General features: G+C 64.7%; 50 protein-coding genes, 3 tRNA genes and 1 other RNA gene (2 of these 54 running past the window's edge). 17 read left to right on the forward strand and 37 right to left on the reverse strand.

The genetic code is table 11. From position 1 onward, the window contains the following. Both DBR47_RS17425 and DBR47_RS17430 read right to left on the reverse strand, forming a co-directional pair. A protein-coding gene (locus DBR47_RS17425) for a hypothetical protein (protein ID WP_124452367.1) crosses the window boundary here: on the reverse strand, positions 1-176 show its 5' portion. The gene continues 103 nt to the left of window position 1, outside the view; 176 of the gene's 279 nt are visible here — the first part of the coding sequence; its start codon is at positions 174-176; the stop codon falls past the left edge of the window. Between the two features lie 120 nt (positions 177-296). Continuing rightward, on the reverse strand, positions 297-2,327 hold the full coding sequence (locus tag DBR47_RS17430; protein ID WP_197047134.1) for a methyl-accepting chemotaxis protein: 2,031 nt from the start codon (positions 2,325-2,327) through the stop codon (positions 297-299). 294 nt (positions 2,328-2,621) lie between these two features. Here DBR47_RS17430 and DBR47_RS17435 point away from each other — a divergent pair, with 294 nt between their 5' ends. Together DBR47_RS17435 and DBR47_RS17440 are read left to right on the forward strand one after the other, a co-directional pair. Further along, positions 2,622-3,104 (forward strand): hemerythrin domain-containing protein, encoded by a 483-nt coding sequence (locus DBR47_RS17435; RefSeq protein WP_197047135.1) that lies wholly within the window; start codon positions 2,622-2,624, stop codon positions 3,102-3,104. Between the two features lie 143 nt (positions 3,105-3,247). Further along, positions 3,248-4,639: an acyl-CoA thioester hydrolase/BAAT C-terminal domain-containing protein gene (locus DBR47_RS17440; protein WP_124452373.1), complete on the forward strand. Its 1,392-nt coding sequence runs from the start codon at positions 3,248-3,250 to the stop codon at positions 4,637-4,639. A 36-nt stretch (positions 4,640-4,675) separates the two neighbouring features. On the opposite strand, the gene DBR47_RS17445 is transcribed toward DBR47_RS17440, so the two are convergent. Then, on the reverse strand, positions 4,676-5,014 hold the full coding sequence (locus DBR47_RS17445) for a hypothetical protein (protein ID WP_124452375.1): 339 nt from the start codon (positions 5,012-5,014) through the stop codon (positions 4,676-4,678). Between the two features lie 405 nt (positions 5,015-5,419). Between DBR47_RS17445 and dinB the strand changes: the two genes are divergently transcribed. From dinB to DBR47_RS17460, 3 genes are all read left to right on the forward strand, one after another. Further along, entirely contained in the window at positions 5,420-6,682 is a 1,263-nt protein-coding gene (dinB, locus tag DBR47_RS17450; RefSeq protein ID WP_124452377.1) for a DNA polymerase IV, read from the forward strand. 113 nt (positions 6,683-6,795) lie between these two features. After that, positions 6,796-9,165 carry an ATP-binding protein gene (locus tag DBR47_RS17455; protein WP_124452378.1) on the forward strand — a complete coding sequence of 790 codons (2,370 nt, stop codon included), beginning with the start codon at positions 6,796-6,798 and terminating at the stop codon, positions 9,163-9,165. A gap of 28 nt (positions 9,166-9,193) precedes the next feature. Further along, the gene (locus DBR47_RS17460; RefSeq protein ID WP_124452380.1) at positions 9,194-10,345 is read left to right on the forward strand and encodes an alpha-hydroxy acid oxidase; all 1,152 of its coding nucleotides are present in this window, start codon (positions 9,194-9,196) and stop codon (positions 10,343-10,345) included. A gap of 21 nt (positions 10,346-10,366) precedes the next feature. Here DBR47_RS17460 and DBR47_RS17465 read toward each other — a convergent pair whose 3' ends face one another. The 3 genes from DBR47_RS17465 to DBR47_RS17475 form a co-directional block, all read right to left on the reverse strand. After that, positions 10,367-10,546: a hypothetical protein gene (locus DBR47_RS17465; protein ID WP_124452382.1), complete on the reverse strand. Its 180-nt coding sequence runs from the start codon at positions 10,544-10,546 to the stop codon at positions 10,367-10,369. A gap of 142 nt (positions 10,547-10,688) precedes the next feature. Continuing rightward, positions 10,689-12,863, reverse strand: coding sequence for a S46 family peptidase (locus DBR47_RS17470; protein ID WP_231512366.1), 2,175 nt, complete (start codon positions 12,861-12,863; stop codon positions 10,689-10,691). Positions 12,864-13,026: 163 nt separating this feature from the next. Further along, positions 13,027-14,361: a glutamate carboxypeptidase gene (locus DBR47_RS17475; RefSeq protein ID WP_124452384.1), complete on the reverse strand. Its 1,335-nt coding sequence runs from the start codon at positions 14,359-14,361 to the stop codon at positions 13,027-13,029. A 208-nt stretch (positions 14,362-14,569) separates the two neighbouring features. Here DBR47_RS17475 and DBR47_RS17480 point away from each other — a divergent pair, with 208 nt between their 5' ends. Together DBR47_RS17480 and DBR47_RS17485 are read left to right on the forward strand one after the other, a co-directional pair. After that, entirely contained in the window at positions 14,570-16,126 is a 1,557-nt protein-coding gene (locus tag DBR47_RS17480; protein ID WP_124452386.1) for a methyl-accepting chemotaxis protein, read from the forward strand. Between the two features lie 301 nt (positions 16,127-16,427). Further along, positions 16,428-16,691 carry a hypothetical protein gene (locus DBR47_RS17485; protein WP_124452388.1) on the forward strand — a complete coding sequence of 88 codons (264 nt, stop codon included), beginning with the start codon at positions 16,428-16,430 and terminating at the stop codon, positions 16,689-16,691. Here the strand turns inward: DBR47_RS17485 and DBR47_RS17490 are convergent. The 4 genes from DBR47_RS17490 to DBR47_RS17505 are packed head-to-tail and all read right to left on the reverse strand — an operon-like array spanning position 16,677 to position 20,833. Continuing rightward, on the reverse strand, positions 16,677-17,444 hold the full coding sequence (locus DBR47_RS17490) for a metal ABC transporter permease (RefSeq protein ID WP_124452390.1): 768 nt from the start codon (positions 17,442-17,444) through the stop codon (positions 16,677-16,679). The genes DBR47_RS17485 and DBR47_RS17490 overlap by 15 nt on opposite strands. Continuing rightward, positions 17,441-18,376: a metal ABC transporter solute-binding protein, Zn/Mn family gene (locus DBR47_RS17495; RefSeq protein WP_124452392.1), complete on the reverse strand. Its 936-nt coding sequence runs from the start codon at positions 18,374-18,376 to the stop codon at positions 17,441-17,443. Before DBR47_RS17495 ends, DBR47_RS17490 begins: the two co-directional genes overlap by 4 nt. Continuing rightward, positions 18,357-19,523 (reverse strand): hypothetical protein, encoded by a 1,167-nt coding sequence (locus tag DBR47_RS17500; protein ID WP_231512367.1) that lies wholly within the window; start codon positions 19,521-19,523, stop codon positions 18,357-18,359. Before DBR47_RS17500 ends, DBR47_RS17495 begins: the two co-directional genes overlap by 20 nt. Further along, positions 19,520-20,833, reverse strand: coding sequence for a YncE family protein (locus tag DBR47_RS17505; protein WP_124452394.1), 1,314 nt, complete (start codon positions 20,831-20,833; stop codon positions 19,520-19,522). The genes DBR47_RS17500 and DBR47_RS17505 overlap by 4 nt, the downstream gene beginning before the upstream one ends. Positions 20,834-20,999: 166 nt before the next feature. Here DBR47_RS17505 and DBR47_RS17510 point away from each other — a divergent pair, with 166 nt between their 5' ends. Continuing rightward, positions 21,000-21,479, forward strand: a complete 480-nt coding sequence (locus tag DBR47_RS17510) for a Fur family transcriptional regulator (protein ID WP_124452396.1) — start codon at positions 21,000-21,002, stop codon at positions 21,477-21,479. Between the two features lie 75 nt (positions 21,480-21,554). Here DBR47_RS17510 and DBR47_RS17515 read toward each other — a convergent pair whose 3' ends face one another. From DBR47_RS17515 to DBR47_RS17550, 8 genes are all read right to left on the reverse strand, one after another. Beyond that, positions 21,555-21,935: a hypothetical protein gene (locus tag DBR47_RS17515; protein WP_124452398.1), complete on the reverse strand. Its 381-nt coding sequence runs from the start codon at positions 21,933-21,935 to the stop codon at positions 21,555-21,557. A 121-nt stretch (positions 21,936-22,056) separates the two neighbouring features. Continuing rightward, positions 22,057-22,626, reverse strand: a complete 570-nt coding sequence (dcd, locus tag DBR47_RS17520; protein WP_124452400.1) for a dCTP deaminase — start codon at positions 22,624-22,626, stop codon at positions 22,057-22,059. A gap of 60 nt (positions 22,627-22,686) precedes the next feature. After that, positions 22,687-23,496: a CPBP family intramembrane glutamic endopeptidase gene (locus tag DBR47_RS17525; RefSeq protein ID WP_197047136.1), complete on the reverse strand. Its 810-nt coding sequence runs from the start codon at positions 23,494-23,496 to the stop codon at positions 22,687-22,689. A 162-nt stretch (positions 23,497-23,658) separates the two neighbouring features. After that, on the reverse strand, positions 23,659-25,269 hold the full coding sequence (locus DBR47_RS17530; RefSeq protein WP_197047137.1) for an ABC transporter substrate-binding protein: 1,611 nt from the start codon (positions 25,267-25,269) through the stop codon (positions 23,659-23,661). A gap of 72 nt (positions 25,270-25,341) precedes the next feature. Continuing rightward, positions 25,342-28,410: an efflux RND transporter permease subunit gene (locus DBR47_RS17535; protein ID WP_124452406.1), complete on the reverse strand. Its 3,069-nt coding sequence runs from the start codon at positions 28,408-28,410 to the stop codon at positions 25,342-25,344. 13 nt (positions 28,411-28,423) lie between these two features. Beyond that, on the reverse strand, positions 28,424-29,620 hold the full coding sequence (locus tag DBR47_RS17540; RefSeq protein WP_124452408.1) for an efflux RND transporter periplasmic adaptor subunit: 1,197 nt from the start codon (positions 29,618-29,620) through the stop codon (positions 28,424-28,426). A gap of 118 nt (positions 29,621-29,738) precedes the next feature. Beyond that, on the reverse strand, positions 29,739-30,227 hold the full coding sequence (gene rnhA / locus DBR47_RS17545; protein WP_124452410.1) for a ribonuclease HI: 489 nt from the start codon (positions 30,225-30,227) through the stop codon (positions 29,739-29,741). After that, a complete protein-coding gene (locus DBR47_RS17550; protein ID WP_124452412.1) occupies positions 30,224-31,027 on the reverse strand; it encodes a class I SAM-dependent methyltransferase in 804 nt (267 codons plus the stop codon). The genes rnhA and DBR47_RS17550 overlap by 4 nt, the downstream gene beginning before the upstream one ends. Before the next feature lie 39 nt (positions 31,028-31,066). Between DBR47_RS17550 and gloB the strand changes: the two genes are divergently transcribed. Together gloB and DBR47_RS17560 are read left to right on the forward strand one after the other, a co-directional pair. Continuing rightward, the gene (gloB, locus tag DBR47_RS17555) at positions 31,067-31,867 is read left to right on the forward strand and encodes a hydroxyacylglutathione hydrolase (protein ID WP_124452415.1); all 801 of its coding nucleotides are present in this window, start codon (positions 31,067-31,069) and stop codon (positions 31,865-31,867) included. Further along, positions 31,864-33,570: a transglycosylase SLT domain-containing protein gene (locus DBR47_RS17560; protein WP_124452417.1), complete on the forward strand. Its 1,707-nt coding sequence runs from the start codon at positions 31,864-31,866 to the stop codon at positions 33,568-33,570. Before gloB ends, DBR47_RS17560 begins: the two co-directional genes overlap by 4 nt. Before the next feature lie 16 nt (positions 33,571-33,586). Here DBR47_RS17560 and DBR47_RS17565 read toward each other — a convergent pair whose 3' ends face one another. The 4 genes from DBR47_RS17565 to dnaX form a co-directional block, all read right to left on the reverse strand. Next, positions 33,587-33,982, reverse strand: a complete 396-nt coding sequence (locus DBR47_RS17565; RefSeq protein ID WP_124452419.1) for an MAPEG family protein — start codon at positions 33,980-33,982, stop codon at positions 33,587-33,589. Between the two features lie 27 nt (positions 33,983-34,009). Next, complete coding sequence (gene recR, locus DBR47_RS17570; RefSeq protein WP_124452420.1) at positions 34,010-34,591, reverse strand: recombination mediator RecR; 582 nt, start codon at positions 34,589-34,591, stop codon at positions 34,010-34,012. A gap of 19 nt (positions 34,592-34,610) precedes the next feature. Continuing rightward, positions 34,611-34,937 (reverse strand): YbaB/EbfC family nucleoid-associated protein, encoded by a 327-nt coding sequence (locus DBR47_RS17575; protein ID WP_124452422.1) that lies wholly within the window; start codon positions 34,935-34,937, stop codon positions 34,611-34,613. Between the two features lie 191 nt (positions 34,938-35,128). Next, complete coding sequence (gene dnaX, locus DBR47_RS17580) at positions 35,129-37,420, reverse strand: DNA polymerase III subunit gamma/tau (RefSeq protein WP_124452424.1); 2,292 nt, start codon at positions 37,418-37,420, stop codon at positions 35,129-35,131. 104 nt (positions 37,421-37,524) lie between these two features. Between dnaX and DBR47_RS17585 the strand changes: the two genes are divergently transcribed. The 4 genes from DBR47_RS17585 (at position 37,525) to DBR47_RS17600 (ending at position 43,457) form a co-directional block, all read left to right on the forward strand. Beyond that, positions 37,525-38,649, forward strand: coding sequence for an AIR synthase-related protein (locus DBR47_RS17585; RefSeq protein WP_124452427.1), 1,125 nt, complete (start codon positions 37,525-37,527; stop codon positions 38,647-38,649). A 97-nt stretch (positions 38,650-38,746) separates the two neighbouring features. Next, positions 38,747-38,843: signal recognition particle sRNA small type (gene ffs / locus DBR47_RS17590), an RNA gene on the forward strand. A gap of 407 nt (positions 38,844-39,250) precedes the next feature. Beyond that, entirely contained in the window at positions 39,251-42,913 is a 3,663-nt protein-coding gene (locus DBR47_RS17595) for a response regulator (RefSeq protein WP_124452429.1), read from the forward strand. Between the two features lie 136 nt (positions 42,914-43,049). After that, positions 43,050-43,457, forward strand: coding sequence for a two-component system response regulator (locus DBR47_RS17600; RefSeq protein WP_124452431.1), 408 nt, complete (start codon positions 43,050-43,052; stop codon positions 43,455-43,457). A gap of 82 nt (positions 43,458-43,539) precedes the next feature. On the opposite strand, the gene DBR47_RS17605 is transcribed toward DBR47_RS17600, so the two are convergent. The 7 genes from DBR47_RS17605 to tolB form a co-directional block, all read right to left on the reverse strand. Further along, positions 43,540-43,615: transfer RNA gene (locus DBR47_RS17605), tRNA-Lys, on the reverse strand. A 53-nt stretch (positions 43,616-43,668) separates the two neighbouring features. Beyond that, positions 43,669-43,744, reverse strand: a tRNA-Lys gene (locus tag DBR47_RS17610). A gap of 78 nt (positions 43,745-43,822) precedes the next feature. After that, positions 43,823-43,898 (reverse strand) — tRNA-Lys (locus tag DBR47_RS17615). A 53-nt stretch (positions 43,899-43,951) separates the two neighbouring features. Next, positions 43,952-44,776, reverse strand: coding sequence for a ThiF family adenylyltransferase (locus DBR47_RS17620; protein WP_124452433.1), 825 nt, complete (start codon positions 44,774-44,776; stop codon positions 43,952-43,954). A 120-nt stretch (positions 44,777-44,896) separates the two neighbouring features. Beyond that, complete coding sequence (gene ybgF, locus DBR47_RS17625) at positions 44,897-45,682, reverse strand: tol-pal system protein YbgF (protein ID WP_124452435.1); 786 nt, start codon at positions 45,680-45,682, stop codon at positions 44,897-44,899. 1 nt (position 45,683) lies between these two features. Further along, a complete protein-coding gene (gene pal, locus DBR47_RS17630; RefSeq protein WP_124452436.1) occupies positions 45,684-46,214 on the reverse strand; it encodes a peptidoglycan-associated lipoprotein Pal in 531 nt (176 codons plus the stop codon). Positions 46,215-46,303: 89 nt separating this feature from the next. Further along, positions 46,304-47,545 (reverse strand): Tol-Pal system beta propeller repeat protein TolB, encoded by a 1,242-nt coding sequence (gene tolB, locus DBR47_RS17635; protein ID WP_231512381.1) that lies wholly within the window; start codon positions 47,543-47,545, stop codon positions 46,304-46,306. Positions 47,546-48,106: 561 nt separating this feature from the next. Between tolB and DBR47_RS17640 the strand changes: the two genes are divergently transcribed. From DBR47_RS17640 to DBR47_RS17650, 3 genes are read left to right on the forward strand one after another with little or no spacing between them, the layout of a single operon-like run. Then, on the forward strand, positions 48,107-48,478 hold the full coding sequence (locus DBR47_RS17640; protein ID WP_124452440.1) for a response regulator transcription factor: 372 nt from the start codon (positions 48,107-48,109) through the stop codon (positions 48,476-48,478). Further along, a complete protein-coding gene (locus tag DBR47_RS17645; protein ID WP_124452442.1) occupies positions 48,475-49,122 on the forward strand; it encodes a chemotaxis protein CheC in 648 nt (215 codons plus the stop codon). The genes DBR47_RS17640 and DBR47_RS17645 overlap by 4 nt, the downstream gene beginning before the upstream one ends. A 39-nt stretch (positions 49,123-49,161) precedes the next feature. Beyond that, complete coding sequence (locus DBR47_RS17650) at positions 49,162-50,487, forward strand: GGDEF domain-containing protein (protein WP_124452444.1); 1,326 nt, start codon at positions 49,162-49,164, stop codon at positions 50,485-50,487. 37 nt (positions 50,488-50,524) lie between these two features. Here DBR47_RS17650 and rng read toward each other — a convergent pair whose 3' ends face one another. From rng to purD, 8 genes are all read right to left on the reverse strand, one after another. Then, a complete protein-coding gene (gene rng, locus DBR47_RS17655) occupies positions 50,525-52,012 on the reverse strand; it encodes a ribonuclease G (RefSeq protein ID WP_124452446.1) in 1,488 nt (495 codons plus the stop codon). 125 nt (positions 52,013-52,137) lie between these two features. Then, a complete protein-coding gene (locus DBR47_RS17660) occupies positions 52,138-52,746 on the reverse strand; it encodes a nucleoside triphosphate pyrophosphatase (protein ID WP_124452448.1) in 609 nt (202 codons plus the stop codon). 80 nt (positions 52,747-52,826) lie between these two features. After that, positions 52,827-53,294: a 23S rRNA (pseudouridine(1915)-N(3))-methyltransferase RlmH gene (gene rlmH, locus DBR47_RS17665; protein ID WP_124452450.1), complete on the reverse strand. Its 468-nt coding sequence runs from the start codon at positions 53,292-53,294 to the stop codon at positions 52,827-52,829. A gap of 31 nt (positions 53,295-53,325) precedes the next feature. Continuing rightward, positions 53,326-54,096 (reverse strand): ribosome silencing factor, encoded by a 771-nt coding sequence (gene rsfS / locus DBR47_RS17670; protein ID WP_124452452.1) that lies wholly within the window; start codon positions 54,094-54,096, stop codon positions 53,326-53,328. A 112-nt stretch (positions 54,097-54,208) separates the two neighbouring features. Next, a complete protein-coding gene (gene nadD / locus DBR47_RS17675; protein ID WP_370454933.1) occupies positions 54,209-54,847 on the reverse strand; it encodes a nicotinate-nucleotide adenylyltransferase in 639 nt (212 codons plus the stop codon). Next, complete coding sequence (hemF, locus tag DBR47_RS17680; RefSeq protein ID WP_124452456.1) at positions 54,844-55,797, reverse strand: oxygen-dependent coproporphyrinogen oxidase; 954 nt, start codon at positions 55,795-55,797, stop codon at positions 54,844-54,846. Before hemF ends, nadD begins: the two co-directional genes overlap by 4 nt. Further along, a complete protein-coding gene (locus DBR47_RS17685) occupies positions 55,794-56,438 on the reverse strand; it encodes a 1-acyl-sn-glycerol-3-phosphate acyltransferase (RefSeq protein ID WP_124452458.1) in 645 nt (214 codons plus the stop codon). Before DBR47_RS17685 ends, hemF begins: the two co-directional genes overlap by 4 nt. Continuing rightward, positions 56,435-56,448 carry the 3' portion of a phosphoribosylamine--glycine ligase gene (gene purD / locus DBR47_RS17690; RefSeq protein WP_124452460.1) on the reverse strand. The gene runs 1,267 nt beyond the window's last position, so the window shows 14 of its 1,281 coding nt (coding positions 1,268-1,281); the start codon falls outside the window, past its right edge; its stop codon occupies positions 56,435-56,437. The genes DBR47_RS17685 and purD overlap by 4 nt, the downstream gene beginning before the upstream one ends.

The raw sequence follows: 56,448 nt of genomic DNA on the forward strand, positions 1-56,448 counted from the left end.
TGGCCCGTCGAGCGGCGGCTCACCCAGAACAGCGGGGCGGGCTTGTCAAAGCCCGGGCGTTTGATCTCGCTGTCTTGCTGAAGATTGAATTCCGCCGGGTTGAAGCCCGTCAGGCGCAAGGTGGACTGCAGGGACTGCCAGACTTCGTTTGGGGCAGGAACAAGACGTTTTTGCACGGCGCTAGGAGGGTTGCCAATCAGCGAGGAAGGGTCTGCAAGAACCCGTCCTAACAGTATTCACCAGCGGCATGTCAGCCTGGTGACACGCCTGCCCACCCAATCCGGCCTGTTCGCGAGTCAGGCCGAAGCGGCCGGCAGCTTGAAGCGCGCCACGCCTTCCACCAAGGCGCCGGCCTGGGCCTGCAGGGCCTGGGTAGCCGCCACGCTTTGTTCCACCAGGCTGACGTTTTGCTGGGTTAAGCGGTCGAGCTGCTGGACCGAACGGTCCACCTGCAGCACGCCATCGCGCTGCTGGCGCGCGCCTTGGGAGATTTCGGCCAGCAGCGTGTTCATGCTGCGAGCCTGGCGCTCCAGATCCTCCATGGTCGTGCCGGCCACATTCACGCCGCTGCTGCCCTCGCCCACCCGGGCCAGATTCAGTTGGATCAGGGCGCGGATCTCCTGCGCGGCCTCGGCCGAGCGCTGGGCCAGGGCCCGCACCTCGCCCGCCACCACGGCAAAGCCACGCCCTTGCTCACCGGCTCTGGCCGCTTCCACCGCCGCGTTGAGGGCCAGGATATTGCTGCGAAAGGCCAGGCTGTCGATCAGATTGGTGGCTTCCTGCATACGGCCCGAGGCCTGGGAGATGCCGTCCATACTGCCCATCATGCCCTGCAACTGGGCGCTGCCGCGCTGGGCCACATCGGCGTTGGCACGCGCCATCTGGGCCGCCTCGACGGCATGGTCGGCCGTTTGTTTGACGGTGGCCGACATCTGCAACATGGTGGCCGCCTGCTCTTGCAAGCTGGCCGCGCTCTGCTCGGCCCGCGCCGATAACTCGGCCGCACCCTGGGCCATCTGATCGCTGGTGCTGAGAATGGTTTGCGAACCGTCGCGCACACTGGCCACGATCTGGCACAGCGCCGTCTGCATCTCGCGCAGGGTCAGCATCAGGCGCGCCGCCTCGTCCCGGCCCCAGGGCTCGGGCCGGGTGGTCAGGTCGCCCGCGCTCATGGCCAGCAGATGACGCCGCACCTCTTTCAAGCCACCATCCATGACCAGAAAGAAGGAATGGAAGAGATAGACCGCCAGCAGCAAAAAGGCGACGCTGACGCCAGTCAGCCAAGCCCGCATGCGCAGCAGCTGGGATTCGCGCTGCTGCAATAGCCCATCCAAAGCCTCCAGGCCCACGCGGGAGATGGACATGCAGTCGCGCAAAGCCTGTTGGCCCAGGGCGTAAACCTCGGCGCTGTCCATGGCCGCGGCGATCAGCTGCGAGGGGTCGGCCACCTTGGCCCGGTAGGCCTGCACGGCCTGCAACTGAGGCAGGGCCAGGCGTTCGGCCAGCTCGGGGCTCATCTTCACCGTGCGGCGGATATGCGCTTGCAACTCCTTCAGGCCATGGGAGACGCCGCTGTCCCAGACGGCGTAGCGGCGGAACTCCTCCAACGTCAAACCGCCCCTGCCCACGCCGTAGCTGGACCAGCCCCAGAGCTGGCCCAGGTCTTCCGCCGTTTTGGGCAGGGTCAGCACCACGGCGTTGACGAGGTAGAAGCTGTCCAGCTCGGGGTCCAGCACCAGGCGGGCGTTATCGCCCACGCCTTGCAGCAGGTCGACCACGGCTTGCGAGACCGGGCCGAACACGGTGCGGCCCTGGCCATCGACCCCACGCGGCGCCAGGCTGGTGGCGGCCCAGGCTTTTTGCAGGCGCTCGATGGGCTCCAGCAAGTCCAGCTCACGGCCCTCGCCCGCGGCCAGGGCCTGCAGCTTGGGCAAGGCCTCATCCACCTGGGCCCGCGCGCGGCGCAGATCGGCCGCGGCGTCGTAATCAGCCAGCATGGCGCGGGTGGCATTGCGCGCCTCCAGCAGGCCGAGCAGCAGGGGCTGCATCTCAGCCATCATGCGCACGCCCACCCGCTCTTTGCGCACCGCATCGAGCTGGGCTTGCTGGTTGTGCAGAAAGCTCAAGCTCAGGAGCAGGATGGGCACGCCAAAAGCCAGGCTGATGCAAACGGCCTTGGCCCGGAAACTCATATGCCGGAAGAGGCGCACGCCCACGGCCCACAGGCCGTGGTGACGGAAGAAGCCTCCGCCGCCGGAGCGAGCAATAGATACGGATGCGAACGCCGCTGCCGCCGCGGCGCGGCCCTGCTTGTTTGACTGTTCCATGATTCCCTCGATCGATGCTGATGCGGTCGTGACTTGGACGGCTGCTGAGCTGGCAGGGCCGCGCTGCTGCGTCGGCGCCTTGCATTCCCCGAGCAGCATCTTGGGCGCGGCTCGCACAGCGCAAAAGCAAGAGAAGCCCAGCAGGCCACGGCCATCTTCACAAAACCGTCACAAAGCCAGGCCTGAGTCCCAGAGCCGTTTTGATCCAGCGCAAGTCAGGGCCAATGCGGGCTGAGGTCGGATCGGACTCGGGCGAAAATGCGGCCTGTTTCTAGCCTTCACCCCCTCACGCCCATGTCAAGCCTTCCCTGGACCGAAGCCCTGGCCCTGCAGCACGCGCAGCTGGATCAGACCCATCAGGAGTTCGTCGCCCTGCTCAATACCTGGGGCGAGGCCCTGCTGGCGGGCAGCGACACGGTGATCCCGCTCTACCTCGATCTGCTCGGCCACACCGAGGCGCATTTCGGCATGGAAGAAGGCTGGATGGCCGCCACCGGCTTTGCGCCCGAGAACTGCCATAGCAAGCAACACGCCATGGTTTTGGACGTGATGCGCCAGGTGCTGGTGCATGCCCAGGCCCACCACGACCTGGAGCCCATGCGCAATCTGCTGCCCGAGCTGGTTAACTGGTTCCCGGCGCACGCCGAGATGATGGACGCGGCCCTGGTCTATCACATGGGCCAAGTCGGCTTTGACCCCGCCACCGGCCAATGCGCCCAGCCCCTGGCGACCGAGACCAGTGGCATCAGCTCCTGCGGCAGCAATAGCTGCGGCTAAGCCGCAAGACCTTGGGCAAGCGCTCGGCTTGCCTCGCCCCTCATCGCCCCAGCTGTCGATTCGTCGCGCAGCCCAGGCGAGCAAGCGGGCGTTTTTCTAAGCTGAGACCTCATCACCTGAACGCTGAGGAAAGAGGTCTCACCATGCTGCTGCCCCGCCCACCCCTGCTCGCCCAAGCTTGCGCTCTTGCCTGCGCTCTGGCCTGGGCCAGCCTGCCCACCCAGGCACAAGAAATCCACATCAGCCCTGCCGCCGAGGTGCTGGAGGGCACGCCTTTGCAGCTGCGCCTGAGCGAGCTGCCCGCCAACAGCGCCATCCGCATCGTCAGCAGCCGCCTGGCGCGCGGCATGGCCGGCGGTGGACCGCAACAGGCCGAGGCGATTTTTCGCAGCGATGCGCAAGGCCGTGTTGATCTCGCCACCCAAGCCCCGGAATCCGGCAGCTATCAAGGTGCCGATGTGCGCGGCCTGTTCTGGTCCATGCAAAGCGTCAAAGCTTCGGCCGCCTTACCGCCGCTGGACCCCGAACAAGCGGGCGAGGTCTGGTTGCAAGCCTATGCCGGTGAGCAGCTGCTGACCGAGAAAAAGCTACGCCTGCGGCCGGTGGCGCCCGAGGTGCAGGTCCGGCTGGTGGAGGAATTCGCCGGTGCCCGCTATGCCGTGGGCCCAGGCACGCACAAGCGCGGCGCCATCATCGTGCTGGGCGGCTCGGAAGGCGGCTCCATCGCTGCACGCAGCAGCGCGCCTCTGCTGGCCTCGCAAGGCTATGCGGTGCTGGGTCTGCCCTATTACTCACCGCCCAGCTGGGGCCCCGAGGGCATGAAGCCGGGCGAGCTGCCCAGCCTGCCGCCGGCCTTCTCAAACATCGAGCTGAGCCGCTTGCAGCAAGCGCGCGATTGGCTGGCCAAACAGCCCGAGGTCGATGCCTCGCGCATCGCCGTCTACGGCGTCTCCAAGGGCGCCGAATTCGCCCTGGCCGCCGCCTCGCGCATGGACTGGATCAAGGCCCTTGTTGCCGTCGTGCCCAGCGATGTGATCTGGGAAGGCTGGGGCCTGGGCCAGACCGGACCGGACCAGTTCTCCTCCTTCGCCTGGGAGGGCAAGCCCCTGCCCTGGCAGCCCTACCAAGGCATGGCCGAAGAGTCGGCCGGCTTTGCCACCGGCAAGCCCGTGCATCTGCGCCGGCCCATGGCGCAAGGCCGCGCCGCTCACCCGGAGCGCCTGGCGGCGGCCCGCATTCCGGTCGAGAACTTCCGCGGTGCTTTGCTGATGGTGTCGGGCAGCGACGACCAGATGTGGGACTCGGCCGCCATGGCCCGCAATATCGAGGCCAGCCGCAAGGCCAAGGGCCTGAGCACCGTCAACCTGGTCTACGAAGGCGCGGGCCACGGCCTGTCGGGCCATGGCTGGTCGCCCACCACGGGCTATAACGCCGGGCCCATGAAGCTGGGCGGCAGCCCGGCCGTGGATGCCGCGGCCCAAGCCGATGCCTGGCCGCGCACCTTGCAGTTCTTGCAGCAGCAGATAGGCCGCTGATCTTGAGGCGAGGTCTGGGGTCAGGGCCGCTTCGCCTCAGGTCAGCTGAAAGGCCTGCAGATTGGCGGCCCGGTCCTCACGGCGCACCGGGAAGCGCTCCAGCGTCACCTTCAGGTCCTCTCGCAAGGACATCAGGTGGTAGAACATATGCTCCACAAATCGGGTGTCCAACTCGGCCACCAGCTGCTCCAGCTCGGCCGGGCTGAGCCGCCGGTTCTCATGCTGGGCCACGGTTTTGAGCAGCCAGGCACTGGCCGCCAGCACGTCTTGCAAATCGCCGGAAATCCGCCCAAAGCTGTCTTCATCGGCCACAAAAGGCCGCAGCTGTTCCACAAAACTCAGGCGAGGCGTGCGCACTTCTTGATCGCTAAGCATTTATAGGCCTCACTCTATCCACGGGTCACTCGGTTCAAAAACCAGACATCAGCTCCCCGAAGGCGCAACGCGACACGGCACGAAATTCCGGCCAGGCTCGCTGAGCCCGCCGAACTCCGTCTTCCCCACTCCTCACAATCCCGGCGCTCGCCGCAGGGAATCAAGTCCCCACGGTACGGCAGCCCCTCGAATGCGCATCGCATGGGTGCGTGGCGCACAGCCCTCGTTGGCTCAGCTCAGATTAACGAGAGCCCGACAGAGACGTCACCTGTAAGGCCTGACAGTAGACGCCCCCAAGTAACTTGAAACTTGCGTAAACAGACCTCAACCGAGCATCAACCGGGCCCGCAGCCTGCTGACAAAACAGCGCCATCAAGCGCTTGCGCGCGGGCCACAATGTGGCGCATGTCCACCGCCTCTCTTCCCTCTCAAAGCCGCCTGCCGGAGCGCCTGATCGCGCATCTGGACATGGATGCTTTTTATGCCTCGGTGGAGTTGCTGCGCTACCCCGAGCTGAAGGGCCAGGCGGTGGTGATCGGTGGGCGACGTGCGCACGCGCCGGTGGATTTACCCGACGGCAGTCGGCGCTACGCCCGCTTGCGCGACTACACCGGCCGTGGCGTGGTGACCACGTCAACCTATGCGGCACGCGATCTGGGCGTGTTTTCGGGCATGGGCTTGATGAAAGCGGCCTTGCGCGCGCCCGATGCCATCCTGCTGCCCACCGACTTTGACGCTTACCGCCACTACTCACGCCTGTTCAAGGCCGCCGTGGCCGAGGTGGCGCCGGTGATCGAGGACCGCGGCATCGACGAGATTTACATCGATCTGAGCGAGGTGGCCGGCATCCGCGAGGCGGTGGGCCACGACCCGCTGGGCGGCCTGCGCTCGGTGGCGCGCGAGATCAAGAACTCGGTGCTGCGAGCCACGGGCCTGACCTGCTCCATCGGCATCACGCCCAACAAGCTGCTGTCCAAGATCGCCTCCGAGATGGACAAGCCCGATGGCATCACCCTCTTGATGGCCGACGAGATCGAGGCCCGCATCTGGCCCCTGGGCGTGCGCAAGGTCAATGGCATCGGCCCCAAAGCCGGCGCCAAGCTGCAGGCCCTGGGCCTGGAGACGGTGGGCGATGTGGCGGCGGCCGAGCCGGGTTTTTTGATCCAGCATTTCGGCAAGAGCTTTGGCGCCTGGCTGCATGAGGCCTCGCATGGCCGCGACAACCGGCCGGTGCTCACGCATAGCGAGCCGGTCAGCATCAGCCGCGAAACCACCTTCGAGCGCGATCTGCATGCGGTGCATGACAAGGCGGCGCTGAGCGAGATCTTCACCCGCCTGTGTGTGCAGCTGGCCAGCGATCTGACGCGCAAGAATTACTGCGGCCGCACCATAGGCATCAAGCTGCGCTTTGAGGGCTTTCACACCGTCACCCGCGATCTCACCCTGGACCTGCCGACCCAGGACGCCCAGACCATACGCCGCGCCGCCGGCGCCTGCCTCAAGCGCGTGCCCCTGGACAAACGCATACGCCTGCTGGGCGTGCGGGTCGGCGGGCTGAGCCGGCCGGGCCAGCTCAGCGGGCCTAAGCCGGGCCGAAGCCGCAGCAAAGCCGGTGCCGACGGGGCAAACCCGGCGCTGGCCATCGTGGAAAACCTGTCCCTGTTTTAACTGACAAGCTCTCACCGGGTGCGGAGGTTTACGGGACAAGAATGTGAGCCAGACCGAGCAAGAGTTCGGGCCAGCCTTGCAGGCTTTGGTGACGATTGAAGGAGTCCAGGGATTTGAAAACTCCTCAGCCACCCGCAGACATCTGCGGCGAGCCCTTGCGGCCGCCGCGCACAAAAGTGCCCCCGCTGGCGCGGCTGGCTGGCGTGGCCAAACGCCACCCGAGCTGCGCCCTGCGCCGCTATGAAACCCTGGCCCGCCAGGCCCAGGAAACCGGCCAAGAGGCCTTGGCGCTGGACGTTTTGTGCGCCCAGTTCCAGCTGATGGAACGCATGGGCCGCGCCCTCGATCTGCGCGAGGCGCTGGGCCTGGGTCGCCAGCGTGCCGCCGCCACCCACTTGCCCTTGCAGGCGGCTCGCATCTTTGAAGCCTCCGGCCGCCTGGCCTACCAGACCGGGGATTACTTTGAAGCCACGGCGCATTGGTCCCGCACGGTGGATCTGGCCCAGCTGGTGGGCGACATCCCACTGGGCGTGGCGGCCCGCATCGGCCTGGGCCAGATCCACTACGCCCTGGGTGCCTGGGAAAGCGGCCGCCGCTTTCACCGCGAGGGTCAAAACCTCTTGGCCCAGACCGAGGACAGCTATCTGAGCGCCAAGCTGGCCCTCAATATGGGGGTGGGCTTTTTTGAGTGCAAGCAGCTGGAAGAGGCCGAGCAGCAATTCCGCCTCGGTCTGGCCGAGGCGCAGCGCGGCGAGCACCGCGAATACATTGCCGAAGCGCATTGGCAGCTGGCCCGAACCGCCCTGGCGCTGGGGCGCAATGAGGAGGCCCGGCGCCAATGCGGCATCGCCCTGCTGATGGCTCAGCAACTGGGCCATGCCTGGCTTCAAAGCGTGGCCCTGCAGACCTGGACCGATCTGGCCATCGCCCGCCAGGACCTGGCCGAGGCCGTGCAAGCCTGCCAGCGCAGCCTGGAGCAGGCGCAGCGCATCCAGTCCCGCCACCAGGAGAGCCAGGCCCATGTGCAGATGGCCCGCCTGATGCAGCAACAAGGCCAGGCCAGCCAGGCCCTGCAACATCTGTGGCAACACCTGCGCCTGCAGTCCGAGATCGAGCGTCAAAGTCTGCCCGAGCGCCTGGGCCTGCTGACGCATTACGACCCGCTGAAAAAGCCGCCCGAGGAGTTGCTGCTGGATCTGTCCAACAAGCATTGGCAGATCAACCGCAGCGAAGACGTGGTGACGGCCGCCAGCGCCACGGGCCAGATGGCCCAGCAAATCATGCGCCTGGACGCCCTGCACTTCTGGTGGCTGAGCGAAGACGGCGAGGCCCTGCAGCTGCAAGCCTGGCCGACGACGGCCGGCCCAGTGCCCCAACTCCATCCCAAACAGCAGGGCCGCTATCTGCATTGGTTGAGCCAACGCCACGAACCCCAGGTCATGCAAGACCTGCGTCTGCACCCCTGGTTCGAGGACCTGCACCCCTTGATCGCTCGCCGCTGGCCGGGGGACCGGCTCGGTGAGCCCGGTTTTTTGCACGCCCACTCGCGCATCGAGATCCCACTCTTTGTGCAGGAGCGCCTGTGCGGCCTGCTGTGGCTGGACCAAAAACAGACCCGCAGCTGGACTCGCCAGGATGTGCTGCAAGCCAGCCACACGGCCAAGCTTTACGAACGCCTGCTGGTGGCCCTGGACCTGGCCCTGGCCCAGCGCGCCCAGGCCGAGATGGCGCAGGAAAAAGCCCAGCTGATGGGCCGCATCATGGCCAGCGTGGCTCATGAGGTGAACACGCCCATCGGCGTGGCCGTGACCGCGGCCTCCAGTCTGAGCGACTCGGCCACGGCCCTGCGCCAAGCCTTGCAGGGCGCTCGCGTCAGCCGCCGCGAGCTGCAGGACCTGGCCGCGACCATGGGCGGCAATGCCGATCTGGTGGCGCGCAATCTGGCGCGGGCCGCCGCCCTGATCGGCAGCTTCAAGCAGGTGGCGGTGGACCAGAGCTCGGAGCAGGTGCAGACCGTCAATCTGCAGCGCTATGTGCAAGGTGTGCTGGACATTCTGCAGCCGGTCTTGCAAAGGGCCCGGGTCAAGACCCGGGTCGATATCGCACCCGAGATCCATGCCCGCCTGGCCGCCGGACTGCTGGCCCAGATCCTCTCCAATCTGGTGATGAACAGCCTCAGCCATGCGTTTGAGGCGGAGGGTGGCCTGATCCAGATCAGCGCCCGGCTCAGCCAGCTGCCGCCGCAAGAAGACTGGCTGCTGATCGAAGTGGCCGACAACGGCCGGGGCATCGCCGAGACCATGCGCAGCCGCATCTTCGACCCCTTCTTCACCACCAAACGGGGCCAGGGTGGCTCCGGCCTGGGGCTTTACATCGTGCAGTCCCTGACGCATCGCCTGGGCGGCAGCGTCAGCCTGCCCGAGAGCGAGCAAGGTTTATGCGTACGCCTGTGCCTGCCGCTTCAGGCTAGCATGGAGGAATAGCAGCCCCCTCCATTGAACGCACACCACCATGCCCGTCATCACCTGCATCGAAGACCTGCGCGTCCTGGCCCAAAAACGCGTGCCCCGCATGTTCTACGACTATGCCGATTCGGGCAGCTGGACAGAGGGCACCTACCGCGCCAATTCGGCGGACTTCCAAAGCATCAAGCTGCGCCAGCGCGTGGCGGTGAATATGGAAAACCGCAGCACCGCCACCCGTATGATTGGCGTCGATGTGGCGATGCCGGTGGCCATCGCCCCCACCGGCCTGACCGGCATGCAACATGCCGATGGCGAGATCCTGGCGGCCCGCGCGGCCGAGAAGTTCGGCATCCCCTTCACGCTCTCGACCATGAGCATCTGCTCGATCGAGGACATCGCCGCGCACACCAAGGCGCCCTTCTGGTTCCAGCTTTATGTGATGCGGGACCGCGACTTCATCGAACGCCTGATTGACCGCGCCAAGGCGGCCCGCTGCGGCGCCCTGGTGCTGACCCTGGACCTGCAAATCCTCGGCCAGCGCCACAAGGACTTGAAGAACGGCCTCTCCGCCCCGCCCAAACCCACCCTGGCCAATCTGATCAATCTCTGCACCAAGCCGCGCTGGTGTCTGGGCATGCTGGGCACCTCAAGGCGCCAGTTCGGCAATATCGTCGGCCACGTCAAGGGCGTGGAGAACATGGGCTCGCTGTCCGAATGGACGGCCAAGCAGTTCGACCCCAAGCTCAGCTGGGCCGATGTGGAGTGGATCAAAAAACGCTGGGGCGGCAAGCTCATCATCAAGGGCATCCAGGATGTGGAAGACGCCCGCCTGGCCGTGGCCTCGGGCGCCGATGCCCTGATCGTCAGCAACCACGGCGGCCGCCAGTTGGACGGCGCCGAGTCCAGCATCCACGCCCTGCCCGCCATCGCGCAGGCGGTGGGCTCGCAGATCGAGGTGCATATGGACGGCGGCATACGCTCCGGCCAGGACGTGCTCAAGGCCTGGGCCCTGGGTGCGCGCGGCACTTACATCGGCCGCGCTTTCCTCTACGGCCTGGGCGCCATGGGCGAAGCCGGCGTCACCAAGGCGCTGGAGATCATCCACAAGGAGCTGGACCTGACGATGGCGTTTTGCGGCCATACCCAGATCGAAAGGGTCACCCGCGACATCTTGCTGCCGGGCAGCTTCAAGGGTTGAGGCGCACCCGGCTCTGAGCGCCTAGCCTTGGGTCACCGAGGCGGCTGAGCCTTCTTTGAGGCCTTGCACAAAGTCGCCGGCACCACCGGCCAACACCAGGGTCAGGGCCGCGGCGAGCAAAAGATTGCGGCAGTTCTTGCGATAGCCGTAGATCAAGAGGCCAAGGCCGATGAGGGAGAGGACAAGCTCAAAAATGAACACTGAGAAATTCCGCTAAACAAGGGCGGCCATTCTGCCCGAGGCAGTGCCGAGACCTCGGTTCACGGGGCGATTCACATCCCTGCCGCCCCAATAAAAAGCGACCCGAGGGTCGCTTTCCTATTCATACGGATTTGGCCGCGGCTTACTGCGCGCCCATTTCCTTCAGCAAACGCTCGGCCTTGTCGACCACCTTCATCTGCCACAGCATATAGCGGGCATCCAGACAGATGCTGCGCGACTTCTTGGCGTCGAAGTCCCAGCTGTCGATGACGCTGTCCAGCGTGCCGTCAAACAGCAGGCCCACCAGCTCGGCGCGGTCGTTCAAGACCGGCGAGCCGGAGTTGCCGCCGGTGGTGTCCAGCGTTGCCAGGAAGTTGACCGGCACCGAATCCAGGCTGGCAACGCCGTACTGGTCGAACTTGCGGGCCTTGATGGCCGCCAGCTGCTCGGCCGGCGCATTGAACTCGCCCTCGCCCTTGTGCTTGGCCTGGATGCCGCGCAAGGTGGTGAAGGCATGCCAGTCGGTGCCGTCGACGGCGCCCTTGCGGCCTTGCACCTGGCCGAAAGCCACGCGCAAGGTGCTGTTGGCGTCGGGGTAGACGGCCTCGCCCTTGCTGGCCTTGTAGTCGATCATGGCTTGCATGGTGCTGGCATAGGCGCGGGCGATCTGGCCACCCAGCTCCTTATCGCGGTTCTCACGCGCTTCGACGTCGGCAAAAGTGGCGACTGCTGCCTTGATGAAGCTGTCGTCGCTGGCCTTGAAGGCGGCCACATCGCGCTTGATCCAAGCCATGCGGGCGTCCTTCTTGGCCAGCTGGCTGCCGGCGTAAAGCACGTCCAGGCGCGCCTTGATGGCGGCTTCGTCCATGCCGGCTTGCAGACCCAGGGCAGCCAGGAAGGGCTTATTCAGCTGAGCCGCTGGCTGGGCCAGGTACTTGGCCAGGAAGTGGCGGGCCAGGCGCTTGTCGACCTGCTCGTCATAGCGCTTGTCCAGCACTTCCATGCCTTGCACCAGGCGGCGTGCGTCGCGGGCCTGGAAGCCGGGCTTGCGCTGCGCATCCGGCAGGGCTTGCTGGTGGGCGTTCTCCAGCAAGGTATTGGCCGTGCCCAAGAGGCTAGGCGTGGCAAAACCCAGCAGCATTTCGGCGCGGGCAATCGCTTGGCGCTGTGCCAGCAGGCTTTCCACCTGGGCGATGTCGGCGCCATAACGGGCGTTGCGAGCGGCGTCGGCCTGCACCCAGCTCTTCAAGTCATTGAAGGCCTGGGTCTTGCGGGCCAGGATGTCGCTGCCCTCATAGCTGGCCTGCTGGCCCTGCATATTCTTGTAATAGTTGGCAATACCGGCGACACGATTGGCCATGGCGATTTCGGCGTCGCGGCGGCCGGCCGTCTCGGCCTTGATCAGGGCCAGTTGCTCACCCATCAGCTGGACGCGTGTGGGCTGCTCCCAACCAAAGGCAAAGTCCACTTCGGCGGGCAGGCGGTGACGGTTGGTGCGGCCGGGGTAGCCGGTGACCATGACGAAATCGCCTTCGTTCAAGGGCTTGGAAGCCAGCTTGAGGAAGTGCTTGGGCTCGAAAGGCTTGTTGGCGGCATTGAAGTCGGCCGGCTTGCCGTCCGGGCCCACATAAGCGCGGTAGAAGCTGTAGTCGCCGGTGTGGCGCGGCCACATCCAGTTGTCGGTATCGCCACCGAAGAGGCCCACGCCCAGGGCGGGCGCATGGACCAGGCGCACATCGCGGATCTCAAGTTGCTTGATCAGCTGGTACTGCAGGCCACCGTAAAAGCTGGCGACCTGGCAGCGGTGGCCGGCGTCTTGCTCGCAGCTGGCGGTCAGGCTTTTTTGCTTGGCTTCGATGGCGTCCACACGGGCTCGTCCGCTCAAGGCCAGGGTCTTGCTGTCCAAGACCTGCTTGCTGACGTCCTTGACGTCCACCGTCACGTAGACGCGGCTGCCGGGCGCGGCGGGCAACTCCTCAGCCAAAGACGCAGCCAGGAAGCCGTTTTTCAACAGATCGCGCTGGGTGCTGGAGTTGTACTGGATGCTGCCGTAAGCGCAGTGGTGATTGGTCACCACCAGGCCCTGGGGCGAGACGAAGGAGGCGGTGCAGCCACCCAGGCTGATGACGGCACCCATGGGGAACTCGGTCAGCTGGCTCAGTTTGGCGGGGTCCAGCTGCAGGCCGGCGCTCTTCAGGTCTTTGGCGATCTGTGGCAGTTGCTGGGGCATCCACATGCCTTCACCGGCTTGCGCTGCGGCGGCGGCCAGGCCCAGGGCCATGCCACCCAGCACGGCGTATTGATTCTTCAGCTTCATGCGTCTTGTTTCTTTTCGGAGGGGTTCAACAAAACCGCGAAGCGTACAGGCTGGCAAGTCGCTTGCCGAAAGACATGGCGGAAAATTTCTCCTCGACCGGGAGACGGTGCGAAATTCGCCCTCGCCCGGCCTTTCGATGCAGGCCTCAAGGACCGGCCTGAGCCTACTTGAGCAAGGGCAGCGCCGCCACCTCACCGCGCGAAAACGCCATCACCATGCCCGCCGCCAGGTAGAGCCGGGGCACGATGGAGCTGACCAGCACGTATTCGGCGTCCGTGGTGTGGGCGCCGCCGCCGCGCAGACCAAAGCGCTCCACCACCGGGCCGCGGGCCCGCAAGGCGGCAAAGGCCGCGTCGGTGCCGCCGCCTCCGGCCACCGCATCGACCCGAAGCTTCAGGCCCAGCTGGGCGTAGATGCGCTGGGCATGTTCGGCAAAGGCCTGCGCCACCGGCGTGGCCTCCAGCGGCGGGCGGCGGCGCTCAAAGCGCAGTTCCACCCGGGCCTCGGGCAGCAGGCGGTTCTGGATGCGCTGCTGCAGCTTTTGCTCCAGGGCCTCGTAGTCCTGCACCCGCAAGACCCGCACATCGGCCTCGGCGCTGGCCAGCGGCGGGATCATATTGCGCACAATGCCGGCCTTGGCCATGGTCCAGTTGAGCTTGACCCCGGTCAGCGGGTCGGACAGATCGCGCATCTGCAAAATCTGATGCGAGAGCTCATACAAGGCGTTGACGCCGAACTGCGGCGCCCCGCCCGCATGGGTGGCGCGGCCATGCACCGTCAGGTTCACCGAGGCGATGCCCGCCGTGGCCAGGGACAGATGGTCGGCATTGGCGCCCGAGCCCTCGAAGGACATCACCGCATCATGCTCGGCGCCCAGCTGGCTGAGGATGGCGCGCGAGCCGGGCGAGGAGATTTCTTCATCGGCATTGAAGAGCACGGTGAGCTGGCCGTAGTCCTCGAAGTTCAGGGACTTGAGCATGGCCAGCAGGTGCAGGATCACCGCCAGGCCCTGCTTATCGTCCGCAATGCCCAGGCCGTAGGCGCGGTCCTCGCGGATGCCGAAGGGCTGGCGCGTCAGCATGCCGGCGGGGTAGACCGTGTCCATATGCGCGATCAGCAAAATCTTTTTGCTGCCCCGGCCTCTGAACACCGCCTTCACATGCTGGCCCAGCTGCTCCGGCGTGTCTTCCATGCGGTAGACCTCGGTCGAGGGCAGCAGGCTCACCTCCCCGCCCAGCTCGCGCAAGCGCTGCGCCAGCAAGCTTGCGAGCTGCTGCAGGCCGGCTACCTCGCGGCTGCCGGTCTCGATGCCGACAAACTGCTCCAGGCTTTTCAGCAGGGGCTGCTGCTCACGCTGAGCCGCCGCCAGCAAATCGGCCTGGGGCTGAGCAGCGGCCGCCCAGGCGCTGCCGGCCAGCAAGGGCGCACACAGCAGGAACAATGGAAGCACGGCGCCTAGGCGCAGGCTTGGCGGCTTGACGAGCAATCGAGTGCGCATGGATGGGCTTTCGCATATTGGCCACAGGTGCTGGCGATTCTAGAAGCGGAAAAATTTACCCCGGCCCCGCCCTGTCGCCAGGATTAACGCCGAATTCACGCGCAAAGCCCGGCCTTTTGACCGTACAGATTTTTCGTTACGCGGCATACTCATTGGCATAAGAGCAGGCACCGGCCGACCGGCAGCCCTCAAGTCAAGGAGACTTCGCATGACGATTCGTCGACAACTGCTCCTGGCCTTCGGCGCGCTCGCCGGGCTATGCCTCTTGATCGCCCTGCTGGCCGTCACGGCCCTGGGGCATTCCAACGAGGCTTTCGTCAGCTTTGCCGAGGGCAGCAATCAGCGCTCCCAGCTGCTGAGCCGCCTGGGCGGCGCGATGAAGGACCGCGCCATCGCCACCCAAAACCTTTTGCTGGCCAATAGCCCGGCCGAGCGCGAGCAGCAGGCCACTGCGGCCAGTGCCGCCCACAAAGAGGTGCAGGAACTGCTGGGCCGCTTCAACAGCGCAGTCGCTGCTGCGGACGATATGGACGCAGCCTCCAAGCAAGCCGCCAACGAGGCCAAGCAGTTGGAGCAGACCTACGCACCGATTGCGCTCAACATCATCAATATGGGCCTGACCGGCGACCGCGACGAGGCCTCCACCCGCATGAATGCCGAAGGCATCCCCTTGCTGGTGAAGATGAACAAGCTCTTGCGCCACGACACCGAGCTGGCCGAAGCCGACGCCAAGCAACAAGCCCAGAGCGCTCAGGCCAGCATGTGGCGCTGGCGGGTGGGCATGTTGATCGTCTCGGCCCTGGCCTTGTGCGCCTCGGTGGCGGTGGCAGGGCTGATCATCCGCAATCTGCTCAAGGCCCTGGGGGCCGAACCGGTGGCGCTCAAGCGCGCCGTGGGCCGGGTGGCCGAGGGCGATCTGGGCGAGATCGAGGGCGGCGAGCAAGCGCCAGAGGGCAGCGTGCTGGCCTCGGTCGTCACCATGCAGGCCAGCTTGGTGGCCCTGATCTCCCATGTGCGTGACGCCGCCAATCAGATCGCCACCGCCTCCTCCGAGATCGCGGTGGGCAGCCTGGACCTGTCCAACCGCACCGAGCGCCAAGCCGCCTCGCTGGAAGAAACCTCGGCCACCATGGCCACCCTGGGCGGCACGGTGAGGCTGAACGCCGAGAGCGCCAGCCAAGCCAATCAGCTGGCACGCGGCGCCTCGGAGATCGCCGTCGAAGGCGGCAAAATTTTCGGGCAGGTGGTGGACACGATGAAGGGCATCAACAGCAGCTCGCACCGCATCGAGGACATCATCTCCGTCATCGACGGCATCGCCTTCCAAACCAATATCCTGGCCTTGAACGCCGCCGTCGAGGCCGCAAGAGCGGGCGAACAAGGGCGGGGTTTTGCCGTCGTCGCCACCGAAGTGCGGGGCCTGGCCCAGCGCGCCGCCAATGCCGCCAAGGAGATCCACGTGCTGATCGCTACCAGCGTGCAGCAGGTCGAGGACGGCTCCAGCCTGGTGGACCGGGCCGGCGACACCATGGGTCGGGTCTTGGGCGCCATCCAGCAGGTGAGCAGCATCGTGCACTCCATCAGCTCGGCCAGCAGCGAGCAAAGCCAGGGCGTGAGCCAGATTGGTGAGACCGTCATGCAGCTGGACCAAGCCACCCAGCAAAACGCCGCCCTGGTGGAGCAAAGTGCGGCGGCCGCCGAAAGCCTGCAGCAGCAGGCCCGCGCCATGACCGAGGTGGTGGCCGCCTTCAAGATCCGCTCTTAGTCCAGGGGAAGGTCTGCACAAATTGGGCCGATCCGGGCTAGCGCGGGCTCGGGCGGTCTGCGGCGTTGCAGTTCTCGCCAATAGCTACAGCTATTGCCTTCAAACTGCGCCTTGCATCCCATCCCGATCCGCGCGACCCGGCCTCGCCCCGCTTTATGCAGACCTTCCCTCGGACAAATAAGTCCGCAAAAACCCTCAATTGGGGCTGGTGTCGCGCCCCCGTATGAGCGATAAAGAGTCTGACGCCAAACTGACAAATCAGCCCGGCGCCGCCCTCCAACCCTGGCCGTCCGAGGTGGGTATGACTCTGCTGCAACTGACTCAAATCAAGCGCTGGCTACTCCTGCACCAGGGTCGGCACCCGGTAGAGCTGTATGCCTGGGACCTGGTGCTCACCGCCTGGGTGCTGGGTTGGATGGCCTTGCCGGTTTTTGTGCTGCTGGACGACTGGCCCCTGCTGCCCCTATGCCTGATGGGTTTCATGCTGCCCAACGCCTACGCCAGCTGGCGCCGCGGCCTGCACCGCCGCGGCCGCCTGCGCTGCGACTGGTTAACGGCGCTCTGAGCCCGCCGCCTTCAGCAGCGCGCTCAAGCCGCCCCACAGCGCCAGCGCCAAGGCCACGCAAGCGCCGCTAGGCCCATCAAACTGCCAGGACGCCCACAAGCCCAGCGCCGCCACCAGGGCCGCCGCCAGGGCGGCGCGCCACAAAGGCCAGCCCGCCTGCATCCACAAGGCCGGCGCGATCAGGGTGACGAAGACCAGGAACAGGCCCAACACGGGCACGACCAAGCTGGTCAGCACGGCGAACAGGGGGTAGAAAAACGCGTCGCGGCCCAGCAGAGCCGGCCACAGCCCACGCACCAGCAACATCAGCGCGGCGCATGCCGCCATCAGTCCCACCTGCGGCCAGCCGGCCCACAAAACATCGGCAGCCAAAAGCTGCAACCATTGCTCGCGGCCATGGGGGTCAAGTCTTGCCCCCAGCATGGCCAGGCTGGCACCGGCCACATAGACCAGGCCGATCAAGGCCTCGCGCTGCTGCGGCCAGCGCCGCGCCAGCTGAGCCACCAAGGCCGCGCAGAGCAAGGCCCCGAGCGCCGCCGCCAAGGCCTGCCCACCGGGGCCATGGTCATGTGCCACGCCCAGACCCGAGGCCCATAGCGCCGCCGCAGCCGCCGCCTGCGCCACCGCCAGGTCGATGAAGACCACGCCGCGCCGCAAGACCTGGGCCCCCAGCGGGGCCAAGGCCAGAATGCCCGCCAGCAAGGCCAGGGTCGGGGCCAGGAACCACAGCTCGCTCCAAGCTGGCCAACTCATCGCGCCACCCTGCCCTGCTGTGCGTCGAGCAGGGCTTGCAGCAATTGCTCGAACCATTGCTCCAGCGCTTCGGCGCCGCCCGCGTCGGCCACGGTGGCGGGCAGGCTCAGCAAAGGCACTTGGCCGGCCAATTGTTTGTCCAGCCAGCGCGCGGCCCGCGGGTCCTGGTAGCTGCTCACCACCAGGGCCAAGGGCGGCTCGCTGCGCAGGCTTTGCAGCACGCCTTGCAGATGGGCAGGCGTGGGTGCCATGCCAGGCTTGGGCTCCAAATCCAGGGTCTGGCGCAGGCCCAGCCAATGCCAGAGATAGGCGAAGCTGGCGTGCTGGGCGGCCACGGCACGGCCACGCAGCGGCGCGGCGCGGCGCTCCCAGTCCTGCAGCTTGGCCTGCCAGCGGCGCTCAAACTGCGCATGGCGCTGGGCGATCTGCGCCGCCTGGGCCGGCCACAGCTGCTGCATGCGCTGCGACAAGGCCAGCGCCACCGCCTGCATACGGCGCGGATCGGCATGCAGATGCGGGTTGCCCTCGGGGTGCACATCGCCATCGAAGGGCGTGATGAAGCCAGTCTGCGGGCTTAGCAACTTCACCTGCTGGGCGGCGTAGAACATGCCCGGCCGGCCGTCTTGCACGCGCGGATTACCGGCCCGCTCCTGCAAGGTAGGCAGCCAGCCGGCCTCCAGTGAGGCCCCGGTGCAAACCGCTAACTCGGCCGCGCGCAACTGGGCGATCAAGGCGGGCCGCGCCTCGATGTGATGCGGGTCCTGAGCCGCGTGAGTGGCCGTGTAGATGCGCGCCTCGGGCAGCAGGACGCGAGTCAGGGCCGCCCATTCGGGCTCGCAGGCCAGCACGGTTTGCGCGGTCACCGGTGCGCTCAAACTCAGGGTCAGCAGCAGGCCACACGCCGCGAGCAACTTAGAACGAATGCGCACCATGGGCTCCAAAGCTCAACACATACTGCAGCAGCACGGAGCGCGGCGAAGCGCCCTCCACATCCTGCACACGGTTCTGGGTGGACAGCTGCAGGCGCAGGGTCTGCGCATGGCTGGGTTTCCAGGCCAGCATCAGCGACTGTTCGGCCACCTCAGCGGCATGGAAATGATCGCCATGCGGCATGCTGGCGCGCAGCCAGTCCCCGCGCAGGCCCAGCTCCCATTGCTGCGAAAAGCGCCAGACCGCGCTCAGGGCCAGGGCGCGGTGCTGGTCGCCCGAGCTGGCATGGCGGTTGATGCCGCTGACCTGGGCATACTCGGCCAGCAGGCGCAGCTGTTGCTGGCGGTTATTGCCGTCGGGCGCCCATTTCCAGGCCAGGTCCGTCATCCACACGTGGCGGCCGCTGAGCTTGGCCCCGTGGGCATGGCCGGCATGGTCATCGTGGCCTTCCTCATGTGCTTCGCCATGCTCGTCCCCATGCCCTTCCTCCAAGGCTTCACGGCGATTGTTCAGATACGAGACGCCCCATTGCCAGCTGTGCGCACGGCCCCAGTCATCGCCCAGTTTGAGGCGCAGGGTGGCGGCGCCCACCGCGGGCGAGCTGCCAGACTCTTGCACCAGTTGCCGACCGCGAAAGACCTCGGCCCCAAGGCCCAGGTAAAAGGACGTGGGCGCGGTCCAGTTCAGGCGCAGGCCGTCATCAAACCAATGGCCGCCCAAGAGGCTGCGATAGAGCAGCGGCCGCTCGACAAAGTCATCGGCATGCGGATGTTGCTCGTTCAAGGCGCCGATCTGCGAGGCAAAGCGCCCGGCCCGCGCCTGCCAGCCGGCCGGCAGGCTGCGGCTCTGCAGCCAGGCTTCCTCCAGCTCGACCTCGTAGCTGCTGCCATGGCTGTGGGCAGCCAACCCGGCCTGGGCGCTGAAATGCGTACCCAGCGGGCCGCGCGCGACCAGATCGCTATGACCCAGGGCCAGGCCTTGCTGGCGTTGGCCCAAGGCCAAGGGGCGCGAGTTGCTGGCCACGTCCAGCACGGCACCCAACTCCCAGCCCTTGGCGGGCGCTTGGGTGGGCTGTGCCTGGGCCAGGCCGCTGATGGCAGCCAAGCCAAAGGCCAGACCAGACCCCATGATTTGCGCTATGGCTTTCATCGCGAGATCCCCGTCCAGGTCAGCGCGGCGGGCACATAGCCCAGTGCGCGGCGCGCCTTCAGCTCGGCCTTGCTCGAATCCAGCACCAGCAACTGGCTGGCCTGGGGGTCGCTGAGGTAGATCTCGTCCTTGGCGCCGTTGGCGACCATGGCAGGCCAAGGCGCGGCCGTGGGCATGGTGGCGATGGCGGCCGGCAGGCGCGCGGCATGCACCCAGGCATTGCCCTGGCGCTGCATCACCGTCAACGTGCCCAGGTCATCGAGCAGGAACAAACGCGTGCCGCTGCGATCAAAAGCATGGGCACGTCGCACCCGACCCTCGGCCCAATCCTTGGGCAGCAGGGGCGAGACGCTGCCGGCCTCGGCGTCGATGGCAAAGAAGCGCGTGGTCACCGGGCCGGGTGCCGCGCCCTCGCTGCCGATACCGATGAACTGACCGGGCAGCTTGGCATGACCCGCCAAGGTGCTGATGCGCAAAGGAGCGCTGAGTTTGCTGTCCAGCACGGTGCTGGCATCCATGTGCTTGGCCAGCAGGACCCCGTCCTTGCATCCCGCCACGGTGTACTTGCCGGAACTGGCGCTGCCATGCATGCCGTCGCAACGCGTGGCCAACAGGCGGTCGACACGGTAAGCGCTGCCTTCGCGCTGGTAGAGCTGCAGATGGGTGGGCAGGCTGTCGCCGGCATCGGCGGCGCGGTGCACGACCAACAGCTTGTTGTCCAGGGGTTCGGCCAGGCCGTGGATGGGCGCGGCCAGGTCCAGGCTGGCCAGGAGGCTGCCCGAGGCGATGGACGCGTCGCTGAGCAGGCGCACGGCGGCGTTCTGCACCGGCTGGCTCGTCGCATTGCCATCCATGAAGACGGCCACCTGCTTGCCGGGTTGCACATCCACATGGGTGGGGCGCGCGCCTGCCAGCTTCCAAGTCAAGGCCTTGGCGGCTTGCTTGTAGTCGTGCAGGTGGTCGCCATGGTTCTCTTGCCAGACGCCGCCGTCGATAAATTGCAGCTGGTCCTTGTTGCGTTGAGCAGCCAGCACATAACGGCCACCGGGGCTGGTGTAGAGGCCGGACGGCGCATCGTCCAGCGTGAAGCTGCTGGCCTGCAGCGTGGCGCTGTCCAGATCGTGAACGCGCAGCACGGCCGAGCCCTTCTCGGCCACGGCCAAGCGGCCGGCGGTGTCGATGCTGTGGTCCGCGTGTGAATGCTTGTCCTCCTCCTTGCTATCGCCACCGCCGCCGCAGGCGGACAACAGGGCCAGCACGGCGAGGCTCAGCAGATAGGGTCCGCGGCGGGCGGGTTTGAAAGCTCTCATGAAATCTCCGGATCACAAAGGGGGTGGAACAGGCTGCAGGTGCAGGCAAGGACGAACGGACGAAAGGACGAACAACAGCGCCCGGCATCATACGATATTGATAACTCATTATCATTAAAACCAATGCGACAATCACGCCAATCGCCCCGACTGATTGCCGCCGCCCATGGAACGCTCAACTCGCCAACGCACCGCCATCTGTGACGCCATCGCCGCCGCCGGGCGCCCGCTCTCGGCCCTGGAGGTCTTGGAGGCCGCTCGCGTCGATGTCGAGGGCCTGGGCATCGCCACGGTCTATCGCAATTTGAAGCTGCTGCTGGAAGATGGCGCCATCACCCTCGTCCAGCTAGCGAACGACGGTCCGCGTTATGAAATGGCCGGCCATGCCCACCACCACCATTTCCAGTGCACCTGCTGCCAACGTGTGTTCGATGTGCATCAGTGCCCGGGTGATCTGGCCAAGCTGGCGCCTCCCGGCTTCAGCGTGGAAAGTCATGAGATCACCCTCTACGGCCATTGCGAGGACTGCCAAGCTCCGGTGAGCAAGAGCAAGAGCGCGCCCAAGTCCAGCACCGGCAAAGCCAGCAAGCCCGCCCCCTGCGGCCACAAACACAGCCTGCCCCGGCCCAGTAGCAAGACGATCTAAGTTCGATCCCACAAACGAACAAGCCCTCGGATCACGAGGGCTTGAGGAGGGGAAAAAAGAAAGCGCGCTTGGGCTTCAGTGCACCAGCCCGATCCACTCACCGGCCTGCTGGTAGCTATTGAACAGTTGCATCGCCAGTTCACGCAGTTGCGGGTTGGCGCTGGCATGACCTTGGGCCAGGCGCTCGCAAGCGTAGAGCCGGTCATACATCATGCGGGTGGGTTGCAGGCTCAGGCCTTCAGCGGCCATCAAGGCCTGCAGGCGCTGCAGATCGGCCGGCTTGGCCGGCGCCACCACCGTCAGGCCCAGATCCAATGCGGCCTGCGGACGCAGGGCCGGATCGACCTCGTAGCCGCCCACCGAAACCCGTGAGTCCACAGCCGCGCTCTCGCGCAGATCAAAAAAGATCGGTGCGCTGTCTTGGGGGTGGGCGATGAGGTGCAGGGGGATGATCATGGCGGGCCTCGGCGGTAAAGCTTGAGAATGGCTTCATGATGCCGGGCCGCCGCCAAACTTAAATCGGAAAAAGCGGGCGAAAGACCCGCTGATTCGATTCAAGTTTCAGTCACTCACGCGATCAGGTCTTGGGCAGGGTGACGCCTGTTTGGCCCTGGTACTTGCCGCCGCGATCCTTGTAGCTGGTCTCGCAGACCTCGTCGCTCTCAAAAAACAGCACTTGCGCGCAGCCTTCGCCGGCATAAATCTTGGCCGGCAACGGCGTGGTGTTGGAGAACTCCAGCGTCACATAGCCTTCCCACTCGGGCTCGAAAGGCGTCACATTGACGATGATGCCGCAGCGGGCGTAAGTGCTCTTGCCCAGGCAGATGGTCAGCACATTGCGCGGGATGCGGAAGTACTCCATGGTGCGCGCCAGGGCGAAGCTATTGGGCGGGATGATGCAGTAGTCACCCTCCATATCGACAAAGCTCTTGTCGTCGAAGTTCTTGGGGTCCACCACCGAGCCGTAGACATTGGTGAAGACCTTGAACTCGGGCGCACAGCGGATGTCGTAGCCGTAGCTGGAGGTGCCGTAGCTGACGATTTTCTCGCCGGCTGAATTGGCGCGCACCTGGCCGGGCTCAAAAGGCTCGATCATGCCGTGCTGCTCGGCCATGCGGCGTATCCATTTGTCGCTCTTGATGCTCATGCGGGTCTTTCTGGAATCAGGTTATTCAGCCGGATTTTAAGGTGCGCTCACCAAGCCCCCTTATGTCTTGAGCAGCGAGGGATAGCTGAACAGGCCGAAGTGCAGCGCGTTCACGCCAAAGTGCAGCAGCGTGGGCGCCAAGATATTGCGCGTCGAGGCATAGGCCAGGGCATAGCCCAGACCCGCCACCGAGGCCAGCACCGCCATGGCCGGGCCGTGGGCCAGACCAAAGAAGAGGGCCGAAAAGGCGATGGGTAGACCCAGGCGCCAAACACTGCCCTGCCCTAGCAAACGCGCCAACTGCTCCTGCAGCAAGCCGCGGAAAAAGGCTTCCTCGGCCAGCGCTACGAAAAAGAAATTGGCAAACAAAAAGGTCCAGGCAAAGTCCGGCCACTTGGGCTCAAGGCGGATGGCGCCTGAGCCCCAGGCCAGGCCAAACACGGCAGCGAAGGTCAGCACACAGATCAAGCCCAGCGAGACCCAGGTTCGCGCCGACGAAAACGCCGACACACCGCGCTCGGCAAACACCGCCAGCAAAAGCACGCCCACAAAGCCCTTGTCAAAGTTCAGATAGAACTTCATCGGCCTGGCGCCCTCGTGCAGCTTGCCTGCAAAGACCAGGGGGTTGGCAACACCTGGCACCAGGTGCACGCTCAAGGCCAGGGCCGCCAGGGCGATCAGGCAAATCAAGCCGCTTGAGAGGGCCGGCGCCTCAATGCCCCGTGCGTAGACAACGCCCGCTGCAAAAGAACTCAGGATCAGCAAGGCGCCCAGGCTCAGCACCCCACAGGCGAAGGCCGCCGCCTGGGCTGCGACCAGCAAAAGCTGCCAGGGCGCAAGCCGCCACTTTCCTAAGCGCAGAGACGGCAAGCACACACTGCATGCGGCAAGGGCAAGAAGGCCAAAGGGCAGGAAATTGCTGTTCATCCAGGGAGTGTGAGTGGCCGTTTAGCTGGCCGAAATTGTAGCCAGCGCCTGCGCCTTGCTAACGCCACAAACCCTGTGATTCCGACCCCTGCAAACCCGGCCCCTCTAGCGCAGGCTCACACCGTCAAAACGTATCGTGCCATCCACCCCCAAGCGAAAGCCGACCACGTTCTTGCGCATGGCCACACTCATGGCACCGTTGGCGATGGGACTCCAGGGCAGCTGCTTCATCGCGATCTGCTGCGCCTTGGCATAGAGCTTTTTGCGCTGCGCCTCGTCCAGGGTTTGCTTGGCCGCGGTGATGGTGGCGTCGTAGTCTTTGTCGCAGAAAAAGCTGGCGCTCGCCGCGCCGCAGGCCAGCTGGCCGGCCGAGCTGGCGGGCTCGACCTCGCCGTTCCAGCCCAGCAAGGCGGTGTCGTGCTCGCCTGCGTCCACCCGCTTGAGGTACTCGCCCCACTCGAACGTCATGATGCGCGCCTTCACCCCCACCTTGGCCCAATCGGCCTGGATCATCTGGGCCATCAGCTGGGCATTGGGGTTGTAAAAGCGTTGCACCGGCATGGCCCAAAGGCTCAGTTCCAAGTTCTTGACGCCGGCCGACTGCAGCAAGGCCTTGGCCTTCTCGGGGCTGTAGACCGGAGGTTTGAGTGAGGCGTCATGGGCCCAGTTGATCATGGGGATGGGTGAATCCGCCACCACGCCGCCGGGGCCGAACACGGTCTTGATGATGGCCGCCTTGTCGATGGCCATGTCCAGGGCCTGGCGCACGGCCAGCTGATCGAGCGGCGGCTTTTTCAGATTGAAGGCCAAGAACCCAATATTCATGCCCGGCGCGCTCTGCACCGTGATGTTGGGGTCGCCCTGCAGCTCGGCCAGGTCCACCGAGCCGGTGATGGGCGCGATATCGCATTCATTGCGTTTGAGCCGCTGGGTGCGCACATTGCGATCCACCGTGATGGCATAGACGAGGTTGTCCACCCCGGCTTGATTTGGCACAAAGTACGCTGGGTTGCGGGTGTAGCGGATCACGCTGTCCGGCTGAAAGCTCTTGAACACAAAAGGGCCGGTGCCCACCGGCTGGGTGGCCAATTGCTGGGGCTTGCCCTGGCGCAAAAGCTGGGCACCATATTCAGCGGACTGGATGCCGGCGAAGGCAAAGCCCAGGGTTCCGAGAAAGGTGGCATCCACCGCATTCAGCTGGATCAACACCTCGTCATCTGCCACCCGCTCCACGCTGCGGATCAGCTTCTCCCAGCCCAGGCTGGGCACATAGGGTGAGATCGTGGGGTAGGCCTTCTGCATGGGACTCTTGGGGTCCAGCAGGCGATTGAAGGTGTAGAGCACATCGTCGGCATTGAAGTCGCGCGTGGGCTTGAACCAGGGCGTGCTGTGGAACTTCACGCCATGCCTGAGCTTGAAGCGGTAGCTGCGCCCGTCGGCGCTGATGCGCCAACTCTCGGCCAGCGAGGGGATGATGCGGTCGGTGGCCAGATCGTTGTCCACCAGACCCGAGTAAATGGGCAAGGTGGCGATATGGTCCACGCCGGAATCGCTGTTGGCCGGATCAAAGGACTTGGGGCTGCCCGCCGCGCAAAACCTCAGGGTGCTGGGCGCCGCCCAACTGCTTTGGCAGGCCCCCAACAGCGCCAAACAAAGAGGCAGTCCACGCAGGGCAAAACGGGCACCATCCAACAAAGGCTTTGAAAGTTCGGGCATCACGGCGTTCTCGATCAAAGAAACAGATGCGCCGCATATTCGCATGCGGCGCATCACCTGCCCGGGCCATGATTACCCTTGCGTCACCTCCAGCGCCGGCGTGGTGATCGCCCCCGGCGTGCTCTTGCGGGCCAGCAAGGTGTACATGGTGGGCACGACGAAGAGCGTCAGCAAGGTACCCAAGCTCATGCCGCCCACGATGACCCAGCCAATCTGCTGGCGGCTCTCGGCACCGGCACCGCTGGCCAGGGCCAGGGGGATGGCGCCCAGCACCATGGCACCGGTGGTCATCAGAATCGGCCGCAGGCGCAGGGCCGAGGCCTCCACCACCGCGTCCATCACCGAGCGGCCCTGCTGGCGCAGCTGATTGCTGAACTCGACGATCAGGATGCCGTGCTTGGTGATCAGGCCCACCAGGGTGATCAAGCCGATCTGCGAATACACATTGAGCGTGCCGCCCGACCACTTCAGCGCCAGCAAGGCCCCCACCATGGACAGCGGCACCGAGAGCAGGATCACAAAGGGATCGATAAAGCTCTCGAACTGAGCGGCCAAAACCAGGAAGATGAAGAGCAAGGCCAGGATGAAGACCAGGCCCAGGGCGCCGCTGCTGCTCTTGAACTCGCGCGAGACGCCGTTCAGCTCAGTGGCATAGCCCAGGGGCAGCAGCTTGGCCGCGGTGGCATCCATAAAGGCCAAGGCCTCGCCCAGGGAATAGCCTGGCGCCAGATTGGCACTGAAGGAGACCGAGCGGCGCTGGTTGAAGTGATTCAACTCACGCGGGCTGACCGCCTCACGCACCTTGACCAGGCTGCTCAGCGGCACCATCACATCGCCACGGCCGCGCACAAACAAGCGCTCTATCTGCTCGGGTGTGGCCCGGCCCGCCGCCTCGGTCTGCACCAAAACGTCGTACTGATCGGCACCGCGCTTGTAACGCGTCACCGCCCGGCTGCCCAGCATGGTCTCCACCGTGCGGGCAATCTGGTCGACCGAAACGCCCAGATCGGCGGCGCGCTCGCGGTCCACATCCATGAAGAGCTCGGGCTTGTTCAGGCGCAAATCGTTGTCGGGCTGGACCAGGCCGGGGTTCTTGCCCATCTCCGTCATAAAGCTCTGCGTCAGCGTGGCCAGATTGGCATAGCTGTCACTAGAGACCATGATGAAGTTCAACGGTCTATCCCGGAAGCCCTGGCCCAGGCTGGCCGGGGTGACGGGAAAGGCCTGCACACCGGGCAACATGCTCACCTTGGGCAGCATGTCCCGGGCGATTTCTTGCGTGCTGCGTTGACGTTCCGACCAGTCCACCGTGCGCAAGATGGCCAGGCCGGAATTAACCGTCGAGCCGCCGGCGAACAAAAAGGCCCGATCAAACTCGGGGTATGAGGCGGCGATGCGATCCACCGCGTCCAGGTAACGGGCGGTGAACTCCATGGTGGCGCCGTCCGGCCCGGTGACCGGCATAACGACCACACCCCGGTCCTCCATCGGCGCCAGCTCCGATTTAGCCGTGCTGAACAAATACCAGCTACCGGCACCCGAAGCCAACATCAAGAGCACCACGGCCCAGCGCTGGCGCAGGGCCAAGCGCAAGGCGCGGGCATAGCTGTCGCTGATGGCCACCAGCATGCGCTCCATGCCCTGGTCGAAACGGCTGGGGCTGGGGTTGTGACGCAAGAGCTTGCTGCACATCATGGGCGTCAGCGTCAGGGCCACAAAGCCGGACACCACCACGGCGCCTGCCAGAGTCAGGGCGAACTCCACAAACAGCCGCCCCGTGCGGCCCGGCGTGAAAGCCAGGGGCGCGAACACCGCCGCCAGCGTCATCGTCATGGCCAGCACAGCAAAAGCGATTTCCTTCGCACCCTTGAGCGCCGCCTGGAAGGGTTCCAGCCCTTCCTCGATATGGCGGAAGATGTTTTCCAGCACCACGATGGCATCGTCCACCACCAGGCCGATGGCCAGCACCAGGGCCAGCAGGGTCAGGGTGTTGACGGTAAAACCAGCCGCCGCCATCAAAGCAAAGCTACCAATCAAGCTGATCGGAATCGTCACCAAGGGAATGATGGAAGCGCGCAAGGTGCGCAGAAAGACGAACACCACCAGGGCCACCAGCACCACGGCCTCGCCGATCGTGCTGTAGACCGACTTGATCGAGCGGTCGATGAAGATGGAGTTGTCATTCGCCATCACCACCTTGATGGTGTCGGGCAGATCGGCCTGCAGCTTGGGCAGCAAGTCGCGCACCCCGGCCGACACCTCCAAGGGATTGGCCGTGGCCTGGCGCACCACGCCCAAGCTGACGGCGGGCACGCCGTTCAGGCGCACGCGCGAGCGCTCGCTGGCGGCGGCTTCCTCGATACGGGCCACGTCCCTCAGCCGGACCGTGGTGCCGGCGCCTTGTTTGACGACCACCTCGGCGAACTCGTCCACCTTGTTGATGTCGGTGCGCGCCGTCACGCTGAACTCGCGCTGCCGGCTCTCGATGCGGCCGGCCGGCACCTCCAGGTTTTGGCGGCGCAAGGCGTCTTCCACATCCTGCACCGTCAGCTTGTAGGCGGCCAGGCGGTCGGCGTCCAGCCAGATGCGCATGGCGTATTTGCGGTCACCGCCGGTCTGCACATCGGCCACACCGGGAATGGTCTGCAGGCGCGGCTTGACGACGCGCTCCACCAGATCGGTGATCTGCAGCGGGCTCAAGCTGTCGCTGATAAAGGCGATCCAGATGGTGGGCTGAGCATCGGCCTCCACCTTGGCCACCACCGGCTCATCGGCCGCATCGGGCAGGCGGCCACGCACCCGGGCCACGCGGTCACGCACATCGGCGGCGGCATCGTCGGGGTTCTTGCTGAGCTTGAAGCGGGCGGTGATCTGGCTGGACTCGGTGCGCGAGCTGGAGGTCAAGACCTCCACCCCGTCGATACCGGCGATGGAGTCTTCCAGCGGTTTGGTGATCTGGCCCTCGATCACCTCGCTGGAGGCGCCCACCAAGCGGGTGCTGACGGTCACCACCGGCTCGTCGATGCGCGGGTACTCGCGCAGCGACAGATGGCTGAAGGACACGATGCCCACCAGCAGCAGGATCAAAGACATCACCGTCGCGAAGACGGGGCGGCGGATGGAGATTTCGGAAAGTCGCATGGCGGCGCCCGCTTCAGTTCTTGCTTGCTGCTGAGGACGCTGCAGGAGCTGCTTGGGTACGAGCCGCCCCTTGCTTGTCCACATCGACCACGGTCAAGACCTGACCCTCGCCCTTCAAGAGCTTGGCCTGGCCGGCCGTCACCACCCGGTCGCCGGCCTGCACGCCTTCCAACAGTTCAACCTTGCCCGGCAGGCGCAGGCCAATCTTGGCCTCCATGCGTTGGGCGGTGGGCGCCCCACCCTTCTCACCAGGGACCAGCTTGATGATGTATTGCTTGCCGCCCTGGGGCACCAAGGCCTCCTCGGGCACCAGCAAGGCGTTTTGATGGGTGGCGAACAAGACCCGCACCCGGGCGAACAGGCCCGAGCGCAGTTCGGAATGCACGCCATCGAGCTTGGCGCGGACCAGCAGGGAGCGGCCATTGGCCTCCAGCTGCGTATCCAGGGCTTCCACCTTGGCCTTGAAATTGCGGCCGGGCAAGGCGTCCAGGGCCAGCTCCACCGCCTGGCCCAGCTTGAGCTGGGGCACAAAGCGCTCGGGCAGGCGGAAGTCCACCCACAGCGAAGACGAATCCTCCAGGCCGACCAGATCGCTGCCGTCCTTGACGTAATCGCCCAGATTGACGGCACGGATGCCGGCCACGCCGTCAAAAGGTGCGCGCACCTGCATGCGGCCCAGCTGGGCACGGCTCAGGGCGACTTGCGCCTCGGCCACCTGCAGGTTTGACAAAGCCTGGTCCACCACACTGGCGCTGACGAAGTTCTGGGCCAGCAACTCGCGGTTGCGCTTCAGATTGGCACTGGCGATGCTGGCCTGGGCCTCGGCTTGTTGGAGCTGGGCGGCCTGCAAGCTGTCGTCCAGCTGCACCAAAACCTGCCCCTTGCGCACCGGCTGGCCATCGACAAAGCCCAGCTTGACGATGCGGCCGCTGACTTCAGGCTTCAGCAGCACCGACTGGCGGGCCCGCAAGGTGCCGACCGCCTGGGCGTCCACCGCCAAGTCCAGCGACTCCACCCGCCCCGCCTCCACCGCGATGGGGGCCGCCGGTCCCTTGCCCACGCCCCCGCCGCCAGCCCCAGCCGACGCCGGGGCAGGCAAAGTTTTGGCTGGCCCGCTCTTGTTCTGCCACCAATAGGCGGAGCCACTCAGGATGAGCAGAGCAAAGACGGCGGCCGGGGCCACCCACGAGGTTTTTTTGTGCTGTGTCATTCGATTCTCCGAGCGCGGAACTCTATCCGCTCAGGGCGAATCGGCAAGCAGCAAAGGTCTGAAATACGGGCTGAGAGGGCCCAACGGCGGGTGGCCTGCGCACAGACCACGCGCAGACTCAGCGCGGCGCCGCGTTTACACCCTTGTTGGCCAGGGCGTCGGCCCGCTCATTGCCCGGGTCACCGGCATGGCCCTTGACCCAGCGCCACTCGACTTGGTGCAACTTCTCCAGGGCCTGCAGGCGTTGCCAGAGGTCGGCGTTCTTGACCGGCTTGTTGTCGGCCGTCTTCCAGCCCCGGCGCTGCCAGCCACCGATCCACTCGGTGATGCCTTTGCGCACGTACTCGCTGTCGGTGTAGATGATGATCTGGCAGCTGCGCTTGAGCGAGGCCAGGGCCTCGATGGGGGCGCTCAGCTCCATGCGGTTGTTGGTGGTGTTGGCCTCGCCACCGAACAACTCCTTCTCATGCTCGCCCGCTTTCAGCCAAGCCCCCCAGCCGCCACGGCCCGGGTTGCCCTTGCAAGCGCCATCGGTGTAAATCACCACCTGAGGCTTGGCAATCGCGGGGCGCGCGGGCGCGGGGGAATTCGGTTCAGCTTGAGTCATGGCGATGGGAGAACTTTTTTTGTTGACTTGATTTTGTGTTGATGAGAGGCCACCACCGGCGCGGCGGTGGCTCGTTTGGGCTTGGTCCGGCGCTCAAGACCGACCAAGCGCATGCCGCGGACTCGCTTGACGGCCACCAAAAAATACACGGCCCCCAGCACCGGCCACCAACGAGCGCCCAAGGGCTCGATCCAGGACCAGCGCTCCAGCCAGCGCGCCGTGCGCAGCGGTGGGCTGTAAGCGCCGAAGTGGGCCACGCCCACCTCGAAGCTGAGCAAGCGCAACCAGTCGCGCAAGCGCCAGTAGCCGATGAACTCGCCTTGCTGGGGCAAAAACAGCGGCGACCGGCCCGGAGAATAGCGCCCCAGATTCTGCCTCAAGCCCCACAAGCTGGCCGGGTTCAGGCCCGAGATCACCACGCGCCCTTCCGGCCGCAAGACCCGCTCCACCTCGCGCAAGGCCTGGTGGGGGTCGTGGGCCAGCTCCAACGCATGGGGCAGGAGAATCAGGTCCAGGCTATTGCTCTCGAAGGGCAGCGCGTCAAAGTCGCACAGAAGATCCAGCTGAACGGCTGTGGGCGCTACGGCGCCCTCGGCCGCGTGCTCATTGCCCAGCCAGCGATGCGGCATGCGGTTGGCGCGCAAGCCCTGCAATTCGGGCAAGCCCAGCTGCAGGGCGTGGAAGCCAAACAAGTCGGCCACGGCGGCGTCGAACTGCGCTTGCTCCCAGTCCAGCAGATACTGGCCCGGCGGCGTTTGCAGCCAGGCACCCAACTCTATAATCGTGGCTTCGCGTGTCATGGATATCGCCGCATGAATCTCGCCGTTTAAAAAGGCTGCATGGAACGAGTCGCTCCCCTCAGCATTGCCGCAATCCCCGCTTTCGCGGACAACTACATCTGGATGATCCACGATGGCCAGCAAGCCCTCGTGGTCGATCCGGGTGATGCGGCACCGGTGTTCGCAGCCTTGGCGGCGCAGTCCCTCCGCTTGGGCTGCATTCTAGTAAGCCACCACCACCCCGATCATGTTGGTGGCGTGGCGGCCTTGCGCGAGGCCTTTTCGGTGCCGGTCTACGGCCCAGCCCGAGAGCCCATGCCCGAACCCTGCATCCGGGTGAGCGAGGGTGAAAGCCTGAGCCTGCTGGGCCGCGAGTTTCAAGTGCTGGAAGTGCCCGGTCATACCGCCGGCCATATCGCCTTCTTGCTGGCGCAGCCGAATGCGGGGGAGGCGCCCGCCCTGTTCTGTGGCGACACCTTGTTCTCTGGCGGCTGCGGGCGCTTGTTCGAAGGCACACCGGCGCAGATGCACCAGTCCCTGCAAAAGCTGGCCGCCCTGCCTGCCGACACCCGGGTGTTCTGCACACACGAATACACCTTGGCCAATCTGCGCTTCGCCCGCCATATCGAGCCCGACAACAAGGCCTTGCGCGACTACCAAGCCTGGTGCGAGCAGCAACGCGCGCAAGACCTGCCCACCCTGCCCTCCACGCTGGCGCTTGAGCTACAGATCAACCCCTTTCTGCGCTGCGGCGAGGCCTCGGTGAGGGCCGCCGTGCTCCAGGGCCAGCCAGACTCAGCCAGCACGACCCTTATCGACATCTTTGGCCGCTTGCGGCAATGGAAGAACGACTTCAGATGAGCGCATCCCCGCACAGCCACTCCCCCCGCCTCCGCCCCCGCTTCACCTTCGCACCGGTCGCCCTGATCGCGCTGCTGCTGAGCGCCTGCGCCAGCACCACGCCCGGCTTGAACGCCGGCAACGAGCAGGCCTCCGACACCAAGCCCAGCGACCGTCACGCCCAGACGCGCAGCTTTGGCAATAGCTCGGGCACCCAGGCCGTGGCCAAGGCAGGCGCTGCCCAGGCCAAGACGGATGCCGCGCTGCCGGTGCTGGAAGACAGCCTGCGCCCCGGCGTGGCGGTGGATCTGAACGAGGCCCAAGCCCAGCAAGACCTGTGGGGCCGGGTGCGAGGCGGCTTTGCCATGGCCGAGCTGGACAACGACCTGGTGCGCAAGGCCGAGAACTGGTACAGCAGCCGCCCCGACTATGTGGGCCGCATGACCGAGCGCGGCAGCCGTTATCTCTTCCATGTGATGGAAGAGGTGGACAAGCGCGGCATGCCCTCAGAAATGGCGCTGCTGCCCTTTATCGAGAGCGCCTTCAACCCGCAAGCTCTGTCCACCGCCAAGGCCTCGGGCATGTGGCAGTTTGTGCCGGCCACCGGTCGCGACTTTGCGCTCAAGCAAAACATCTTCCGCGACGATCGCCGCGATGTACTGGCCTCGACCCGCGCCGCCCTGGACTATCTGAGCCGCCTGAACAAGAAGTTTGGCGACTGGCATCTGGCACTGGCCGCCTACAACTGGGGCCAGGGCAATGTGCAGCGCGCCATCGAGCGCAACCAACGCGCCGGCCTGCCCACGGACTACGAGAGCCTGCGCATGCCCGATGAGACGCGCTACTACATCCCCAAGCTGCAGGCGGTCAAAAACATCATCCTGGCGCCCGAGAAGTTCAACCTCACTTTGCCGCCGGTGGCCAACCACCCCTATTTCCTGAGCGTGAACATCGACCGCGATATGGATGTGGACGTGGCCGCCCGCCTGGCCGGCCTGAGCGTGGAAGAGTTCAAGCAGTTCAACCCGCAGATGAACAAGCCGGTGATGCTGGCGGCCAAGACCAGCCAGGTGCTGCTGCCCTACGACAACGCCAGCGCCTTCGCCGTCAATCTGGCCGCCCACCGCGGCCCCTTGGCCAGCTGGACGGCCTGGGTGGTGCCGCGCACCATGAAGTCCGCCGAGGCGGCCCGTCAGGTGGGCATGCCCGAGGCTCAGCTGCTGGACATCAACAAGATCCCGCCCCGCATGCTGGTCAAGCAGGGCTCGACCCTGCTGGTCTCACGCACGGCGCACCGGGATGATGATGTGTCCGAGCATCTGGCCGACAACGCGAGCATCGCCTTCGCCCCCGATGTGCCGCCGCTGCGCAAGCAAAGCGTGAAGGTTCGCAAGGGCGATACGGTGGCCGCCATCGCCGCGCGTTACCGCGTCAGCGAAGCGCAGCTGGCGCAGTGGAACAAGGTGAGCACCTCGGCCCGCTTCAAGGCCGGCCAGATGGTGGTGGTTTACACGCCGGTGTCGGCCAAGAACAGCACGCGCAGCGCCCAAGCCCCGCAACGCGGCAAGGCTCAGGCCAAGGCTCGCCCGGTGCGCACCGTGCAGACGGCGCAAAGCAGCCGCACGGCCAAGCCGACCAAGAGCAGCCGCCCGGTCAAGGCCCAGGCGAATGGCCGTCAGGTCACCGCCTCGGCCCAGGGCAATGGGGAATCCCGTCAGCGCTAAGTCTGGTTGAGTGAGTTCAGCGGGCGCTGAAAAACAGCGCCACGCTGCAGCCCAGGGCGATGAACCAGACCAGAGAACGCAGGCTGGGTTTGTCGGCCACATAAAGCCAGATATAGACGGCACGCGCCGCCAGAAAGCCCAGCGCCAGTGCGTCCACCGTGGCCTGCGGCGCCTTGAGCTGATGCGCAACCAGCACGCCAGCGATGAAGAGCGGCAAGGCCTCGAAGCTATTGGCCTGGGCCGCATTGGCCCGCGCCTGCCAGCCGCTTTGCTGGGCCAGCCAGGCACGCGGATCATGGTTGTCATAACCGCCCTCGCGGCGCGAGCGCCCGAAGCCGCGCGACTTGGCCAGGCCCGCGCACACAATGGGCAGCAGGCAGGCGACGATGATGCTGTAGTAGGCGATGGTCATGCAGGGATTCCTCGCGTTATTGAAGCTTTAGCGCCTGTCTACCAGGGCGTGGGCGATGGTGCCCAGATCCACATACTCCAACTCGCTGCCCACCGGCACGCCCCGCGCCAGACGGGTGGCGCGAATGCCGCGCGAGCGCAAGGCCTCGCTCAGCACATGGGCCGTGGCCTCGCCCTCGGCAGTAAAGCTGGTGGCCAGAATGACCTCCTCCACCGCGGTTTCGGCGGCCCGCTGCAAGAGCTCGGCCGCGCCGATCTGGCGCACACCCACCCCGTCCAGCGGGCTGATGCGGCCCAGCAGCACGAAGTAATAGCCTTTGTAGGAATTGCTGCGCTCCAGCGCCGCCTGATCGGCGGGCGACTCCACCACGCAGAGCAGGCGGGCGTCCCGCGCCGGGTCGGCACAGATGCTGCACACCGGCGTCTCGCTGAAGGTGTGGCAGCGCTGGCAGTGGCCGATCTGCTCGGCCGCGGCCTGCAGAGCCAGGGCCATGCTGCGCGCGCCTTCGCGGTCATGCTGCAGCAGGTGGTAAGCCATGCGCTGGGCCGACTTCTGCCCCACGCCGGGCAGGCGCTTGAGCGCCTCGATCAATTGCTCAAGAACCGTCACTGGCTGCGGCGGGCGGTGATCAGAAGGGGAATTTCATGCCGGGAGGCATGGGCATGCCGGCGGTCAGCTTGCCCATTTTTTGCGCGCTCACCTCTTCGGCGCGGCGCACCGCGTCGTTGAAGGCGGCAGCCACCAGGTCTTCCAGCATGTCCTTGTCATCGGCCAGCAGGCTGGGGTCGATGGTGACGCGCTTGACGTCGTTCTTGCAGGTCATCAAGACCTTGACCAAGCCGGCGCCCGACTGGCCTTCCACTTCCACATGCGCCAGTTCTTCCTGCGCCTTCTTCAGATTGTCTTGCATGGCCTGGGCTTGTTTCATCAAGCCAGCGAGTTGACCCTTCATCATTTTTCCTACTCCTGTTTGCAAAGAAATTGGTTCACCGTATGGCATTCGGGCCGAGCGCCGGGCCGCCCCAAGCCGGCCCGCGCTGGCAATGTTTGGCGGTCAAGCCGCCAAGCATTGCCGTCCCCCTGGGGGACCGACCAGACTCGCCCACGTTCAGCGGGGCGAGATTGGGCGAGGGGCTCATTTTCACTTCAATGAGATTTGATCGAGCCGGGCACGATGCGCGCCGTCTTGAACTGCGCCATCAAGGCCTGGGCCAGCGGGTCGCGGATGACGATCTGCTCCACCTCGCGCTGGCGGGCCTGCGTCAGCGCCGCATCGCGCAGGGCCGGTGAATCATGGGCCACACCGGCCTCCAATTCGATCACGACCTTGCGCTGCATGGCCACCTCAAGTGCGGCCTGCAGCTTGTCCTTCAAGACCGACTGGCGCAGAGATTCTCGCTCCACCCGCAGACGCCAGATCACCGTGTCGCCCTCTTCCTCGCGGCCCACGCATTGCGAGCGCACCGCCAACTCACGCGTCAGCGCGGCCAGGCCCATGGGGCGGATCTGCTCGGCCCAGAGCTCGCCCAGGGGCGTGGGTTGCAGGGGCACATCCTCACCCGCAGTGGACTGGTAAGCCCGGCGTTCAGCACCGTTGCGGGACGCGCGCTCGGCCATTGGGGTCGGCTCACCGCCCTCATCGCGACCGGCGCCCTGGCCTTCATCAAAAGCCTCATCGCCTGTTTGCGCGCCAGCAAATGAGCCAGCAAATGAGCTTACAAAGGCCGCACCATCCTCATCGCCCATGGGTGCATCCAACCAAGGCGGTGGTTCGCCTTGAGCGCTGCCACCGCCCGCGCTCTCATCCGGCTCGGGCTCGGCCTTGTGCACGACAGCACGCGGCCGCAGGCGGGCGCTATGCCCGCCACCGTTCTCCACCATGGGGCGACGCAAACCCGCCGAAGGCGAGGCCGTGGTTTCAAGCACGGGCGCCGCAGCCGCAACAGGCTGGGCAGGCTCCGCCACGACAGCAGGCTCGGCAGGCACGGGCGCTTGGTAAGCGGCGGCAGGCGAAGGCCGCTCGGCAGGAGCGGCGGCTGCGACCGGCGCCGGTGCAGGGGCTGGTGCAGCGACAGGCTCAGGCTGGGCCTGAGGAGCAGCCGGGGGTTCTTCGGGTGGCGCTTCTTCAACAGCGGCCACCGGGGCCGCGGCTTGTTGCGCCGTCACGGCCGGTCGGGCTGCTTGCGAAGCGGCGTGATTCTGCTGCGGCAAGGCAGGCACATGCTGAGCGAGGGTCGGGCTGCGCGGCGCGACGGCGGTCGCCACCGCACCCGCCTGCGGGCCACGCGACGCGCGCGCCAAGGCTGCCGCCGGGGCCACGCCCTCGGCCCGCCCCGCGCCCTGCGGGCGGAAGCTGAGCATGCGCAGCAAGACCATCAGCAAGCCCGCGTATTCATCCGGCGCCAGGGCCAGCTCTTGCCGGCCATGCAAGGCCATGCTGTACATCAGCTGAATTTCGTCGGCCGGCAGCATGGCGGACAGGCGCTGAGCCTCGGCCGTATCGGGATCGGTTTCGTCGAGGGCGGCGGGGGCCACCTGGGCCACGGCCATCTGCTGCAGCAGACCGGCCAGATCCTCCAGCGTGCCCGCAGCCGACAGGCCCAGGCCACGCAATGTGTCGGCCTGTGCCACCACGCCCACGCCGCTGGCGGCGATCAAGGCCTCGAGAATCGCCACCACATGGCCACGATCCACCGTGCCCAGCATCTGGCGCACGCCGTCTTCGACCAAGGCCCCCGCACCAAATGCGATGGCCTGGTCGGTGAGCGACAGGGCGTCCCGCATGGAGCCCCGCGCGGCACGCGAGAGCAGGCGCAAAGAACCCGCATCGGCGGCCACGTTCTCGGCTTGCAGAACCTGGGTCAGATGGCTCAGCACGGTTTGCGGCGCCATCGGCCGCAAATTGAACTGCAGGCAGCGCGACAAGACAGTCACCGGCACTTTTTGCGGATCGGTGGTGGCCAGCACGAATTTCAGATAATCCGGCGGCTCCTCCAGCGTCTTCAACATGGCGTTAAAGGCGGTGTTCGAGAGCATATGGACTTCGTCGATCATATAGACCTTGAAGCGACCCATCACCGGCTTGTAGACCGACTGATCCAGCAGCTGGGAGATCTCCTCCACGCCGCGGTTGGAGGCAGCGTCCAGCTCCACATAATCAACGAAGCGACCTGCATCGATGTCACGGCAGGCGTCGCAGACGCCGCAAGGCGTGGCGGTAATGCCGCCCTGGCCATCGGGGCCGGTGCAGTTCAGGCTCTTGGCCAGGATGCGCGAGACCGTGGTCTTGCCCACCCCGCGCGTGCCGGTGAACAGATAGGCATGATGCAGGCGTTGCTGCGTCAGTGCATTGGCCAAGGCCTGCACCACATGCTCCTGGCCCACCAACTCTTCAAAGCTGTGGGGGCGGTACTTTCGCGCGAGAACCTGGTAACTCATGGGGGCAGATTCTAAGTCGGCGCACCGCTCGCTTTCGGGCTGCGCCAGCACTTGCGCAAACAAGCACAAGGACCAAGCCCAGACCTGACCGATAATCCTGCCCCATGAGCACGCATGCCCCCTCCTCTCCCGACACCCTCAGCTACGAACAAGCCGGGGTCAACTACGACCTGATCGACCCTTTGAAGATCAGCGCCCAACGCGCGGCCGCCGCCACCGGAGCCCATCTGGCCGGCCACGGTTTCAGCGAGGTGCTGGCCTCGCGCGGCGAATCGGCCTATGTGGTCGATGTGGGCCCCTTCTACATCGCCTCCATCGTCGAATGCCTGGGCACCAAGACCCTGGTCGCCGATGAGATGCGCCAGCTGACGGGCAAGAGCTATTACGACGGCATCGCCCAAGACACCATCGCCATGGCCATCAACGACCTGATCACCGTGGGCGCCACGCCCCTGGTCGTGCAGGCTTACTGGGCCGCCGGTGGCTCGGACTGGTTCGGCGACAAGCTGCGCGCGCAAAGCTTGGTCGAAGGCTGGAAGCGGGCCTGCGACACCTGCCAGGTCGCCTGGGGCGGCGGCGAGACGCCCGCCCTGGCCGGCATCGTGGAGAGTGGCCGCATCGACCTAGCCGCCTCCTGCACCGGCCTGATCAATCCCAAGGAGCGCCTCTCGGTGGGCGATAAGCTGGGCGCCGGCGACGCCATCGTGCTGCTGGCCTCCAGCGGCATCCACGCCAACGGCCTGTCCCTGGCCCGCAAGCTGGTGGAACGCCTGCCCCAAGGCTATCTGACCGAGATCGAACCGGGCCTGACTTATGGCGACGCCCTGCTGGCCCCGACGGTGTTGTATTCGCCGGTGACAGAAGCCCTGTTCAAGGCCGGCATTCAGCCGCATTACTGCGCCAATATCACCGGCCACGGCTGGCGCAAGCTGCTGCGCCACCCCGGCCAATTCACCTACCGCATTCACACCGTGCCCCCTGTCACCCCGGTGCTGAAGTTCATGCAAGAGCATGCCAAGCAAGACGACCGCGAGGCCTACTCCACCCTGAATATGGGCGCGGGCTTTGCGATTTTTGTGCCGGCAGCGGACGCTGCTCGCACCGTCGAGGTTGCCAAGGCCTGCGGCATTGACGCTTGGGTCGCCGGGCAGCTCGAAGAAGGCGAAAAGCAGTTGTTGATCGAGCCGCTGAACATCCGCTTCAGCGACGACGATCTGCAACTGCGCTGATCCCCGCCGCACTTTTCGCTGCACAAAGGCCTCATTCGAGGCCTTTTTTCATGGGCATTGCCCGGAGGCCTTGCGGGCATCGCTTACAATGCTTTTTGACGGGCCTCCTCGCATGGAAGCGCGGCCAACCGGGTCAGATGGGGAACCAAGCAGCCCTAACCGTTGTGACCAGTGCCGGGGCAAGGCTCGTCAACCCCAATTCGTTGTTCCGCAACTCCCCCTCCATCCTCAGCGCGCCGAACTCCGCGTTCCGCCTCGCTGACGCGCCCCCCTCCCCAAGCAATCCCTTAGCAATTCGCTGCTGGCGCTCGCCAGCCCCTTGCTGGGCCGCGGCATGCCCATGGCGGCGTCTAACGCTCAATTGCCCGGGCCCCTTGAGGCAAAAGGCCTCAAATCTCCCCGATGTCGGTATTCCCGGACAAATGCCGCAGGAGTAACGCCCTAGTGAGCGCAATTGCGGCACACTCGCTGCTATTCAAGGCCGGCCCGGCAGAGGGTGATCACGGGTATTGAGCTAGCCCAGCATGTGCCGCTCTGAACCCAGGCTCACAACACCGCCAGGCCTTGTTGAACTCCTTCACGCGAGAAACCCAGCACCGGCATGAGGCTCACGAGATCCAAGTTCTCTTACAACGTCTGGATTACGGCGGCGCTGATCTTGCTGCTGGGCGTGGCGTTTGCGGTCTATGGCATGCTGGAAAAGCAGGTGGATCGCACCTTCGAAGCCCGTCACCGCTCGATCTTGCTCGCCAATGAGTTGCGCCAGTCCTCGGACGACCTGACCCGCATGGTCAGAACCTATGTGCTGACCCGGGACATCCGCTACAAAGAACATTACCAAGCGATCCTCGACATACGAGACGGCAAGCGCGGCCGCCCGTTGGAATACCCCGGTATCTACTGGGATCTTGCCGACACCCACCCGGAGAAGCTGTCACCCACACCCGGCCCCGCCGTGCCCTTGCTGGACTTGATGAAAGCCGCCGGCTTCACCGAGGCCGAGCTTGAGAAATTGGCAGAGGCCAAGGCCAACTCGGACGGTCTGACCCGGGCCGAATTCACCGCCATGCAGTGGATTGAAACCCAGGGCCCCAATGCCGCCAAGCTGCATGAGCAAGCGCGCCAGATTCTGTTTGACGACAACTACCACCGCGCCAAGGCCGCCATCATGGCGCCGATTGCGGAGTTCGATCAGATCGTCGGTGAGCGGACCCTGGCCGCCATCCGCGAAGCCCAGTACAAGGCCACGCTTTTGCGCGTGGCTTGCTCGCTCTTGGGGCTGGGCCTGATGGCCATGCTGGTGCTGACGCACCGCACCCTGAAGGCCACCCTGGGCGAATCGGTGGACGTGGTCTACGAGCACATCCACCGCCTGGGCCAGCTGGACTTTTCCAATACCATCGAGGTCGCGGCCCAGCATCAGGAAAGCGTGTTGGGCTGGCTGGCTCAGACCCAGACCAAGCTGCGCGAAAACGAATTGGAACGCCAGCAATACGCCCTCGCCCAGCAAGACCGCGAGGCCTTGATCAGCCATATCGTTGAGTCCAGCCCCTTGAGCTTTATGTTGTCCGACCAAAGCGGCCGGATTCTGATGGTCAACAAGGCCTTTTACCAATACTTCGGCGTCACGCCAGCCGACTTCGACAGCCTCTCCGCGCAGGAGTTTTATGTCGACAAGCAGCAGCGCCAAGGCCTGCTGGAAACCCTCAAACGGGAGGGCGTGGTCATCAATGCCGAGGTGCATTTTCGACGTCGCGATGGCTCCGATTTCTGGGTCTATCTGAGCTTGTCGGCCCTACAGCAAGCCGGTAAGCAATTGATGTGCGGCTGGTGCGTGGACATCACCGACCACAAGCTGGCGCAAGAGAATTTACAGCGCGCCAAAGAGCTGGCCGATGAAGCCGCACAGTCCAAGAGTTTGTTCCTGGCCAATATGAGCCATGAGATCCGCACGCCCATGAATGCCGTCATCGGCCTGTCCGAGCTGATGGGCCGCACCGAGCTGAGCCCGCGGCAGCGCGACTACATCGACAAGATCAAGCATTCCGGCCAGCACCTGCTGGGCATCCTGAACGACATCCTGGACTTTTCCAAGGTCGAGTCCGGCATGCTGGTGACCGAGCAAGTCAGTTTCGAGCTTGAAACGGTGATGCAAAACCTGGCCAATCTGATCTCACAAAAAGCCCAGGACAAGGGGCTGGAGTTGATCTTCCACATCGCCACTGACGTGCCACCCTGCTTGCGCGGTGACCCCCTGCGCCTGGGCCAGATTCTGATCAACTACGCCAATAACGCGATCAAATTCACCGAGCATGGCGAGATCAATATCTCGGTTTCGGTGGTGCCGCCGACCGAGGTCGCAGCGGCAGGGGCGACAGGAGCAGCAGGTGCTGCCTCCGCCAAGGATGAAACATCGATCACCCTGCGCTTCGAGGTTCGCGACACCGGTGTGGGCCTGAGCCAGGAGCAGATGAGTCGCCTCTTCCAAAGCTTCTCCCAGGCCGACAGCTCCACCACCCGCAAGTACGGCGGCACCGGCCTGGGCCTGGCCATCAGCAAGCGACTGGCCGAATTGATGGGCGGCCAGGCCGGCGTGCACAGCGCGCCGCAAATGGGCGCCACCTTCTGGTTCACCGCCCAACTCGGGGTGGAAGCGGCTTTGAACCGCCCCGCCCGCGCGCCCGCCCGCCTGGTCGGTTGCCGCGCCCTGGTGGTCGATGACAACAGCAACGCCGCCGAGGTGCTCCAGCAGATGCTGGAAGACCTGGGCCTGCAGGTCGAGAACGCCTACTCAGGCATGGCCGCCTTGCAGGCCTTGGACACGGCCGCCCAGCAGCAAGCACCGTTTGAGCTCGTGCTGCTGGATTGGCAGATGCCCGAGATGGACGGCGTCCAGACCGCCACCAGGATTCGCGAGCGCGCCTACGCCAAGCCGCCGCTGCAAATCATGATCACCGCCCACGGCCGGGAAGATGTCTACGACCAGGCGCGGGCCGCAGGCATTGGCGAGGTCTTGCACAAGCCAGTCACCCCGACCATGTTGCTGTCCACCCTGAGCCGGTTACTCAGCCCCAGCGACCGAGAACAAGCGGGCCCGCCGGGGTTTGCAGAGGCCCAGGCCGCGCTGCAGCAATTGCTCGCGCCTTTGCGAGGCGCCAGGCTTTTGCTGGTGGAAGACAATGAGTTGAATCAGCAAGTCGCCTCTGAACTGCTGGAGGATGCCGGCTTCGCCGTCGACATTGCCAGTGACGGACGAGAAGCCCTGGACAGACTCAACACAAACAGCTACGACCTGGTCTTGATGGATATGCAGATGCCGGTGATGGACGGCGTCAGCGCCACCCGTGAGATCCGCCGCCGGGGCTTGCAACCGCAACTCCCCATCCTGGCCATGACGGCCAATGCCATGCAGATTGACCGGGAGCGCTGCCTGGATGCGGGCATGAATGACTTCCTCAGCAAGCCGATCGAGCCGAACGAGCTTTGGAGCGCTTTGGCACGCTGGATTCAACCTCTGGCCAAACTCGGTCAGTCAAGAGCGCCCCTGCCCCGCAATATCTTTGACGCCGCGGGTCTGGTGCGAGCCGAAGCGCCTGGCAAAACCGAGCTGCCCGCGCATATCGAGGGCCTAGACCTGAAGCTCGGGCTGCGCCGGTTGAATGGCAAAACCAGTCTCTACCTGGAGTTGTTGCAGAAGTTCGTGCATTCGCGCGGACACGCCGCACAAGAGTTGCGCCAACTACTCAATCAAGGCGAGCGCAGCGACGCGGAACGACTCAGCCACACCTTGAAGGGCCTGGCCGGCAATATCGGCGCCACCGAATTGCAAAGCGCCATGTCCGCTGTCGAGTCTGGTCTGCGCAAGGACAGCACTAGCGCCGAGCTGAGCGCTTTGTTGGGCCTGGCCGAGTTGCAGCACCACCGGGTGATCAAAAATATCGCCCTGGCCTTGCATCTGGATGCGGCTCAGACGCCCGCTGGCGCAGACGGCAGAGACGGCAAAGACGGCGGCGGCGACAGCGCAAGCCCCGAGGCCGACAAGCAGACCTCGGCGCAACTGATGCAAGAAGCCGCACGCGAAATGGCGGACGTGTTGGCGCAAGACAGTGCCGAAGCCTTTGACATCTTCACCCTGCACCAGCAAAAGCTGCAGAGCTTGCTGGGAGAGCGCCTGCAAGCCTTTCAGGCGGCGCTGAACGACTTCAATTTCGGCGAAGCCTTGACGGTACTCGCCCGGGCCCGGGCCGATCTCGACAATGTGTGAATCACGCAGCTTTTGTGCGGCGGCTGCATTCCCCGGTTAGAGTCGGGCTAACGCGCGGCGAAGACGGGACCCCAAACCGGCCACAAGCAATTTCGCCGGCCAAGAATGACAAGAATCGCCCAGAAAGAAAACGCCCATGACCAGTGCCAGTGAAGCCCCTGTGAAACCCGTCATCCTGCTGGTGGACGACGCCCCGGAAAACCTCTTTCTGATCAGCTCCCTGCTGAAAGACAGCTACCGGGTCAAGGCCGCCACCGGCGGCACTCGCGCGCTGGAGATCCTCGGCAATAGCCCAGATGTGGGACTAATTCTGCTGGATGTGATGATGCCGGTGATGGATGGTTACCAGGTCTTGCAGGCGATCAAGGACAACCCCCTGACCCGCGACATCCCTGTGATCTTTCTCACCGCCTTGGGCGAAGGATCGGATACGGCCCACGGCCTGAGCCTGGGCGCGGTGGACTATTTATCCAAACCCGTGGACGCCCCCATGCTGCTGCAAAGAGTCAGCCAGCATCTGCGCCGCCAAAGCTCAGCCGCCTGAGTTCGCCTGGCGCTGAACAGCGCCACAGAATAAAAAAAGCACCTGAAGCGTTCGCGCCAAGTGCTTTTTTGTTTCTTAATTTTGGTGGGCCCTGAGTGACTCGAACACTCGACCTACGGATTAAGAGTCCGCTGCTCTACCAACTGAGCTAAGAGCCCTGCTTTAAAAAAGCACCCATCGCTTGCGCATCAGGTGCTTTGTTTCTTAATTTTGGTGGGCCCTGAGTGACTCGAACACTCGACCTACGGATTAAGAGTCCGCTGCTCTACCAACTGAGCTAAGAGCCCTACAACTTAAAAATTACTTCGCAATCAATTGCTTGGTAATTTCCAGCCTCGCATTATAGCATATTTTCACGCTAATTCTGGTGGGTCGTGCGGGACTCGAACCTGCGACCTACGGATTAAAAGTCCGCTGCTCTACCAACTGAGCTAACGACCCGAACCGTGCGAAGCCTATGATTGTAATACAGTTTTTATTGGCTTAGCAATATTTCAAGCCAAATTTCTTAGAAGAATCTTTTTCACCAACTCCGCCGCGGCCGCCATGCCAAAGCTGGCGGTCACCATCACGCTCGAACCATAGCCGTGGCAGTTCAGCGTGCCGTCGACATCACAGGCCTCGCCGCCCTCCTCGGACGCCGCAGGCAGATGCACGGTCTCGCGTGAGAAGACACAGGACAAGCCCAATTTGCCCGAGCGCGGCGCGCCGTACTGCTTGCGCAAGCGCTGGCGCAGGGAGGCCGACAAAGGGTCGTGCGTCACATCGGCCAGGTCGGCCACGCTGAGCAGATGCGGCTCACGCTTGCCACCTGCTGCACCGACGGTGACAAAAGGCAAATGCTGCGCCCGCGCCCAGGCGGCCAGCACGGCCTTGGCGCGCACCTGATCGCAGGCATCGATCAAGCCGTCCAGCGCCAAGCTCGGCTCGCCCAGCAGGGCGGGCCAATTGTCCTCGGCCACAAACTCTTCAATCACCCGCACCTGGCAATCGGGATGAATATCATGGATGCGGGCCCGCAATGCCTCGGCCTTGGCCATGCCCACGGTCGAGCCCAGGGCCTGCACCTGGCGGTTGATATTCGACTCGGCCACCTGATCCAGATCGATCAAGGTCAAGGCCGCCACCCCGGAACGGGCCAGCGCCTCGACAGCCCATGAGCCTACGCCGCCCAGACCAACCACGGCCACATGCGCGCCGCGCAGGCGGGCATAGCTGGACTGGCCGTAAAGCCGACGCAGGCCGCCAAAACGGCGCTCGGCATCCGCCGCATCGATGTCGCCAAAGCCAGAAAGGCCGGGGGCTTGTTGTTCTTGCATGGCTGGATTTTAGGGCTGGGTCCGGGGACGATTCTTGCAGACAGAAAAAAGGCCCTGCATGCAGGGCCTTGGGGGCATCAGAAGCGCGGGGTCAGGTCTTGCCTGCCGGCCGATCTCAATTCAACGCAGCGAAGCCAGGCGCTCCTTGCCTGCTTGCGCCGCATCGGTGCCAGGGTAGGCCTTGATGAGGTCTTGCAAGCTACGGCGCGCGGCCTTGTTGTCCTTCAGCTCGATCTGGCAATTCGCCAGTGCCAGCAGGGCCTCACCCGCACGCGGATGCGACGGGTTGGCGGCGATAAAGGCCTTGAAGGTGGCGATCGCCTCCTTGTAGTCTCGCTTGCCGTATTGGGCATTGCCCAGCCAGAAGCGCACCGAATCGCCATAGCCACTGGCCGGGAAGCGCTTGCTGAAGCTGACGAAAGCGGCGGCCGCCTCGTCAAAATCACCACGTCGCACCAGGCCCATGGCCGCTTCGTACTGGCGGCGCTCTTCCGGCTCGACCTGGAAGTCACGACCATCCAAGCTGACCTTTTGCGGCTCCAGCGGTTTCAGACGTGAATCAAGGGCCTGCGTCTGATCACCGACCTTGCGCTGAGTCTCCGACAACTCGCGCGCGAGTTGTTCGTTCTGACCGCGCAGCTTGGCGATCTCGCTGCGCAAAACATCCAGCTGCGAGTTCAGGTCCAACAGGCTGCGCCGCAAAGGGTCAAGCTGTTGCTGCAATTGCTCGGCGCGTTGGCGCTGAGCATCTTCGCTTTGCTGGATGCGGCCGCGCAGATCGAGAATGGCCTTGCGAGCCTCCTCATCCTCGAACAAGCCGGCACGTGCCGGCATGCTCAGCAAGGAGGCGCTGGCCAAGAGGGCCAGCAAGGAGGCGCGACCAAATCCAGAACGCAAGCCGCTCATCTCACTTGTCCTTCAGCTCGACGCGGCGGTTCTTGGCCCAAGCGGCTTCGTCACTGCCGGTCGCAGCGGGACGCTCTTTGCCGAAGCTCACGGCCTCGACTTGCGAGGCGTTCACGCCCAGCAGAGTCAACGACTTGGCCACGGCCTCGGCGCGCTTTTGGCCCAGGGCCAGGTTGTATTCACGGCCGCCGCGCTCGTCGGTATGGCCTTCCAGGCTCAGGGCCAGCTTGCGGTCGTTGTTCAGGCGCTTGGCATGAGCATCGATCAGGCCGCGGTACTCATCCTTGACGGTGTAGCTGTCGAAGTCGAACAGCACCACGCGCTGATTGGCCACGGCCGCAGTCAGTTGGGCGCCCAGGTCCACGGTCGCGACCTTGGACTCGGCCACCGGCTGAGCATTGGTGTTGTTGCTGGTGGTCGGCGCGACCGGGCGGGTTTCGACCGGAGCGGGCTCGTCCAGCTTGACGGCAGAGCCGCAGCCAGCCAGGGCGGCCGCAGCCAACAGGGTCAGTGCATAGCGTGTGATTTTCATTCTCGGTTCACTCCTCTAGGTTTCGCAATGGATTGCGCGGAAATCCGCCGCCCGCATTGTCGGAGCAACGGAAAAAAACAAAACTTTGATCAACGGTTGAAGGGCCCCCAATTGGGCTCTCTGACATCGGCCAGGCTGGAGATCAGCTTGGCCTTGATCTTGCCGTCCAAGGTGGTGGTCATCAGCACATCACGCCCGCCCACGCGGGTGGCGTAGACCAGCAAGCGGCCATTGGGCGAGAAGCTGGGGCTTTCATCGTCGCTGGTATCGCTGATCTGCTGGACCGTGCCGCTGGCCAAGTCCATCACACACAGACGGAAAGTACCGCCGTTCAAGCGCGTGATGAAGGCCATGCTGCGACCATCGGGGCTGATGGCCGGGCTGATGTTGTAGTTGCCACTGAAGCTGACCCGCTCCGCCGCGCCGCCGGCCAGAGACATGCGGTAGATCTGCGGGCCACCGCCACGGTCGCTGACGAAGTAAAGGGAGCGGCCGTCCGGCGAGAACACCGATTCGGTATCGATGGCCGAGCTTTGCGTCAGGCGGCGCAAGCCACCGCCATCGCGGTTCATGATGAAGAGTTGCGAGCCGCCCTCGCGCGACAACGTCAAGGCCACCTGCTGCCCATCGGGCGAGAAGCTGGGCGCACTATTGGTGCCGCGAAAATCCGCCAACACGCGGCGGCGGCCGGTGGACAGGTCTTGAATCCAGACCACGGCCTTGCGCGTCTCAAAGGACACATAGGCCAGCTCCCGCCCATTGGGCGACCAAGCGGGCGAGATGATGGGGTCAGGGCTTGCCAGGGCGACCTGGCCGCCCTCGCCATCGGCATCGGCGATGCGCAAGGTGTAGCGACCGCCGGCCTTGGTGACATAGGCCATGCGGGTGGCAAACACGCCGCGCTCGCCGGTCAGCTTTTGGTAGATGGCATCGGCAATGCGGTGGGCCGCCAGGCGCACGTCTTCGCTGGCGACGGCATGGGCTTCGCCGCCCAAATCCTGGCCTTTGACCACATCCCAGAGCTTGTAGCGCAGATCAATACGGCCATCGGCCAGCCGGGTGGCCGAGCCGGCCGCCAAGGCGTCGGTATTGCGGCCACGCCATTCGTTCCAGGCCGGGGAGCTGCCCTCGAACATCGGCGTGGGCGCATCGATGATGCGGAACTGGCCGCTGCGCTCCAGATCGGCACGGATGATGGCCGCTACCGCCTGGCCGCTGCGCGCCTCGTCGCGGAAGTCGGGCAAGGCAATCGGGATCTGGCTGCCGCCCACACCCGAAATCTCAACGCGGAACTGGGCCCAGCTGGGCAGAGCCACAGCGCCCAGCGCCATGGCCGTCGACTGCGCCAAGCCACCCAGGGCGGCTCGACGCGAGAGAGAAAAATTCATGGCTGTTGATGCCTCTTGGCAGGCGGCTGGGTTCTGATCAGGCATGCGGCTCACAATCATTGCATTCGGTTTGCACTTGGTTCGCAGGGGGGTCGAACTTGGGGCCCTGCGCGGCAGGCTTCCGACTGGCCGGTATTTTGCCCCAGGCCAGTCCCAGGCTCTTCTGGCACTTCTTCACCAAAGCAAAGCCTGCGCACGGACAACGCACATTGCTGCGCATTATCGACCCTGTGCTGAGCACCGAGCCCGCCAGGCCGTACCGAAGCCGTTGAAGATTTGTCTCCGCATTGTGACCAGGCGTAAACGAGCCGATACGCAGCCTGGGCCCTATGCCCACAGCGACAAGGCTCAGCGGATGTCAAACAAGGCCGACAACACCCTTCTATTCTTAGCCTTTATTTTGCAGACAAGGCCCAAGTCTTCCCGCAGAATTGGCCTGGGTCCAAGAAGCTACCCGCCCTTTTTGACGGTATCGTCCGGGGCTATTTTTTGAGGCGGAGTGATATGTCTAATCCCTTGAAGATTCTGGTGGTCGACGACAGCAAAGTGTCGCGTGCCGTCATCATTGCCCTGATCATGACGCGCCTGCCTCATGCCACCGTGGTTGAAGCCGGCGATGGCCAGGCCGCCGTCGAAACCGCAACGCGGGAGCAACCCGATCTGGCCATTCTGGACATCAATATGCCGGTGATGAGCGGCCTGGAAGCGGCCGAGCAGATCCAACAGCACTCGCCCCATACACGCCTGGCCCTGCTAACCGCGAACGCCCAGGACGCAATGCGCCAAAAGGCCCAGGCCCTGAATGTGCCCTTGTTCAAAAAGCCGGCCAAGGGGGATGTGCTCGATCAAATCTTGGCTCTGCTGGAGGCAGCGTGAGGACGCAGCTCAGCGAGCTGGAGCGCGACGCGCTGGCCGAGGCCTTCAACCTCGCCCTGGGTGAGGCGGCAGCCTCGTTTGCGGACATCGTCAATGAAGAGATTCATGTCACGGTGCCCGAGGTTGAGATCCTGACCCGCAAGGAGTTGGTGCAACGCCTGGTCGACCTGCCCAGCGCGCAGGACAACCCGACGCTGTGTAGCATCTCGCAGACCTTCCACAGCGCCGACGCCCATCTGGCCACCGAAACCTTGCTGCTCTTCCCCGAGCGCGGCGGTCTGGACATCGTGCGCCGCATGCTGGGGGACACCAGCACGCCGCTGGAGCATGTCAGCGAGCTGGAACAAGATGCCCTGGGCGAGATCGGCAACATCATCATGAACAGCTGCATGAGCAGCCTGGCCAATATCTTCAGCACCGAGATGATTGGCACTTTGCCCGGCGTCGAACGGGTGACGCCGCAGGACTTGTTCCGCCACCACGGGCAAAGCGATGTGGTGCTGGTGGCCCGCATCGGCATGTCGCTGAGCAGCCAGAATGTGACGGGCTATGTGCTCTTCCTGATGGACCTGCCTTCGCTGGCCAATGTGATCAAGTTGATTCAACGCTTCTTTGACCTCCCTGAGGATGACGAAACCCCCTGAGCAGCGGCCCCAGGGCCCTGCCCAGCGGCGAGGACAACGATGCACCACGCTTTAGAAGCCCTTGAACTCGGCATCATCGTGCTGGATTCCCTGGGGCGCATTGAACTCTGCAATCGCTGGGTGTGTGAGCGAGCACGCCTGAGCACATCCGTCGTCGGCCTGGACCTGGCCGAGGCCTTCGGCACCGCCATAGATCCACGCCTGCTGCAAGCCAGCGTCGAAGCACTGGCGCGGGGCCGCTCCAGCCGGCTCTCACACGCCTTCCACCCCATGCCTCTGCCCTTGTTCCCACTGCGGGGGCCGGCGGCGGAACGGATTCACCAGGCGGTGGACGTGCTGGCCGTCAGCCGGGGCGAAAACCGGCAATGCGTGCTGCAGATCCGCGATATGTCGGAGACGCTGCGGCGCGAGAGCATGCTCAAACAGCAATCGCTGCAACTGGCCGAGGAACTGGCCCGCCTGCGCCAGACCCAGGACGAGTTGGCCCGCCAAAGCCTGCGCTTCAAGGAGATGGCTCGCCTGGCCCCGGTCGGTCTGTTTGAAACCGATATGCAGGGCCGGCTGACCTATTGCAATGACCGTGGCCTGGAAATGCTGGGCCTGGACGGCCCGCAGGACCTGGGGCGCAACTGGACCAGTGCGCTCTCGGCCGCCGCGGCCGATGCCCTGCATCAACGCTGGATTGCCGCCACCGAATCGGCCACCCGCCTGAACGAGGAGTTCCACATCGCCAGGCAAGGCCAGGAGGAGCGCTGGCTACGCCTGGAGGCCGGCCCCATACGCGACTCGGCCCAGGCGCCGGTGGGCTTTATCTGCACACTGATGGACGTGACCGATCTGCAGCAGCGGGCCCAGCACCACGAGTACCGCGCCAATCACGACCCGCTGACCGGCTTGCCCAATCGCGCCCGCTTTGAGCAACGCCTGCACGCCGCCCTGGCCGGCGCCCAACGCCTGGACTCGCATCTGGCCGTGGTCTATCTGGATCTGGACGGCTTCAAGCTGATCAATGACCAGTACGGCCACGCGGCCGGCGATGTAATTCTGCAGACCGTGGCCAGCCGCTTGCGCAAGCATTTGCGCGGTGACGATATGGTGGCCCGGCTCGGTGGCGATGAGTTCGCCCTGCTCTTGCTGGAGGCCCCCCAGGAGCAGGACCTGGACTATCTGCTGGACAAGCTATCCAAAGCCATCAATATGCCCATCAGCCTGCCGACAACAGAGGCCAATGTCCGCGTGCATGTGGGCTGCTCCATGGGCCGGGCCCTCTTCCCCGAGCATGGTCAGACGCTAGAGGACTTGCTGGCCCATGCCGACCGGGCCATGTACGAGCAGAAAAGCTCGCGCAAACGGACTGAAGGCTAAGGGCCTGCGACCCTCGGGCCGTGGGCCTTGCACGCAATTACAACAGCACGATGTCGTAATGCTCGGTCTGGTTGGAAGGCTCGGCGGTCAGTGAAATCGGCTTGCCGATGAAGTCCGAAAGACCGGCCAGATGCTGGCTTTCTTCGTCCAGCAGCATCTCCACCACATTGGCGGCGGCCACGACACGGAACTCCTTGGGCGAGAACTGGCGCGCCTCGCGCAGGATCTCTCGCATGATGTCGTAGCAGATGGTGCGGGCCGTCTTGACCTGACCACGGCCTTCACAGGTCGGGCAAGGCTCGCACAACATGCGAGAAAGCGACTCACGGGTGCGCTTGCGCGTCATCTCCACCAGACCCAGCTGGGTGAAGCCGCCCAGGGTGACTTTGGTGCGGTCCTTGGCCAGCTGCTTGCGGAACTCGCTCAAGACCGCGCTCTTGTGCTCCTCGCGCGTCATATCGATGAAGTCCACGATGATGATGCCGCCCAGATTGCGCAGGCGCAGCTGGCGGCTGATGGCGCCGGCCGCCTCCAGATTGGTCTTGAAAATCGTGTCGTCGAAATTACGCGCACCGACAAAGCCGCCGGTGTTGACGTCGATCGTGGTCATGGCCTCGGTTTGATCAAAGATCAGGTAACCGCCCGACTTCAGATCCACCCGACGCGCCATCGCCCGGCCGATCTCGGCGTCGATATTGTTCAGGTCAAAGATGGGTCGCTCGCCCCGGTAATGCTCCAGCTTGGCGGTGGCCGCCGGCATAAAGGTCTCGCCAAAAGCGTGCAAGACATCGAACTGCATCTTGGAGTCGATGCGGATGGAGCCGGTGCGCTCATTGACCAGATCGCGCAGCACCCGCTCCACCAGGCTCAGGTCCTGATGCAGCAAGGTCGCCGGGGGCGAGTTGAAGGCCTTCTCGCGAATGCGGCCCCAGGCCTTGCGCAGATAGGCGATGTCGGAGGCCAGCTCCTCATCGCTGGCATCCTCGGCATTGGTGCGCAGGATGAAACCACCGCCACCGCCCTCTTCGGGCTTACCCACCAAGGTCTGCATCCTTGCGCGCAAGGCCTCGCGCGCCTCGGGCGAGCCGATTTTTTGCGAGATGCCGATGTGATCGTCCTGCGGCAAAAACACCAGCATGCGCCCGGCAATGCTGATCTGCGAGGACAGGCGCGCGCCCTTGGTGCCTATCGGGTCCTTGATGACTTGCACGGTCAGGGACTGACCCTCGAACAGCAAGCGCTCGATGGGCGTGGCCACCCCGGCCTCGGCATGGTGGTTGCGCGCCTGCGGCGCCGCGCCGTTGAGATGCAGATCGGCCACATGCAAAAAGGCCGCCCGCTCCAGGCCGATATCGATAAAGGCCGACTGCATGCCCGGCAGCACCCGGGCGACCTTGCCCGAATACACATTGCCGACCAGGCCGCGCTCCAAGGTGCGCTCCACATGCAGCTCTTGCACCGCGCCGTTTTCAACCACGGCCACACGCGTTTCCTGGGGCGTCCAGTTGATCAGAATATCTTCCATGGGATCTCAAACCTCGAATGCTGTCGCCTGGCCAGCGCAGCACGGCGCCGGGCCGGGCAGGCGACAAAACTCGACTTGAATTATTCAGCCTGATCCGGGCGGCAATCCCCGGATCAGGCCTTGAATCAGAAGCGCAGACCGATCTTGCGCAATAACTGGGCTGTTTCAAACAGAGGCAGACCCATGATGCCTGAATAGCTGCCCTCGATGCGAGAAATCCAGGCCGCGGCCTGACTTTGTATCGCATAAGAACCCGCCTTGCCGAAGGGCTCGCCGCTGGCCACGTAGCGCCGCAGTTGCTCGGCATCCACATCGGCGAAGTCCACGGTCGAATCATTCAGCGCCGCTTCGCTTTGCCCAGCGGGCGTGGCCACCGCCACGGCGGTGATGACGCGGTGGCTTTGGCCCGCCAAGCGGCTGAGGGTCTGCAAAGCGTCTTCGGCGTCCACCGGCTTGCCCAGAATCAACCCGCCTAGGGCCACGGTGGTGTCAGAACAAAGCACCGGCGCCGGCGTCAAGCCGCGCGCCTGCAAGCGATTCAGCGCCGCGCCCAACTTGGCCTGGGTGACGCGGGCCACATAGTGCTCGGGCACTTCGTGCGGCAGCACCGCCTCCAGGCCCTCGGCATCTTCTTCGGGGCCGGGCAGCAGCAATTCATAGCGCACGCCAAGTTGCTCCAGCAGTTGGCGGCGCCGCGGGCTTTGCGAAGCGAGGTAGAGAAAATCAAAGCTCATGGTGACCCTGAAAACTCAAACAAAAAACGGGCAAGAAAAAAGGCCGGGGCTGTGTCAGCCGCGGCCTGGTCTGGTCAAGATCACTCGCGGTGATAGGGGTGGCCCGTCATCACCGTCCAGGCTCGGTACAGGCCTTCGGCCAGCAGCACCCGGGCAAAAGCATGAGGCAGAGTCAGATCGGAGAGCCGCAAGGTCTCGTCGGCCGTGGCCTTGAGCGCAGGGCTCAAGCCATCGGGCCCGCCGATGATCAAGGCCACATCGCGGCCATCGCCCATCCATAGCTTCATGCGCTCGGCCAGCTGCATGCTGGTACGACGCTCGCCACGTTCATCCAGGATGACGCGGCGCACGGCTTTGGGCAAGGCTGCCTCGATGCGGGCGGCCTCGGCCGCCATCAACTGCTCGGCCGTCTTGCTGCCCCGGGTCTCGGCCTTGACGGCCTTCAACTCCAGCCGCATCTCGGGCGGAAAGCGCTTGGCGAAATCCTCATAAGCGCTGTCCGCCCAGGCCGGCTGACGCTGGCCCACGGCGACTAAAAACAAACGCATGGTTTGTGTTTGAGGTCTTCAGCCGCTGGCTTTAAGCCCGCGAGCTGCTCTTCTTGGCAGCCGGCTTCTTGGCGGCCACGGTCTTGCTGGCGACCTTCTTCGCTGCCGGCTTGGCGGCGGCCTTCACTGCAGGCTTGGCAGCAACCTTCTTGGCCGCGACCTTCTTGGCGGCCGGCTTGGGCGCGCCCACCTTGATGGTCTTGCTGGCCGGGGTCTTGACGCCCACGGTGCGGGTGACGCCCTTCTTGGCCACGACCTTTTTGGCTGCCGTCTTGGCCGCAGGCTTGGCTTCGGTCTTGGCTGCGGCTTTCTTCGCCGCTGGCTTCTTGGCCAGGGTGACAGGGCCCAGCAGTGCCTCTTCCTTGGCGCTGGTCTTGGAGGCGGTCTTCTTGGCAGCGGCCTTCTTCTTGGCCGGCGCTTCCTCGTCGCCCGAGGCCTTGACCAGCTTGGTCTCGGCGTCACTCATCTTCATATTGACCGGCTTACCGCCCCAGATTTCTTCCAGGTGGTAGTAGTCTCGGATGGCGGGCTGCATCACGTGCACGACGGCGGCACCGCAATCCACAATGATCCATTCACCGTTTTCTTCACCTTCGCAGCGCAGCACCTCCATATCGCGCTCCTTGACCGTCACGCGAACGCTGGAAGCCAGCGCCTTGGTCTGACGGTTGCTGGTGCCCGAGGCGATGATCACGCGCTCAAACAAGGGCGAGAGATGCTCGGTATTGAAGACCACAATGTTTTGGGCCTTCACATCTTCCAAACCATCGACGATGGCGCGTTGCAACTTACGAATGTCCATTCAGTACTCACTGTAATTGGACTTGCGCAAAATCGTTCCAGCTAGGCCACAGGCGCCGCAGACAGTACCTAGGTACGGCAAGGCGCCTGAACAACGCTGGAGCGGTTTTGCGCTAGTCCTGGTAAAGACGGTGCTGGGCAATATACCCTGCGACCGCCTCGCCCACCAAGGGGCGGATGTCCTCAGCGCGGGCAGCCATCTCGCGCACTTGGGTTGATGAAACACGTGTCAAAGGCATGGCCAGTCGCTGCACGGTTTGAGCGGCGCCCGAAGGCAGCCCCTGCAAATACTCTTGTACTTCGGCCGAAGCCTGAATCTCTTGATCGGCGCGTGCCGCCACCGCCACCGTCACCAGGCGCAGCAGCTCGCGCCAGTCCCGCCAGGTGTGTAAGCGCTCGTATTGGTCTTGGCCAATGACCAGAAACAGCTGCTCGCCCGGGTGGGCGGCCAGGCGGGCCCGCACCGTGTCGATGGTGTAGCTGGCGCCGTCACGCTCCAGTTCGCTGTCGTCCACCACGAAACGCGGCTCGCCCTGCACCATCAGCGCCACCATGGCGCGTCGATGCTCGGGCGAGGCCAGGCCGCGACCGCCTTTTTGAGCCAGTTTCTGCCAAGGCCGCCCGGCGGGCAGCCACAGCAAACGATCCAGCTGCAACTGCTGCAAAGCGCATTGCGCCAAGCTCAGATGGGCCAGATGAACCGGGTCAAAACTGCCGCCGAACAAGCCTGTTCTTGTGGACTTGTTCGTCACAACCATAGATGGGTCGCCGACTCATGGGCCCAGTCGCGCGGGCGCAGGAAGTCGCTGTAGAGCTTGGCCTCCTGCGTGCCGGCCTCGGGCTCCCATTGATAGCGCCATTTGACGATGGGCGGCATGGACATCAGGATGGACTCGGTGCGCCCACCCGACTGCAGGCCGAACAAGGTGCCCCGGTCAAAGACCAGATTGAACTCGACGTAACGACCCCGGCGATAGGCCTGGAAGTCACGCTCTCTCTCGGTATAGGCCAGGCCTTGGCGGCGCTCCACAATCGGAAAATAGGCGGGCACAAAGGCATCGCCCACATCGCGCAGCATGGCGAATGCCGCGTCGAAACCGCCAGCGTCCTCCGGCACCGAGAAGTCATCGAAAAAGATACCGCCAATGCCGCGCGGCTCATTGCGATGTTTCAGGAAGAAGTACTCATCGCACCAGGTTTTGAAGCGCGGGTAGAGGGCCTCGCCATGCGGCTTCAAGGCCGACTCGCAGACCCGGTGGAAATGTTGCGCATCCCGCTCAAAGCCGTAGTAAGGCGTGAGATCCATGCCGCCGCCAAACCAGACCACCGGCTCGGCATCGGCCGGCAGGGCCGCGAACATGCGCACATTCATATGCACGGTGGGCACAAAAGGATTGTGCGGATGGATCACCAGGGACACACCCATGGCCTCAAACGGCGCCCCCGCCAGCTCGGGCCGGTGCTGGGTGGCCGAGGGAGGCAAGACCCGACCCCGCACATGCGAGAAATTGACCCCGCCGCGCTCGAACACGGCGCCGCCTTCGATCAATCGACTCAGGCCATCGCCCTCCAGGCGGCCACCGGGCTCACGCGTCCAGCCGTCACTGAGGAACTCGTTGCCATCGGCCCTTTGCAGGGCGCTCACGATGCGAGACTGCAAGTCCAGCAGGTACTCACGCACCCTCAGGGTGTTGATCGTCATGATTTCATCCTTATCGGACTGGCCAATGCTGGCTTGTAGCCGTGCGAAGCGCTGAAAGTCTCGGCCATCAGCGCCAGATCGACAAGCGGGTCGCCACTCAGCATCAAGAATTGACGCAGGCAAATCGTCTTGCTGCTGTAGTCCAGATAGGCCAGGCCAGCCGGCACCTGCGCTTGCAAGGCCACCTGGTAGGCGCCCGAGCGCCAGCCCTGAGCCAAGGCGCGCGTGCCTTCCGGCGCCATGGCCAGCCAGAACATCTCGCCTCGCGCTTGCGCGGCCTGCATGTCTCGCACGGTATCGCGCACCAGGCCTTGCGGGCTGTCCCGCCTGACCGCCACACCACCGAGCCAGCGCACCCAGGCGCCGAACAGGGGCAGTTTGAACAAGCTGTCCTTGGCCCAGAAGCGCAGTTGCAAGCCCAGCGCCCATTTGGCCAGGATGCCGACCACGAAATCCCAGTTCGAGGTGTGGGGGTAGACCAAGATCACCCCTTGCTTGCCGGGCAGGCCGTCAAAGTCCAGGCGCCATCCAGCCAGGCGCAGCAAAAGCCGCGCCCAGGCACTGCCCTGTGGACGCAGGCATTGCTCGCTCTCGCGGGCCGCGAACAAGCGCGGCATCGTCTGGCTGGCGCTTTGGGTCAACGCTTCACCG

Origin of the sequence: Paucibacter sp. KBW04 (assembly GCF_003852425.1) — a bacterium.
GTDB lineage: Bacteria > Pseudomonadota > Gammaproteobacteria > Burkholderiales > Burkholderiaceae_C > Paucibacter_A.

What these genes read in the sequence shown, in the direction of transcription:
- DBR47_RS17430 (WP_197047134.1), bottom strand. Translation starts at nt 2,327, where the DNA reads ATGGAACAGTCAAACAAGCAGGGCCGCGCCGCGGCGGCAGCGGCGTTC.
- DBR47_RS17435 (WP_197047135.1), top strand. Translation starts at nt 2,622, where the DNA reads ATGTCAAGCCTTCCCTGGACCGAAGCCCTGGCCCTGCAGCACGCGCAG.
- DBR47_RS17440 (WP_124452373.1), top strand. Translation starts at nt 3,248, where the DNA reads ATGCTGCTGCCCCGCCCACCCCTGCTCGCCCAAGCTTGCGCTCTTGCC.
- DBR47_RS17445 (WP_124452375.1), bottom strand. Translation starts at nt 5,014, where the DNA reads ATGCTTAGCGATCAAGAAGTGCGCACGCCTCGCCTGAGTTTTGTGGAA.
- dinB (WP_124452377.1), top strand. Translation starts at nt 5,420, where the DNA reads ATGTCCACCGCCTCTCTTCCCTCTCAAAGCCGCCTGCCGGAGCGCCTG.
- DBR47_RS17460 (WP_124452380.1), top strand. Translation starts at nt 9,194, where the DNA reads ATGCCCGTCATCACCTGCATCGAAGACCTGCGCGTCCTGGCCCAAAAA.
- DBR47_RS17470 (WP_231512366.1), bottom strand. Translation starts at nt 12,863, where the DNA reads ATGAAGCTGAAGAATCAATACGCCGTGCTGGGTGGCATGGCCCTGGGC.
- DBR47_RS17475 (WP_124452384.1), bottom strand. Translation starts at nt 14,361, where the DNA reads ATGCGCACTCGATTGCTCGTCAAGCCGCCAAGCCTGCGCCTAGGCGCC.
- DBR47_RS17480 (WP_124452386.1), top strand. Translation starts at nt 14,570, where the DNA reads ATGACGATTCGTCGACAACTGCTCCTGGCCTTCGGCGCGCTCGCCGGG.
- DBR47_RS17485 (WP_124452388.1), top strand. Translation starts at nt 16,428, where the DNA reads ATGACTCTGCTGCAACTGACTCAAATCAAGCGCTGGCTACTCCTGCAC.
- DBR47_RS17490 (WP_124452390.1), bottom strand. Translation starts at nt 17,444, where the DNA reads ATGAGTTGGCCAGCTTGGAGCGAGCTGTGGTTCCTGGCCCCGACCCTG.
- DBR47_RS17495 (WP_124452392.1), bottom strand. Translation starts at nt 18,376, where the DNA reads ATGGTGCGCATTCGTTCTAAGTTGCTCGCGGCGTGTGGCCTGCTGCTG.
- DBR47_RS17500 (WP_231512367.1), bottom strand. Translation starts at nt 19,523, where the DNA reads ATGAAAGCCATAGCGCAAATCATGGGGTCTGGTCTGGCCTTTGGCTTG.
- DBR47_RS17505 (WP_124452394.1), bottom strand. Translation starts at nt 20,833, where the DNA reads ATGAGAGCTTTCAAACCCGCCCGCCGCGGACCCTATCTGCTGAGCCTC.
- DBR47_RS17510 (WP_124452396.1), top strand. Translation starts at nt 21,000, where the DNA reads ATGGAACGCTCAACTCGCCAACGCACCGCCATCTGTGACGCCATCGCC.
- DBR47_RS17515 (WP_124452398.1), bottom strand. Translation starts at nt 21,935, where the DNA reads ATGATCATCCCCCTGCACCTCATCGCCCACCCCCAAGACAGCGCACCG.
- dcd (WP_124452400.1), bottom strand. Translation starts at nt 22,626, where the DNA reads ATGAGCATCAAGAGCGACAAATGGATACGCCGCATGGCCGAGCAGCAC.
- DBR47_RS17530 (WP_197047137.1), bottom strand. Translation starts at nt 25,269, where the DNA reads ATGCCCGAACTTTCAAAGCCTTTGTTGGATGGTGCCCGTTTTGCCCTG.
- DBR47_RS17535 (WP_124452406.1), bottom strand. Translation starts at nt 28,410, where the DNA reads ATGCGACTTTCCGAAATCTCCATCCGCCGCCCCGTCTTCGCGACGGTG.
- DBR47_RS17540 (WP_124452408.1), bottom strand. Translation starts at nt 29,620, where the DNA reads ATGACACAGCACAAAAAAACCTCGTGGGTGGCCCCGGCCGCCGTCTTT.
- rnhA (WP_124452410.1), bottom strand. Translation starts at nt 30,227, where the DNA reads ATGACTCAAGCTGAACCGAATTCCCCCGCGCCCGCGCGCCCCGCGATT.
- DBR47_RS17550 (WP_124452412.1), bottom strand. Translation starts at nt 31,027, where the DNA reads ATGACACGCGAAGCCACGATTATAGAGTTGGGTGCCTGGCTGCAAACG.
- gloB (WP_124452415.1), top strand. Translation starts at nt 31,067, where the DNA reads ATGGAACGAGTCGCTCCCCTCAGCATTGCCGCAATCCCCGCTTTCGCG.
- DBR47_RS17560 (WP_124452417.1), top strand. Translation starts at nt 31,864, where the DNA reads ATGAGCGCATCCCCGCACAGCCACTCCCCCCGCCTCCGCCCCCGCTTC.
- DBR47_RS17565 (WP_124452419.1), bottom strand. Translation starts at nt 33,982, where the DNA reads ATGACCATCGCCTACTACAGCATCATCGTCGCCTGCCTGCTGCCCATT.
- DBR47_RS17575 (WP_124452422.1), bottom strand. Translation starts at nt 34,937, where the DNA reads ATGATGAAGGGTCAACTCGCTGGCTTGATGAAACAAGCCCAGGCCATG.
- dnaX (WP_124452424.1), bottom strand. Translation starts at nt 37,420, where the DNA reads ATGAGTTACCAGGTTCTCGCGCGAAAGTACCGCCCCCACAGCTTTGAA.
- DBR47_RS17585 (WP_124452427.1), top strand. Translation starts at nt 37,525, where the DNA reads ATGAGCACGCATGCCCCCTCCTCTCCCGACACCCTCAGCTACGAACAA.
- DBR47_RS17595 (WP_124452429.1), top strand. Translation starts at nt 39,251, where the DNA reads ATGAGGCTCACGAGATCCAAGTTCTCTTACAACGTCTGGATTACGGCG.
- DBR47_RS17600 (WP_124452431.1), top strand. Translation starts at nt 43,050, where the DNA reads ATGACCAGTGCCAGTGAAGCCCCTGTGAAACCCGTCATCCTGCTGGTG.
- DBR47_RS17620 (WP_124452433.1), bottom strand. Translation starts at nt 44,776, where the DNA reads ATGCAAGAACAACAAGCCCCCGGCCTTTCTGGCTTTGGCGACATCGAT.
- ybgF (WP_124452435.1), bottom strand. Translation starts at nt 45,682, where the DNA reads ATGAGCGGCTTGCGTTCTGGATTTGGTCGCGCCTCCTTGCTGGCCCTC.
- pal (WP_124452436.1), bottom strand. Translation starts at nt 46,214, where the DNA reads ATGAAAATCACACGCTATGCACTGACCCTGTTGGCTGCGGCCGCCCTG.
- tolB (WP_231512381.1), bottom strand. Translation starts at nt 47,545, where the DNA reads ATGGCGCTGGGCGCTGTGGCTCTGCCCAGCTGGGCCCAGTTCCGCGTT.
- DBR47_RS17640 (WP_124452440.1), top strand. Translation starts at nt 48,107, where the DNA reads ATGTCTAATCCCTTGAAGATTCTGGTGGTCGACGACAGCAAAGTGTCG.
- DBR47_RS17650 (WP_124452444.1), top strand. Translation starts at nt 49,162, where the DNA reads ATGCACCACGCTTTAGAAGCCCTTGAACTCGGCATCATCGTGCTGGAT.
- rng (WP_124452446.1), bottom strand. Translation starts at nt 52,012, where the DNA reads ATGGAAGATATTCTGATCAACTGGACGCCCCAGGAAACGCGTGTGGCC.
- DBR47_RS17660 (WP_124452448.1), bottom strand. Translation starts at nt 52,746, where the DNA reads ATGAGCTTTGATTTTCTCTACCTCGCTTCGCAAAGCCCGCGGCGCCGC.
- rlmH (WP_124452450.1), bottom strand. Translation starts at nt 53,294, where the DNA reads ATGCGTTTGTTTTTAGTCGCCGTGGGCCAGCGTCAGCCGGCCTGGGCG.
- rsfS (WP_124452452.1), bottom strand. Translation starts at nt 54,096, where the DNA reads ATGGACATTCGTAAGTTGCAACGCGCCATCGTCGATGGTTTGGAAGAT.
- hemF (WP_124452456.1), bottom strand. Translation starts at nt 55,797, where the DNA reads ATGACGATCAACACCCTGAGGGTGCGTGAGTACCTGCTGGACTTGCAG.